Here is a 57,237-nt window from a genome sequence, read left to right on the forward strand (position 1 = left end):
CGCAAGCCCGGCGAGCGCACCAGCCGCCGGCTGCACCGCACCCATGACCAGATCGCAGGACTGCGCGCGAAAGCCAAGCGCCGGGCCTTGGACTGCCAGCACCAGACGACCACCGTCATCGCCCGCACATACAGCACCGTCAAGCCCGCTGCCGCGAGGTAAGCAGGAATCTCCCGGCTTCAGCCGGGAGAGCACTTCAAAACGAGAAACGGGACAACACCCACACCTCGGTGCTCGGCGCCACGGTGTACGCGGCCCTCGTCCGCGACGAACTCCTCGCCCTGCATCTGGTGCCGAAGGCTCTGGTGCGGGTGGGATGAGCCCCTGGGGCGTCCCGACCGGAACCGGGGCGCCCCAGGTACCAGCCGACCCAGCCGCCGAACCAGAAAGTGCCATCGATGCCCACCGAGGACCGCATCCTCAGCCCCTACACCGGTTATACCCGCGCCCATTGGGAGGCTGCCGCCGATTCCCTGCTCGCCGCGGTCGCGCCGTACGCCACCGACGACGGAGCCCTCTACCACTTCCCCGGACAGCACACGAGCACGTCCGGCAGGCTCTCCGACGGACTGGAGGGCTACGCCCGTACGCTCCTGCTGGCCGGGTTCCGCCGTGACGAGAAGGTCCTGGAGCGGTACGCGGAGGGCCTCGCCGCCGGAACGGCCGGCGTCTGGCCCCGGGTCGAGGACCGCAGTCAGCCGCTCGTCGAGGCCGCGTCGATCGCGCTCGCGCTGCGGCTCACCCGGCCGTTGCTGTGGGACCGCCTGGACGACGGCGTACGGCAGCGGGCCGCCGAGTGGCTCGGCGACGCGCTGACGGCCGAACCCTGGCCCTGCAACTGGGAGTTGTTCCCGGTGACGGTCGGCGGTTTCCTCCAGGAGATCGGATACGGGCCCGAGGCGTCACGCGCCGCGATCGACCGCGGCCTGGAGCGCATCGAGCAGTGGTACCTCGGCGACGGCTGGTACACCGACGGCCACGGGCGCAAGTTCGACTACTACAACGGCTGGGCCATGCACCTCTACCCGGTGCTGCACGCGTGGCTGGCGGACGACACCCGGCTGCTCGACCTGTACGCCGGCCGACTGGAGGCCCATCTCGCCGACTACGCCCGCCTGTTCGGCGGCGACGGCGCACCGATGCTCCAGGGCCGCTCGCTCACCTACCGCTTCGCGACCACCGCCCCCCTGTGGCTCGGCGCGCTCACCGGTCGCACGCCCCTGTCCCCGGGCGAGACCCGCCGCCTCGCCTCGGGCGCCCTGCGCTACTTCCTCGACCGGGGCGCGGTGGACGGCAACGGCCTGCTCACCCTCGGCTGGCGCGGCCCCGACGAGGCGTTCCTGCAGCACTATTCCGGCCCCGCCTCGCCGTACTGGGCGGCCAAGGCCTTCGTCGGTCTGCTGCTGCCCCCGGACCACGAGGTCTGGACGGCCGGGGAGGAACCGGGCCCGACGGAACGCGCCGACGCCGTCACCCCGGTCGGACCGCCCAACTGGCTTCTCCAGTCGACGAGTTCGGACGGCCTGGTCCGCCTCCACAACCATGGCAGCGAGGACGTCCGCTACGACCCCTACTACACGCGGCTCGCCTACTCGACGGTGACGGAGCCCTCGCCGTCGTACGACAACAGCGTGATCGTCGGTTCGGACGCGAGCCGTACGGGGATCGAGCCGCTCGGCGTCGGGGAGGGCTGGGCGGCGTCACGGCACACCGTGTCGGAGGGCATCGGGGTCGCCGGCCTCGTGGTCGCGCGGGGTGCCGTGGAGGTGCGGGCCCATCTGGTGGCGGGCGCGGCTCCCGGGACGCCGGTACGGGTCACGGGCTGGGCCGTGCGGGACGGCGCGCGCTCGGAAGTCCTCCCCGTGCACGGCCTGTCGGGAACGGGGCACGGTGTCACCGGGGACGACGCCTCCCTCTTCGTCGCCCTCGTCCGCCTGACCGCCGAGCCGGAACCCCTCCCGCTGACGGAGCTGGTGTCCGTGCGGGTGACGGCGGCGGAGGGCGGCGCCCCGGGAGCTTTCGACATGACGGTGAGCTGGTCCGAGGGGGACACGGCGAGCTTCCGGTTCGACGGTTCCGCCGGTTCGGGCGACCGGGAAGGTACGTCCTCGGGGCCGTCGGTGGTGGCCCGGTAGCCGCTCGTGGGAGAGGGGCCCTGAGCGGCGCCGACGCCGTCGGCATTGCCTAGAGTTCGGGGTGAGGCGGAAACGGATCCGCCGGGGGAGGGGGAGCGTGTCATGAGTGGGGCGGACCAGGACCGGACCGGCGGGCGCCCGGTCGATGCGGAGCAGATGATCGCGGAGGCCCGGAAGGCCTTCTTCGTGATGTTCGGATTCCTCGTGATCGTCTGGCTGGTACAGCTGGCCAACTACGCCGACGGCTACGCCCTCTCGCGAGACTACGGGGTGGTGTCCGGCGACTTCGGTACGTTGCCCGGCATCCTCAGTGCGCCCTTCCTGCACTGGAGTTGGGCGCACATCGAGAGCAACTCCGGACCACTGTTCGTCTTCGGATTCCTCGCCGCCTACCGGGGTGTGGTCCGCTTTCTCGGGCTGAGTCTGCTCGTGGCGGTGAGCAGCGGGCTCGTGGTGTGGTTCTTCGAACGAGGCAGCGTGGACACGGTGGGTGCCAGCGGTCTGATCTTCGGCTACTTCGGCTACGTCGTGGTCCGCGGGATCTTCGACCGGCACCTGATCGACACGCTGATCGGCGTCGTCATGGCGGCCTCCTTCGCCTACCTGCTCACCGTCGCCGTGCCCGGGACGCCGGGGGTGAGCTGGCTCGGACACCTCGGAGGGCTGATCGGCGGCCTGGTCGGCGCCTGGCTCTTCCGAGACCGGCGCTCACGGACCCTCCCGGCCGCTCGCTCCGACGCTGGCAAGGGGGGCACCCCTCCCCGCGCCCCAGGAGCAGCCGCCGACAACCCGCGCGCGGACCTGCACAAGGAACTGGGCGATCTGGGGCTGCTCTAGCGGGGCGGCCGCCATCGACGCCCCGCTGGGTCAGGGGGTGCACACCGAAGGCCATGGACCGTGATCGGTCCATGGCCTTCGTGCTGCCGCGTCATGTCGGTCCGGTGGACCACGACGGCGTGCACAGGGGCGCGCAAACGCACCGTGCTCCTCACCTTCACCACTCTGCATCCCTTTCACCACCTGGCTCCGTCCCAAGCTTCTTCAAGCTCCTCCGTCACTCTTCCGGAACCGTAACCGCCCTCGCAACAATGGGCGTTCATGCCGTCGCTGCACGTAGCGGTGGCCGTGTTTGCTCCGCGCAGGGGGAAAGCTGCGGGCAGACGCCATGCAAGAGGGCGACCCGAGGGCCGTCGAGGCAAGAAGCGGCTACGAGCCGCTGGGGGGCAACAAGACCATGTCCGATCACGGGACCGCCGCCACTGAGTTCCGGGTCTCAGCGGTGAGTGACTCAACAGGCCCTGCGCAGAGCAAGGGAAGCCGCCGCCGGGGCAGACCCGACACGGGTGGGCGCCGTGTGCACGGCGCCCACCGGCGACGCCTGGTCTCGCAGGGAGCGGCCACGCTTTTGGAGACAGCCGTCATTCTGCCCGCTCGCAACGAGGAGGCCGGCGTACTGCTGGCACTGGAATCACTGGCCGCGCAAAGCACACCACCGGACCTGATCATCGTCGTGGTCAACAACTCGTCCGACCGGACCGAGGAAATCGCCCGCGAGTTCGCCGAGCGCCCCGGAGTGCCGCGCACCGTCGTCTTCGATCTGCCGGACAACCCGCACAAGAAGGCGGGCGCCCTCAACCACGGCATCAGCTGGCTGCACCGTGCGTCGGGCGGACTCGCCGCGGCGGCGAAGTACCTGCTGGTCATGGACGCGGACACCAGCCTGCACCCGAAGTTCCTGGAACGGGCACGCAACGTCATGGCCTCCGACCGGCGCGTCGGCGGACTCAGCGCCACCTGCCTGGGCCGCACCGGGCTGTGGAAGAACCTCTGGCAGCGCTACCTGCTCGGAATGCAGATCATGGAGTACGGCCGCTACGCACGAGGCCGCTACCGCTTCGGGATCCACAGCATGTCGGGCGCCGGCTCCTTCTACCGCACCGAAGCGCTGTTGAGCATTCTGCGCTGGCGCGGCGAGGTGTTCTGGGAGGACCACGCCAACCTCGTGGAGGACTACGAGACGACGCTCGCGCTGAAGGAAGCGGGCTGGAAGGTGACGGCCAACCAGCACTGCATCGCCTACACCGACCTCATGCCCACCCTGCGCGAGCTGATCGGCCAGCGGGAGCGCTGGGGGCGCGGGACCGTCGACACCCTGCGCCGCCGCGGCTGGACCAAGTACACCTGGTTCTCCATCACCAACATGGTGCTCGGCTTCGCCGGGTTCATCTACACGCTGTGCTGGCTGGCCACTTGGACCGGCGTGATCGCGAGCACGGGCTTCGCCCTGGATCCGGCCTGGCTGTGTCTGGTCGCCTTCTGGATCGTCTACGCCGCCTTCCGCACCCGGCACCTCGGCTGGAAGGGAGTCCTGGTCGACGTACTGATGCTGCCGGGACTCGTGTTCTCCATCGTGCGCGCCTACTGGTTCCTCTCCTCGGTCGTGAAGTCGTACGCCACGCGCGTCTCCGCCTGGAAGTGACCTCGGCCGTCACGCGGCACGAACTCACCGATCCACCCGACCCACTTGACCCCAACCGAACTGCCTGAACCACCAGATCCGATGTGGCCGGAAGGCCACCGAGAGGAAATTGATCGTGAACTACCTCAGCGGTACCGGAGTCGGAATCATCGCCGGGAGCGCGTCCCTCGCGGCCACCGGGGCCTCTTCCACCGCTCACCTGATCATCGCGGCGAGTCTGACCCTGGTCCTGGGCGGATTGACGACCTACGGAGCGGCGGCCCGCCGTCGCCGGCGCGATGCCAGCGCGGCCGGCAACTGAGCAACTCACCCGTGCTACTGGTGGAGGGGCGGACCATCAGCGGTCCGTCCCTCCACCCCACCATCCCGGTCGTGGAGAACGGCGGTGCCGCGCGGCTACCTCGTGAGGGCTGCTCCCGCTGCGACGAGGAGAGCGGCGGTTTCGGAGTGGGGGCCGTTGTTCGCCCAGTCCAAAGGGGACCAGCCCGTGCCGTGATCTTCACGAAGATTCGGATCGGCGCCGTGCGCCAGCAGTTCGCGCACTGTCTCGGTGTGCCCCCAGCATGCGGCCGCGCACAACGCCGTGCCCTCCGCGCCGATGCCGCTGCTTTCGGTGTCAGGGGAGGCTCCGGCCGCCAGGAGCAGGCGGGCGATCTCGGCCCTACCGTTCACGGATGCCTCGTAGAGAGGGGTGGTCCCCTCGCTGTTCCCTCGCTCCGGGTCGGTTCCCGCGCGCAGCAGCGCGGTCACGCGGGCGGTGTCACCCCGCAGAATCGCACTGAAGAGATGCCGGGAGAGCTTCTTTTGCCGCCGCTGGTTCATGGCTGCCGAGGTTAGCGACCGGGTGCGCGGCGAGGCCACTCACGCCGGGGCCACGCCTGGACGGTCGACGGCGGAGATTTAGACGCCCAGGACGGACGAGCCACGGGTCGCACATTGGCCTGGGATCTCGGCGCGGCGTCCTGGGAGACTGCACTCCAGTGCCGCGCTTCGAGGAGATGTCATGCAGGTAGCAGTGGTCACCTTCGACGGGTTCAACGAGCTCGACAGCTTCATCGCCTCCGCCCTGATCAACCGGTGCCGAAAGGACGGCTTGGAGGCCTTCATCACGACACCGACGCCGGTGGTCACGTCCATGAACGGCGTCGAGGTCACCGGGCAGCGCCCGATGGAGTTCGTGACCGAGGCCGATGTCGTGCTGATCGGTAGCGGGGTGAAGGCGCGAGAGGTGGTGGCCGACGACCGGCTGATCTCCCGACTGCCGCTCGACCCCTCGCGACAGCTGATCGGTGCGCAGTGCTCCGGCGCGCTGGTGCTCGCCCGGCTCGGGCTGCTGGATGGCATGCCCGCCTGCACGGACATCAAGAGCCGGCCCTTCGTGGAAGCCCGCAACGTCACCGTGCTGGACGCGCCGTTCCACGCCGAGGGGAACATCGCCACGGCGGGCGGCTGCCTGGCATCGCAGTATCTCGCGACGTGGGTGATCACCCGAATGCTGGGAGAGGACCCCGCGCGGGACGTGATCGGCTATGTGGCTCCGGTCGGCGAGAACCAGGAGACTGTTGAGCGTGCCCTGCGTGCCGTCCACGCGGGCGAGGCCGCACGGCACTGACGGCGCGCGCATCCCCCTTCAGGGCCGACTCGACCTCGGAGACGCCCTGGGCCATGTGAAGGCCGTCGACCGACGAGCGGTCCTACCAGGTCCGCCACTCGTCCGTGAGCTCGTACCGGCCGAGTCCGTGGCGGGCGGTCAGTGCCAGTTCATCGGGGAACAGGTCGCCCAGGCAGGCGCACTCGGGATCCAAGGTGCCTGCGGAAGCTCTTCCGCTTCCTCGACCATGCCCTGACGCCAGCTCGTAGTCGGTTTCTCAGCCGTGGGTGGGACCGTACAGGCGAGGACTGACAATGACCTGGGCCGCAGAAGATGCGCTTGTCGGACCATCTGTCGAATTCAATTCGGCGGAATGGGAAGAGTGGCGGTCATGGATGAACTTGATTCGGCGATCGTGGAGCACCTTCAGCGGGATGCGCGCCAGACCAACCGGGAACTGGCCCGCACGCTCGGTATCGCCCCGTCGACCTGCCTGGAGCGCGTGCGGGCGCTGCGCAATCGCGGCGTGATCACCGGCTATCACGCGGCCGTCGACCTGTGCGCCCTCGACCGCCCTGTCCAGGCCCTGCTGTCCGTCCAGGTGCGGCCGCTGAGCCGCGAGGTCGTCGAGGGCTTCAAGCAGTACGCCACCGGTCTCCCCGAAGTCCTGTCGGTCTTCGTGGTCGCGGGCAGTGAGGACTTCCTCGTCCATGTCGCCGTCCCGGACGTCGACCGACTGCACTCCTTCCTGCTGGACCGCTTCGGCGGGAGACCCGAGATCGTCAACTACCGCAGCTCGGTGATCTATCAGCATCTGAGCAACCCGGTGACCAGCCCGCTCGGACCCGCCGGCCCGCGGTGAGAGGCGCGGGTCAGGCCTGGTCCGCGTCCTCGGCGCGGGGCCAGTTCTCCAGGGCCACGTGCAGTGCGTCCAGCGCGTGCCTCCACGACGTCTCCACGGAGCGCGGGGCGCCGAATCCGCCGATCGCCTCAAGGTTGCAGTAGCCGTGGAAGGTGCTGCGCAACAGGCGTACGGCGTCGGTCAGATCGGGCTCGGACAGCCCGTAGGCGCGGAGCATGCCGTACGTGACCTCGGCGGTGCGGCTGTAGGTCGTCGTCCCGGCGACGAGGGACGGGTCGAGCTGTGTGTGGGTGGCCCGGTAGCGACCGGGCCGATCCAGCGCGTACGACCGATAGGCGTCGGCGAAGGCGACGAGCGCGTCCTTGCCGGCGCGTCCGGCGACGGCTCCGGCGATCCGGTCGATCATCTCCCCGGACGCGAGCAGCGCGATGCGCTCGCGCAGCTCCCGCACGTTCTTCACATGCGCGTACATGCTCGCGTCCTTGACCCCGAACTGCCGGGCCAGGGCCGCCACGGTGACGTTCTCGAAGCCGATCTCGTCCGCGAGATCGGCCGCGGCCAGCACGACCCGCTCGGTCGTGAGCCCGGCACGAGCCATGAGGACCACCTTTTCGCCACAGAATATTTCCTAGGGAACCCAGGCAGAACCCTAGTCCCGGCGGACCCTCAACTCCATGGAAGTCCTGACGCAACGGACATCCGGAATGCCAACAGGCCTTTAGGTAAGGGCAGTTGACCGATCCAGGTCGCCCCGCGAACACGAGGGCGCCGCCCGCCGTTCATGCTCCGCGTCGAATGTCCTCATGACGCGCCCGCAGGGGCGGGGCGGGACTCAGGAGGCGGTCATGGGGCACACGCACGGACACGGGCACGGGCATCACCATCACCACGAGCACGGCCATGAGGACACGGGCGCCCCGCTGCCCGCCGCCTTCGACACCTCCGTGCCCGACGAGGCACTCACCCCCGAGCAGCAGTCGCGCCGCTCCCTGCTGCGCCGCGCGGGACTGCTCGGCGCGGGCCTTGCCGCCGGCAGCGTCCTCGCCGGGGCCGCCACTCCCGCGTACGCCTCCACGGGCGGCCGGCGGAGAGACGGCTTCCTGTGGCTGGCCGGTGACCACCACATCCACACCCAGTACAGCAGCGACGGCAAGTACCGCGTCCGCGACCAGGTCCGGCAGGGTGCCGCGCACGGCCTGGACTGGATGGTCATCACCGACCACGGCAGCGTGACGCACGCCAAGATCGGTGTGGACAAGGTCAACCCGGACATCCGGGAGGCCCGGGACGCCTACGAGGACACGCTCGTCTTCCAGGGACTGGAGTGGAACATCCCGGCCGCCGAACACGGCACCGTGTTCGTCCACCCGGGCCGCAACGAGGTCGCGGTCCTCAAGCAGTTCGAGACCGACTACGACGGCAGCGTCAAGAACGCCTCCGACTCGACGCCCGCCAATGAGGCGCTCGCCATCGCGGGCCTCAACTTCCTTTCCGAGCAGGTCCAGCGGCGCCGCGTCAAGGACATCCTGATGCTGGCCAACCACCCCGCCCGCAAGGGCCTCGACTCCCCGCACGAGATCCGCGCCTGGCGCGACGCGACCCCCGCGTCCCATCAGATCGCCGTCGGCTTCGAGGGCGCGCCGGGTCACCAGGGCGGCGGCATCGAGAAGACGTACGGCATGGGTGTCGCGCGCGGTCTGTACGACAACAGCCCGAGCGCCAACTCCTTCGCCGGTTACGCGCTGGAGAGCTACCGGACCTGGGGCGGCTTCGACTGGATGACCGCCACCGTCGGCGGCCTGTGGGACAGCCTCCTCGCCGAGGGCAAGCCCTGGTGGATCACCGCCAACTCCGACTCCCACCAGGTCTACACGGACACCGCCGTACGCGGCGGACCGGACAGCGACTTCGACGCCAACGGCCGGCACACCGACCCGGTCTACGGCGGCAAGATCGACCTCACGCAGGGTGACTACTGGCCCGGCCAGTACAGCCGTACGCACGTCGGCTCCGACGGGTTCTCGTACGGCGCCGTGATGGACGGCATCCGCGCCGGCCGGGTGTGGGTCGACCACGGACAGCTCCTCAGCGGTCTCGACGCCCGGGTCTCGGGTGGCGGACGCTGGGCGACCCTCGGCGGCGCGCTGCACGTACGCAAGGGCACCCGGGTCACGCTCACCGTCGACCTGGGACTGGCCGGCGGGCCCAACTGGGCCGGCTTCGTTCCGAAGTTGGCGCGCGTCGACGTCATCCAGGGCGATGTGACGGGCGCGGCCGCGGACCGGGACACGCTCACCGCTCCGACCGCGCGGGTCGCCAAGTCCTACGAGGTGAACAAGTCGGCCGGTACGGTCCGCCTCACCTACGACCTCGGCGCCGTCGACCGCCCCGTGTACGTCCGTCTGCGCGGCACCGACGGCAACCGTTCCGCCGTCGGCCTGATGGGCGCGGCGGTCGACCCGGCGGGTCCGGCCGTGGACGTCCTCGGCGACGCCGACCCGTGGAAGGACCTGTGGTTCTACTCCAACCCGGTGTGGGTCCTCCCGTCGTGAACGAGTGGTACGTCGTCGGAGTCGACACCGGTCAAACGGGAGCCCTGCGGGAGGCCGACCACCTGCTGCGTGCGCTCGCTGTCGAACTCGGCCTGACGGAACACGTGTTGGGCTGCACGCATCACGTACGGGACGGACGGCGGCCGCACATGGCGCTGTCCTTCGCCGTGCCGTCGGAGCGTGCGGCCCGCGCGATCTGGCACCGGCTCACGGAGAACGGGTCCGGCGGGGGCGGCATCGGCGCCGTCCTCGGTGCCGGTGCCGGTGCCAGTGCCGGTGAAGACGAGGGCGACGGTGAGGGTGAAGGCAGCGGGGTGGGGGCCGGCCCCGGGGCACTCCTGGGTGTCGCCTTCGGCGGTGAGCTGCACGGACCCGCCGACCTCGCGGCCGGAGCCGCGCACGCCGCCGCCGAGCACACGGCGCGCACGGCCGGCCGCGCCGTCCTGTACCCGGGGGCCGACGCCGTCACCGGCGTCCTGACCGTGGCACGACTGCTGGAAGTCTCCGCGGTGGAACAGGTCGCCGTAATCGGCGCTCCCGACGGTGCGGATCCGGAGGGAAAGTTGGTCACCCGCGACCACGTACGTCCGGAGTGGCGCGACGGCCACCTGGTCCTCACGGTGATGCCGGCCGCGGGCGGCACCCTGGTTCCCTTCGAGGTGCCGGACCCGACACCCTGCTGCGCCGACCACTGAGCCCGTCGGGCGCGACGCAGGAAACGAGCGCGGCCGGACGGCTGAGGAGCCGACCGGCCGCGCTAGGTAGGTGGGTGGTCAGTCCCGGATCTCCGAGAAGACGAACGAGAACTCCGCCGGCGCGGCCCTCAGTTGGTACTGGGGAAGCGCGCCGGGACCGCACGACTGCGAACCGATGCCCTGCTGGCCGTGGTCGAGGTTCACCCAGACCGTGTCACCGGGGCGCAGATCCGGCAGATGGTCCGCGGCGTCCAGTTGCTCGGTCGTCCAGCGGCGCGCGGTGAACCAGAAGGCCGGGTCGCCCTCGATCCGCAGGCCGCCGATCTCGGCCCAGCGGACGTCGGGCCGGGCGCCGTTCTCCTGCGGACGCACGTACGGCGTCTGCATCGCGTCCACCGCCGACTCCCAACGGCCGATCATGCAGGCCGACTTGGTGTCCGGGTATCCCTCGCCGGGACCGCCGCCGAACCAGGTCACCCGGTCCCCGGAACCCCGGAGCCCGAGCCGGACGCCGAGCCGGGGCAACGGCAGCCTCCACTGGCCCTCCGGCGCCACGGACACGGTCAGCCGCAGCCGCGTACCGTCGGAGGTCCACCGGTACACCGTGCGCAGGCCGACTTCCCGGGCCGCGGGTGCCACCCGGGTGCGTACGGTCAGGGCGTCGTCGCCCGGCTCCACCCCGTCCAGACGGTGCCGCATCCGGTGCAGGCCCAGCGTGCGCCAGAGCGGGTCGAAGCGGGCGTCCGGCTGCCAGTGCGCGCCGTTGTCGTTGTCGGTCGGAGCGCGCCACACGTCGAGGCGCGGGCCGGTGACCTCGACCCCGCCGACGGTCAGCAGCGCACCGGTGCGGGCGTCGAAGGTGCCCGGCCCGAGGGTGATCACCCGCTCGCTCCGCACCGGACCGCCGGACGGCGTGAGGCGCGGCAACGCCGCTTCAGTGACAGGTAGTTGGGTCCATGCGACGACATGGCCGCGCGGCCCCCACGCCGTCTCCTCGGCGAGCACCGCCCGGACCGTCCACTGCGTCTCGGCGCCCCGGGGATCCGCGGGCGGCGTCGGCAGTTTGATGTCGGCCGACTCGCCCGGTGCCAGCGCGGGCACCGGGAGCGGACCCGACTCGACCGTCTCGCCGTCGACTTGGTACGACCACTCGAAGGCCAGGGCGGAAAGGTCCGCGAAGTCGTACCCGTTGGTGACGCGCACGGTACCGTCCGAGCCCGAGATCGGTTCCCGGTCCCGTTCGGACGGGAGGAACGAGCCCCCGCCGTCGATGCGTACGGGCTCGATCACCTTCTTGTACTCGACGAGCCCGGGGGACGGCGTCCGGTCCGGGAAGAGAAGTCCGTCGCAGACGAAGTTCCCGTCGTGCAGTTCCTCGCCGAAGTCCCCGCCGTACGCGAACCCGTACCGCTCGTCCTTGATGCCGTGGTCGATCCACTCCCAGATGAAGCCGCCCTGGACGCGGTCGTACGAGGCGAAGAGGCGCTGGTAGTCCGCCAGCCCGCCGGGGCCGTTGCCCATGGCGTGTCCGTATTCGCAGAGGATGAAGGGAAGTTGACGTCGCCTCAGGCCGCCGCCGTCCAGGCGTCGGCCGATCCGTTCGACCTCGGCATGGTCGGCGTACATGCGCGAATAGACGTCCGTGTCACGGCAGTCGAGGTCGCCCTCGTAGTGGATGAGCCGTGAGCCGTCGCGCCCCCGGATCCAATCGGCCATGGCGGTGAGTCCGCGCCCGGTACCGGCCTCGTTGCCGAGGGACCAGACGACGACGGACGGATGGTTCTTGTCGCGTTCGACCATGCGCGCGGCCCGGTCGAGCAGCGCGGGTGTCCAGCGGAGGTCGTCGACGGGGTTGTCGCGCCAGGCCTGCTCGGTGAAACCGTGGGTCTCCAGGTCGCACTCGTCGATGACCCACAGGCCGTACTCGTCGCACAGGTCGAGGAAGGCGGGGTGCGGCGGGTAGTGCGAGGTGCGTACGGCGTTGATGTTGTGCCGCTTCATCAGCAGCACGTCCGCCAGCATGGTCTCAGGATCGAGGGCTCGGCCCTTCTCCGGATGCCATTCGTGCCGGTTGACGCCCTTGAAGAGGACCGCCCTGCCGTTGACCTTGATCAGACCGTCCTCGATCGCGACGGTGCGGAACCCGATGCGCAGCGGGACGCGCTCGCCCTCGGTGACCAGTTCGCCGTCGTACAGCCGGGGTGTCTCCGCGGTCCACGGCAGCACGGGCACCGTGACCGGCGCGCCGGTGACGACATCGATGTCCAGGGCGGGCACGAGGACCCGCCCGTCGACGTCGGAGTCGACGCGCAGGGTCCCCAGGCCTTGGTGATGGTCGTACGAGGCGTGCACGAAGAAGTCGAGCGCGCTGCCCGCCGGGCGGTGCAGCAGGGTCACGTCACGGAAGATGCCCGGCAGCCACCACTGGTCCTGGTCCTCCAGGTAGGAGCCCGCCGACCACTGGTGCACCCGGACCGCGAGCACGTTGCCGCCCGGCTTCAGCAGATGGCCCACGGCGAACTCGTGCGGCAGCCGCGAGCCCTTGAACTCGCCGAGGTCCGTGCCGTTCAGCCAGACCCGGGCGCAGGACTCGACCCCGTCGAAGCGCAGGACCGTGCCGCCGTCGGCCGGCCAGTCCGGAGGCAGGTCGAAGCGGCGCAGGTGGTCACCGGTCGGGTTCTCGGTCGGCACGCGCGGCGGGTCGACCGGGAACGGGTAGAGGTGGTTGGTGTAGATCGGTGAACCATGACCTTGCAGCACCCAGTGGCCGGGGACCTGCACCTCGGCCCAGCCCCCGGGCTCGTACCCCTCGGCCGCGAAGGAGTCGTCCTCGGTGTCGGCGGTGGGCGAGAGCCGGAAACTCCAACTGCCGTTCAGTGACAAGGACCTGGCGTCCGAGGCCGCGTACCAGGCGCGTGGTGGAAGGGTGCCGCTGCCGGGGGAGACGTCCTCGACGTAGTCGGTGGTGGCGGGAGAGGCCGGTAGTCCGGGAGAGGTGCGGAAAGACATGCGTCTCCTAGTTCAGCCCTTGATGCCGGTCTGCGCGATTCCCTGGACCAGCCAGCGCTGGAGGAAGAGGAACACGAACACCAGGGGCAGGATGGAAATGGCCGTGGCCATGAAGATCAGATGGAAGTTGACGGTCTGGTTCGTCATGTACGAGGACAGGGCGACCTGGACCGTCCAGGCGTCGGGGTTCTGGCCGATGACCAGCGGCCACAGGAAGGCGTTCCAGCCGCTGATGAACGTGATGGTCGCGATCGCGGCGAAGAAGTTCAGTGAGTTGGGCACGACGATGCGCCAGTACGCGCCCCAGTAGCCGAGCCCGTCCATGCGCGCCGCCTCCTCCAGCTCCTTCGGGAACCCCAAGAAGTACTGCCGGAAGAGGAAGCACGTGAAACCGCTGAAAAGCCCCGGAATGATCAGACCGCGAAGACTGTCCACCCAGCCGAGCGACGAGACGAGCACGAAGCTCGGCACGAAGGTCACGGCGGAGGGGACCATCAGGGTGACCAGCACCCCGTAGAAGACCTTGTTGGCGTGCCTGTACGGGATGCGCGCGAGGCCGTAGCCGGCGAGGGAGCAGACCAGCAGGGTGCCGAGGGTGTGCAGGACCCCGACGACGGCGGAGTTCCACAGGGAGCGTGCGAAGGGGACGGTGGGATCGTCGAACAGCTCGGTGATGTTGCCCCACTTGAGGTCGGTGGGGAAGAACTGCCAGTTCTCGCCGGTGATTTCGGCGTCGGTCGACAGGGCGTTGCGCACGAGCAGATAGAAGGGGACGAGGAACAGCAGACCGGCGACGCCGGTGGCGACGTACAGGCCGGTGCTGCCGAAGACTCCGCCCGGGTTCCGGCGGCGCTTTTGCGGCGCGGTGGCCTGGGGCTTCCGGCCTGGCATGACGGCGGTCACTCGGCTTCCTCCCCGCGTCCGAATCCCATGAACTTGCCCTGGAGCAGCGTCACCATGCAGATCAGCAGGGTGAGGATGACCGCGCCCGCGCTGCCCGCGCCGTAGTCCTGGGCCTGGCCCAGCGCCGTGTAGTACAGCTCGACGAGCGGGGGGCGGCCCCAGGTGGTCTTCGAGAGCAGGTTGAAGAACTCGTCGAAGGCCTGGTAGGCCGCCACGAGGAGCAGCAGGATCACGGCCGTCGAGGTGGCGCGCAACTGCGGCAGGGTGATGTGGCGGAAGGTCTGCCAGCCCGGCCTGGCACCGTCGATCGCGGCAGCCTCGTACAGCTCCGGCGGGATGTTCTGCAGGGCGGCCAGGAAGAGGATCATGTAGAAGCCGGCCTGGAGCCAGAGCCGGGCGCTCACGATGACCAGCCAGTACCAGGGCGGGTCGGGGTTGGCCAGCCAGGCGATGTTCTCGACCCCGAACCAGCCGAGGACGGTGTTCATCAGTCCGAAGCGGACCCCGCTGAAGATGGACATCTTCCAGATCAGCGAGGCGGCGACGTAGCTGCACGCGGTCGGCAGGAAGAACACCGACCGGAAGAACGCCCGCATGAACCGCAGACGGTTCACCAGCAGAGCGAGGCCGAGCGAGAGCGCCCAGGTGAGCGGCACGATGAACGCGGCGAACACGGTGAACGTCACCAGTGACCCGGTGAAGTTGCTGTTCTCCAGCATCTGCCGGTAGTTGTCGAAGCCGACGAACTTGTCGGGGGTGACCGTGAAGCGTGCCTCGAAGAAGCTCAGCCACAGGCTCCAGCCGATCGGCACGTACACGAAGACCAGCAGGCCGATGAGGAAGGGACCGGTGAAGAGCCAGAAGTTGAAGGTGCTGCCGCCCCGCAGCCCCCGCCGCGGCCGGGCCGCCTGGGCCTTGGCCGGGGCGGGGTGCGAGACACCGCGTGAGGTGGTGGTCGACATGTCGCAGCCCGTCCGTCGGTCTATCCGAAGAGCTTCTTGAGCTCGCGATTGACGGTCTGGTCGGCCTTGTCGAGCGCGGCCTCCGGGTCCCCGTTCTTGCGGACACAGTTGGCGAAGACGTCCTCAAGGGCGGTGATCATGGACTGGGTCCAGCCGATGTTGTCGAAGTGCCCGTAGTCACCGAAGAGTTTGACGCCCTCGGCGGGCAGGCCCGCCTTGAGCTTGGTGGCGGACGCGGCGAGCGAGGAGCGCGGCGGGATGTGGAACCCGTACGACAGCGACCAGTCCTCCTGGTACTTCTTCTGATCGATCCAGAGCCACTTCACGTACTCCTTGGCCAGGTCGACGTTCTTGCCCTTGGCGTTGACGAACATCGACCAGCCGCCGTTGTACACGGAGGGCTTGCCGGAGTCGGTGACCTTCGGGAAGGCGAAGACCCCGATGTCGTCGCCGAGTGCCTGCTGCATCTGCGGCATCGCCCACATCCCGCAGAACTGGATGGCGCACAGGCCCTGGTTGATCGCCGAGGGGTCCCAGTAGTCGGCCGGGGCGTCGAGGAGCAGATGGCCGCTGGTGAAGAGCCCCCGCATCTTCTTCAGACCCTCCTTGACCCCCTCGGTGTGGTAGGCGATCTGGTTCTTGGCGTCGAGGGTGTCGGCGCCCGCCGACCAGATCAGCGGGTTGATGACGGCGTGCAGGTCGTTGCCGATGAACAGGCCCTTGACCTTGCCGGTCGTCAACTTCGCCGCGGCCTCGATGAGTTCGTCGAGGGTGGTCGGCACCTTGACACCGGCCTTCTCCAGCAGGGAGGGCCGGTAGAAGAAGAACTGCGGGTCGTCGATCATCCGGACGCCGTATATCTTCCCGTCGACCGTGTGCGAGGCGATGTCGGCCGGGTTGAAGTCGTCCTTGACCGGATCGATGATGCTGCTCAGGTCCGCCACCTGGCCGCTCTTGACGAGCTGGATCTGCGGGTGGAACTCGAACAGATCGGGCGCGTTCTTGGTGAGCAGCGAGGCGAACAGCTTGCTCTCGAAGTCGCTGCCGGTGATCCACTGCGTGGTCACCTGGGCCTTGTCGTAGGCCTTCGCGTACTTCTTGATGGCCTGCTCGGTGCCCGCCTCCCCGTAGGCGTGGAAGTACTGGACCAACTCCTTGCCCGAACTTCCGCCCCCGGAACGCCCGTTGTTGCTGCCGCAAGCGGCCAGCGGCCCGAGGGCGGCGAGGCCGGCGGCGGCCCGCAGTACGGATCGACGGTCCCAGTTGCTGCTCAATGCCGACATGGTGACGTCCTTGTCTTGGATGCGGTCTGAGTGCGGCTGCGGCTCGAATTCGCGGTGCGGTGCGGGACGTTAACCTTCTGCTAAGGCTTCGGCAAGGGGTTGGACGAAGTCGGTGCGAAGCGTTGTAGGGGGTTCGGGATACCGGACATGCGGGGTCGCGGTCCCTCGGCGCGGCGGACCCGCGTCGGCTCAACTCACCTCGACGCGGACCTGCTTGGAGCAGGCCGCGTCGATGGCGTCGGTGCTGTCGTCACGCCGGAGGCGCGGTGCGGCTCCTCGTGGGGGTGGACCGCTTGGCCGGCCGCTGGCCGACCGACTGCAGTGCCCCTTCGAGGGCGAACGTGGCTGCGCCGAGGCAGACCGGGTCGGTCGGAATGGGCGAGAGGACGATCTCGGTGGCGGCGAGCGGACGCCGCAACGCGTGCCGGGCGACGGCCTCGCGCACCTCGCGCAGCAGCGGTTCCCCGAGTGTGGCCGCGACCCAGCTGCTCAGCACGACCACTTCCGGGTTGAGCAGGTTCACCAGGTCGGAGATCCCCGCGCCGAGGTAACGGGCGGTGTCGCGGACGACCTTGAGCGCCACCGGGTCCCGCGCGGCGACGCCCGCCGCGAGGGCGTCGATCGTGGCGGTCTGGTCCTCCGGGTGCAGCAGGGCGCTCCCGGGGCTCAACTCCCGCAGATTCAGCATGATTCCGGGTGCCCCGACGTACGTCTCCACACAGCCGTGGTTGCCGCAGTGGCACAGCCGGCCGTCCAGCACGAGGGTGGTGTGGCCCCACTCGCCGGCGCTGTTGCTGACGCCGCGGTGCAGTCCACCGCCGAGCACGAGACCGGCGCCCACGCCCGTACCCAGATTGACCACCACGGCGTCACCGCGTCCGCGGGCCGCGCCGAACCACAACTCGGCGACGGCACAGGCCCGTAGCGGGTTGTCGAGGTGCAGGGGGTAGGCGATCTGCTCCGCGAGCAGATCGAGCAACGGCACGTCGTGCCAGTCCCAGTTGGGCGCGTACTCCGCGATCCCGGTGTCGCGGTCGACCTGTCCGGGGACGCTGACGCCCACGCCCAGGACCCGGGCGCCTTCCACCCCGGCCTGCGCGACCACCGAGCCGACGGCGGCCGCGACGTGCCCGACGACCTGCTCCGGGCGGCTCTCACCGGGGCGCATGTCCTCGTCGGCGCGGGCGAGCACGTTCAGGGCCAGGTCGAACAGCTCGACACGGACGTACGTCTCCGCGATGTCGACGCCGATGAGGGCGCCCCCCGCCGCGTTGACCGCCACCAGCCCCCGCGGCCGGCCGCCCGCGGAGTCCTCGAACCCGACCTCGGTCAGCATCCTGAGGTCGAGCAGCTCGCCGACCAGCGTGGCGACCGTGGCCAGGCTGAGCCCGGTCGCCGCCGCCAACTCCTGCCGTGAGGTTGGGGATTCGGCGATGATCTGGCGCAGCACCTCGTAACGGTTCGCGGTGCGGATGTCTCGTGATGTACCGCGCTTCATGGTACTCCCCTCGCTTCCGCGCACCGGGGTACCGGGCACGTCGGCCGACCAGACCTTCGGGCCGGGATCCGGGGTGTCCCGGGGCGGCACGGCACCGGGCGCCTCCCTCGGGCCCCCGTGCCATGACGAGGCCCGTCGGCCCCGGCGCTGCGCAAGGCTATGGCCTGCCGGGGAATTTCGACAAGGGGTTAGGAAAGGGGGTGGAGGAAGTCCCCCACGAAGGCGTTCGTGAACGTGCCCGCCGGGTCGAGCTCGTCGACCAGCGCCCTGAACCCGGCCAGCCGCGGAGACCTTTCGCGCAGCACCGCCGGCGGCACGGTGAACACCTTGCCCCAGTGCGGCCGCGGCTCGAACGGCTCCAGCGCCCGCTCGACCCGCCGCACCACCGGCAGCACGGCCTCGGTGTCCTCGACCCAGGTGAAGTGCAGAGCCACGGTGTCCCGGCCGTACGCCGGACTCAGCCACTGGTCGTCGGCGGCCACGGTCCGCACCTCGCAGATCTGCAGCAGCGGCGCGATCGTCCCACGGATGGCGTCCAGGGCGTGCAGCGCGGCCAGGGCGTCCGAGCGCGCGAGCAGATACTCGGACTGCAACTCGGCCCCGCTGCTCGGGGTGAACTCGGCCCGGAAGTGCGGCAGTCGCTCGTGCCAGGGCCCCGGGACGCCCAGCTGCTCGGTGCAGTTGCGGGCGGGCATGCCCGGCACCGGGTGCATGGCCACGGTCGCGGGCGCCGCCCACGGGAAGTCGGGCAGCGGCTGGTCCGTGCGCCGCTTGAGCCACACCTGCCGGAAGCCGGGGTGCCCCCAGTCGGTGAACAGGCTCACGCTGTACGCCGAGGCCGCGACCTTCTCGAAGTCGAGCCCCTCCAACGGGAGTTCGGTGAACACATGCTGGCTCACCTCGAAGTCCGGCTCCAGGTCGAGGGTGAGCGCGGTGACCACACCGAGCGCTCCCAGCGAGGTCACGACGCCGCCGAAGCGCGCGTCGCCCCGGCCGATCGTCAGGGACGAGCCGTCCGCCGTGATCAGCTCGACCTCGCGCACGGCGGCGGCGAGCGACCCGTTCGTGACCCCGGACCCATGGGTGCCGGTGGCGACCGAGCCCGCCACGGAGATGTGCGGGAGGGAGGCCATGTTGTGCAGCGCGAACCCGTGCTCGTGCACCCGGCGGGCGAGTTCGGCGTACCGGACACCACCCGAGACCCGTACCGTACGGGCCGTCGTGTCGACGTCCATCGCGGGCGGCAGCGCGGTCAGCGACAGCAGGACGCCGTCCGCACCCGGTTCGGCGATCTCGTTGAACGAGTGCCCGCTGCCCAGCACCCGCACCCGGGAGCTGTCCGCGACGAGCGCGCGCAGCGCGTCGAGCGAGGAGGGCCGGTGCAGGTCCTTGGCCGCGTACGTGATGTTGCCGGCCCAGTTGGTCAGGGTCCGAGTCATCCTTGTCGTTTCTCCCCGGGAAGTCGCTGTACGTGGCCCGTGCGACGACCACCCGGGGAACGTACCTCGCCGGTCCGCCGAGGTGGCAGACCTGTCCCGTTGACCCTCTCACGTGGCGCGACCTACCGTAGAGAGCGGTTGCTGTCGTCGACGTCACCGAACCGGAAGGCCACCTCCTTGCCCGAGCGTCCTGTGGTGATGTCGTCCGAGCGTCCTGTGGCGATGTTCGCCATGACCGCCGAGAACGTGGCGCGGATCTTCCCTCCGGACGCACTCGCCCGGCTGCGCGAGCTCGTGGACATCGATCCCTCCTTGGCGGCAGGCGACTTCACCGATCCGCGGGTGCGCGCCCGTCTCGCCGACACCGAGATCCTGATCACCGGCTGGGGGTGCCCGGTACTCGACGCGGGCACGCTCGACGCGGCCCCGAAGCTGCGGGCCGTGCTGCACGCCGCCGGCTCCGTCAAGGGTTTCGCGACCCCGGCGGTGTGGGAGCGCGGGATCGTCGTGTCGTCGGCCGCCGCCGCGAACGCGTTGCCCGTCGCCGAGTACACGCTCGCCATGATCCTGCTCGCGGGCAAGGACGTCTTCGCCCACCGCGAACGCCTGCGCACCGAACGGACCTTCCCCTATGGAGAGATCCTCCCCGGCATCGGCAACTTCGGCCGCCGCGTCGGCATCGTGGGAGCCTCCCGCATCGGCAGGCGCCTCATCGAACTGCTCCGGCCCTTCGATCTGTCGGTGAGCCTCGCCGACCCCTACGTCGACGAGGCCGGGGCAGCCGCCCTCGGCGTCTCCCTACTGCCGCTCGACGCCCTGCTCGCCGACAGCGACATCGTCACGATCCATGCCCCGCAGACCCCGGAGACCCGGCATCTGATCGGCCGCCGCGAACTCGCCCTGATGCCGGCGGGCTCGGTCCTCGTCAACACCGCACGCGGCTCACTGGTCGATCACGACGCCCTCGTCGAGGCGCTGCGCGCGGAGCGGATCAGCGCGATCCTCGACGTCACGGACCCCGAGCCGCTCCCGGCCGACTCCCCGCTGCACGACCTCCCGAACGCCTTCGTCACCCCCCACCTGGCCGGCTCGCAGGGCAATGAGGTCGCCCGGCTCGGCTTCACCGTGCTGGACGAGGCCGAACGCCTGCTGTCGGGAGGGGAGCTTGCGTTCCGGATCGACCTGGAGGGCCTGGAACGGACCGCCTGAGCGGGGCCCCTGAGCGGGACCTTGAGGGCGCATGGGTGGGACCTTGAGCGGGGTGGTTGAGCGGGGTCTTGAGTGAGCCTCTGCGTGGGGTCCTTGAGCCGGGTGCTTGAGCGAGCGCCCGAGTGGGGCCTTTGAGCGGTCCCCTGACCGGGGCCCTTGAGCGAGCCGCCCAAGTAGGTGGCCTGCGCGGGAGGTCCGGACGGGTGGCCTGTTGGCCTGCACGGGCGGCCTGCACGGGCGGCCTGCGCGGATGGCCTGTACCGGTGGCCTGTGCGGGCCACCTCGCGGGCTCAGGCGCGCGGTCGACCACCCACGCCTTGCCCGGCAGCGACCTCACCCGGGGTTCACCCCGGGGCTCACCCGGCACGCTTCACACTGCGGGTCGTACGTCGTCGGCGGGAAGCCCCCGGCGGTCCGGCCGGGCGAAGAACGCTGCCGTCGTCGCCACGAACCGTTCCGGGTCGTCGAGCCACGGGAAGTGCCCGGCCCCGGGCTGGACGACCAGCTCGGCGTGCGGGAACAGCGCGGCGATCCCGGCCATCGCGGGAGGCGGGGAGTTCAGGTCGACCTCCCCGGCGAGCACCAGCACCGAAGACGCCAGGCGGGCGAGCGCCGCCCGGGTGGCGGCCGGTTCGAAGGCGCCGTCGGCGTAGCGGGCCGCGGCCTCGTGGTTCTTGTGCGCGTCCTCCGCGTCCCGGTGGGCCCACGCGGCCTCGTCCCAACGGCCGTACCAGAAAGGGGCGATGGCGCGGAACGCGTCGGCGTCCCCGTTTCCGGCGACGATCGCCTCCAGCGCCGCGAACGCCTCCGGGAACCACGGCTCGTCCCGGCGCAGCAGCGCCGTCGCCCGCCTGACCTCGGGAGCGATCTCGATCCCGACGGCGTGGACACTCGGGGTGATCAGCGCGAGCCGCGCGACGCGCTCCGGACGGCGCTGTGCGTAGAGCAGCGCCAGATTCGTCCCGGCGGAGTGCGCGAGCAGGTCCATCCGGTCGAGGCCGAGGTGCTCGCGCAGGGCCTCGACGTCGTCGACGAGCCGGTCGCAGCGGTACGAGGAGGGGTCCTCCGGGATCGCGGACCCGCCGGTCCCGCGCGGGTCCGCCATGATCAGCCGCCGGTGCGCGGACAGCCCGCCCAGATCCCCGAGGTACCCGCAGTCCTGCATCGGCCCGCCGGGCAGACACACCACCGGTGAGCCGTCCCCGAAGGTTTCGAAGGCCAGCTCGGTCCCGTCGTACGCGATGAAGGAAGGCATGGCCACGACTCTCGCAGCGGCGCCCGGACGGAGCAAACGAGATCCGGTGCTCCGGCGGGCGTCGCGCGGCGCGAGGGGACCCGGCACGGCCGATGTCCGAGCGGGGGCATACCGTGAGGAGTCGAACACGACAGACGAAGCAGATCGGGAGCGAGGAGAACGGGATGGGCAGCCGCACCGCGCTGGTCGAGGATCTGATGGAGCGGTTCCCGCACGTGCCGCGGGAAGCCGTCATCAAGGAGGACCTGCTCCGCGGGGGCGTGGCCTTCGACGCGTCCGCCCTCAGCGACAACGAGAGCGGCGAGGTCAAGCCGAAGTCGTACTTCATCTTCTCCTTCGACCACGGCACCCTGCCCGAGCTCGGCGAGGCCGCGCTCCGGCGCCCGCCCGAGGAGATCATCCTCACGGGTGGCCCGTACGACCTGCGGCGCACCGTCGTGTCCGTGCGCGTCAATCCCGCCTCGCCGTACCGCGTCGCCGCCGACGACGAGGGCGTCCTCGGGCTCTACCTCGACGGGAAGCGGATCTCCGACGTCGGGGTGCCGCCGATGCCCGAGTACTACCGGCACACCCTCTCGAACGGGAAGTCTGTGATGGAGGTGGCCCCGACGATCCAGTGGGGGTACCTCATCTACCTCACCGTCTTCCGCGTCTGCCAGTACTTCGGCGCCAAGGAGGAGTGCCAGTACTGCGACATCAACCACAACTGGCGCCAGCACAAGGCCGCCGGCCGCCCGTACACCGGCGTGAAGGACGTCGAGGAGGTCCTCGAGGCGCTGGAGATCATCGACCGCTACGACACCGCGAAGGCGTCGACGGCCTACACCCTCACGGGTGGCGCGATCACCAAGACGGTCGCCGGGCGCGACGAGGCCGACTTCTACGGGCACTACGCCAAGGCCATCGAGGAGCGGTTCCCGGGGCGGTGGATCGGCAAGGTGGTGGCCCAGGCGCTGCCGCGCGACGACGTGCAGCGGTTCAAGGACTACGGCGTGCAGATCTACCACCCCAACTACGAGGTGTGGGACCGCCGACTGTTCGAGCTGTACTGCCCCGGCAAGGAGCGCTACGTCGGCAGGGACGAGTGGCACAAGCGCATCCTCGACTCGGCCGGGATCTTCGGCGCGCGCAATGTGATCCCCAACTTCGTCGCGGGCGTGGAGATGGCCGAGCCCTTCGGCTTCACCACCGTCGACGAGGCCATCGCGTCGACGACCGAGGGGCTGCGCTTCTTCATGTCGCACGGCATCACGCCCCGCTTCACCACCTGGTGCCCCGAGCCGACCACGCCGCTGGGCAAGGCCAACCCGCACGGCGCGCCGCTGGAGTACCACATCCGTCTGCTGGAGGCCTACCGCGCCACGATGGACGACTTCGGTCTCAAGTCGCCGCCCGGATACGGCGAGCCCGGTCCCGGCCGGGCGGTCTTCTCCGTCAGCTCCTTCATGGACAGCCTTCCCGCGCAGGAGCCTGCCTCCCAGGTGTGACCAGCGCCCCAACGCGTACCCGCACGGCCCGGACGTCATCCGTACGTCCGGGCCGTACGCGTTTCACCGCGCCATTACAGCGCCCGTACCGCGTCGGTATCGCGCCCTGTACCGCGAGCAGCCCTGCCCGGGGAGTGGCAGGTCCTGTGAAAGTTGAAGCGAACGGCCCCTTCCGGTTCGCGTTCCGTACGACACTCGGGGCGACCGGAGCCGGTCGGTCCACCGGAGCCGGACGGGAAACCGGAGCCGGTCGGTCCAGTGGAGCCGGTCGTCCACCGGAGCCGGACGGTCCACCCCGTGATCGCGCCACCGCATGATGTGACTACGTCGCTTGTCAGTTGTGACGAAACCGTGAAAGGCTCTGGCCCGTTGTTGAAACCCCAACTCCAGCTGAAACAAGGCGAGTTGGGCGTTGTGTGACGTTGCACATGGAAGCAGTGGATGCAGGAGCCCCCCATGCCAGACCTGCCGACCCCCCAGGATGCCGCCGAGGCCGCACTGTTCTCGGAATGCTGGGACGCGGTCCTGTCGTACGCCGATCTGTGCACATCTGGCTCCGCCGCGGCCACGCAGTTGGCCACCGAGGCGTTCACCCATGGCATCCATGAGGCGCGCTCGGTCATGGCCCGCACGAAGAATACCGGCCGCAGAACCCCCCGGCTGCCCCGGATTCCCCTGCTGCTGAACTCGGTTCGGACCACCGCCGCCGCCTGGGAGGCGCACGGCCAGGGTCACCGGCTGGACCCCGACCTCAGACTCTGGCTCAACTCCGAGAAGGCCGCCCGCTACACGGGACCTCCGCTGCACCGCCCGATCGCGCTGCGGGGCTTGAGGGATCTTCAGGAACCCGACGCGGCACTGCTGTGGCTGGTCGAGGTGGAGGCGCTTCCGCTGCCCGCGGTGGCCCGGCGGCTAGGTCTCGACCCGGTGGCGGCGGCCGAGGAACTCGGCCAGGTGCGGACGCTGTTCAGGGACCGGTGCCATCGCAACCACCTCGACACGCCGATGGACGCGAACTGCCGCAGCTACTCCCGCCTTCTCGACGCGGTCACCCGCTCGCCGGGCGCCGAGACTCCCGAGGACCTCTCGCAGCATCTCTCCCGCTGCGTGGAGTGCGCGGAGGCCGCCGCCTGTCTGCGGCTGCACGGCGGCGGACTGCCCTCGGCGCTCGCGGGCGGGGTGATCGGCTGGGGCGGCCTCGCCTATCTGGAACGCAGACGCCGCGCCGCCGAAGCGGGGCTGGTGGGCGGGCGCACCGACGCGGCGGTCGACACCGGTATCGCCGAGGCCAAGGAGGCCGCGCCCAGGGTCGGCCGCACCGGACTGCTGGTCGCCGCCGTCATCGTCTCCGGCCTCGCGCTCACGGTCTCCCTGATGCCCTTCGGGGCCGGGAGCGACGGCGGCGTCGCCGCGCGCGGCGACTCTTCCGACCGTCAACCGGTGGCCGACCCGGGTGTGTCGTCCCCGCGGGCGACCACCCGTCCCGAGGGCGCGCTCGTCTCGCCCGAACCCGCGGAGCCCAGCGCCGACGCGGTCTCGAAACCCGACCCCGAACCGCAGGGCACGCCCTCGCGCTCGGCCCACACCCCCGGCAGCACTCCGGGCTCGAAGGACTCCACGAAACCCACGCACTCCACGAAGAGCCCCGCGTCCTGCGAGGTGAAGTACGACATCGTCGACCAGTGGACGGACGGCTTCCAGGCCACCGTCACCGTCACGTCCGCCGAAGCCCTCGACTCCTGGCAGATCGCCTGGACCTTCGACGACGGCCAACGGGTCACTCAGATGTGGGACGGCACAGTCGCCCAGAACGGCTCCCACGTGACCGCGACCGCCGCCGACTACAACAAGTCGGTCGCCGCGGGCGGTTCCTTCGCCGTCGGCTTCCTCGGCAGTTGGCACGACAGGAACGCGGCCCCGGACGCCTTCACCGTGAACGGCGGACGCTGTACGACCGCCCACTGACGACCTGCGCGAGCGCCGCGTCCGAAGTGGGCGTGCGACGAAGCTTACACGGTGCTCGCCGCGCAGGTGCCCGACCTCGCGGACGGTCGGCTGCGTCGGTGGCTGCGGGCAGCGGCGCAGCGTGACGGGCCGGTTCGTCGAGGACCGACCCGGGGACCCGTGGGCGGCGATGCCGCTGCCGGTCGGCGACGGTGTGCCGCGGCCGACCGGCAGAAGCGAACACGAGCAGCCCGGAGGAACCCGATGCGGACGACGGGATCCCCTACGTCGGCGACAGTTGGGCGCTCGGGGTGCGTTCAGGCGTGGGGGACCAGGTTCTCTTCCGTGCCGAGGTGGTCCATGCCGGTGTCGACGTACATCGTCGTCTCGCCGTCGGACCAGCGGACGACGAGGTCGTCGGTGCGGTGATCGCCGGTGAAACTGCCGGTGGTCATCACCGTGTTGTGGGTCCAGAGACCGTTGGGGTTCTGGACGCGTGCCTCGGTGCCCAGGGCGGAGACCGTGGTGCCGACGTAGTTGTCGAGTTCACCGTCCGACCACTGCACCATCAGGTCCCACTTCTGGTTGCCGGAGAACTCGCCGCTGGTGAGCAGTGTGGCTTTCTGCCAGGTGGAGTTGGGGTCCTTGAGCTTGTGCTCCTGTCCGAAGCTTCCCGCGCTCACGTTGGTGTAGAGCGTGAGTTCGCCGTCGGACCAGCGCACCATCAGGTCGGTGACGTAGGTGGAGGCGTTGAAGCGGCCCGCGGCGATCTGGGTGGCGTGCTGCCACGTCGGATTGGGGCCGATCATCCGGGTGCCGGCCCAGTTGAGCCCTTTGGCGCCGACGTCGCCGTAGAGCGTGACCTCACCGTCGGACCAGCGCACCATGAGGTCGAACTGGGTCGACCCGGTGAAGTCCCCCGCGGTGATGGTCTCCGCGTGGGTCCAGGTGGAGCTGGGAGCCAGCAACTGCCGTTCGGAGGTGAAGCGGCCGTTGGCGCCGTTGGTGTAGAGCGTCACCTCGCCGTCGGTCCATACCACGATCAGATCGCTGTGACCGGCGCCGTTGAAGTCGCCCGCGGCCATGAGCCTGGCGTGCTTCCAGGTCTCGCCATTGCCCATGGAGTAGGGCAGGGGCGGCTGGTGGTAAGCGCCATGGTCGGTGTGGCGGCCGTTCTGGGCGTCGTCGTAGAGCTGGAAGAACCGGTCGCCGTGCAGAGGGCTGTAGGTGATCCGGTTGTACAGCGGGTTGTCGGCGGGCACATCGGGGCCGCCTTTCAGGAAGCCACCCACATTGCCGATGATCTGGCCGGTGTCGCCCGAAGGGTCGAGCGAGGAGAACCACGGTCCACCGGAAACCCCGCCCCACATGCCGCCGCAGTCGATCTGCATCTGGTAGTAGGCCGGTAGCGGAGCCGTCGAGACGTCGGGGCAACGGAAGGCGCGGTCCTGCGGGTTGTGGCCGACCATCGGGTAGCCGATGACGGTCACCTTGTTGACGAACCCGGGCGTGCGAGCGAGGGTGTTGGCGCCTACGACGTCCTGGACCTCTCGGCCGTTGTCGGCCTTCAGGCTCCCGAAGGCGAAGTCCAGGTCGGAGTTGGGGCTTTTGTCCGAGGCGTACCGCGAGTCGCGGAACCACTCCTGAACCAGCCACATTCCGTACGGCTGGTCGGCTCCCGACTTGGTGTGGTCGTACTTGGGCACGAACACGGCCTTGTCGCCGACACAGTGCCCGGCGGTGAGGATGAGGTTGTGCCCCTTGCTGCGCACCACACTCGCCGTGCAGTAGTGGGCCTTCATGCCCTTGTCCGTGTTGAACAGCACGCCGACGGACTTGACGCCGTTGAAGTGTTCGCCGTCGATTCCGGCGGCGACGGACCGCTTCTTGCGCGGCGCCGTCCAGTCCCGTGGCTGGGCGATGCGGCCTGAGGGGTCGGTTGCCGAGGCCATGCGCTGGGGCGTCCAGAAACGGATGGCGTTCTGAACCGTCCAGTTGCCGTTGCCGTTGCCGTTGCCGTTGCTGGCCGGCGGCGGCGAGACGGACGTCGAGGACCCCGGCACGGTGTCGGTCTCGCCGGTGGGCGCCGGCGTGACCGTCGCGGGTCCGGTAGGTGCCGGAGTCGGTGTGGAGGCCTGGGCCACCGCGGCGTTTCCCAGCAGCAGCGCGGCACACAGGGCGGTGGCAGCCCCACGTCGTATTCGTAAGTAACGCAAGTACATCTACTCCAGGTAGGCACGCCGGACGGCATGGTGGGCGTCCGTGCGTGAGATTGACGGCCGTCACGAGAGCGAGGCCGGGTCTTCGCTTCCACGAAGTTCGATCCGCTGCTTCGGATTTCGAGTAGTGGTCGGCCCGCGGTGTCCGGCCGAGTCACGGACGACCGGCGGCCTCGGGCAGCGTCCGGCGCCGCGGCTCGCCCCGCGCCGGTCGCCGACGTTTTGGGCGTCGCAGGTTGACGGCGAACGTCGGCGCCGTGGACGGGGACCATCACGGGGCCGCCACCCGCGCGTTACGGCAGCCGAGGTGAGCCCATCTGGACGACGACCCCGCAGACCGCCGGGCGCAGATGTCGGCCGTGTGCGTCGGTCATCTCGATCGAGGCGCCGTAGTCGTCGCGAGCGGGGTGTGGTGGCCGCACATCGATGCCGGCGTCGTCGTCGGCCGGCAGGAAGCAGCTCCCGTGCGGGGAGGCGGACGTCTCGTAGAAGAGCGGGAATTCGATCCCGTGGCCGGGGTTCAGCACGTGCCGAACCCGCGTGGTCGCCTTCGGTTTCGACGAGACCGATGGCCCCTTCCCCGCGTGGACCTCGACATCCGGGTAGCCGTCGAAGGCGCAGGGCGTGGTGCCGGTGTTGATCGCGCTCAACAGGGCCGCGGGCGCGCTTCTCGGATTTCCGGCCAGACGCGTCAGTTTCCACCGCAGCTGCTGGGTTCCGCATCCGGCAGCCCGGTCTCCGCCTGCCGAGGCGGACGCGGTCGTCTGTGACGGTTCGGTGGTCGGCCGTGTGGCCCCGCGGTCGGCAGTACCACAGGCTGCAGCAGCCAGAACCACGGTCAGACTGATCGCTGAGACTGCCGCGGTCCGCCGTGCCATGAGAACTTCCCCCTGGCGAAGCCGTCCCTGCGAAGGCCGGGTGCCCCCACTCCTGCTTCCCCGACAGGGAGATGCGAGCGCGACCGAGCGGGTTCCCGCGGATGCTGATCAGTAAATCGATGGCGTCGTGGCTCGCGCACCTCTAGAGTCGGAGCCGTTCGAGCGGCTACCTCGGGTTGCCGCGGGTGATTCGGCTTGTTCGGGAGGTGTGACCGATGGCTGTCGTTGAGATGGGCGCTGCCCGCATCCGGAAGTTCATCAAGTCCACTTCCGTGGCCTCCGGCTGACCTCTTTCTCCTCCCGCGCGACGCGCGGTGCCGGGGCCACCCTTGTGAAGGGTCACCCCTTGTCTTTCTCTTCTCTCCCGGGTTCGTCCTCGTCCTCCGCGCATCCCCTCGTGCCGTACGGCTGGGATGCGGACTGGGAGGCCGAGTTCGCCCGCCATGCCGAGCAGGGTCTCCTGCCCGGCCGTGTCGTACGGGTCGACCGAGGCATGTGCGATGTCGTCACCCCCGTCGGTACCGTCCGTGCCGACACCGAGTTCGTCGTTCCTCGTGACCCGATGAAGGTCGTGTGCACGGGGGACTGGGTCGCGGTCGACCCTGAAGGCAGCGACCCGCGGTACGTACGGACGCTGCTGCCCCGCCGTACCGCCTTTGTGCGCTCGACCTCATCGAAGCGTTCCGAGGGCCAAGTGTTGGCCACCAACATCGATTACGCCGTCATCTGTGTGTCGCTCGCGGTCGAACTGGACCTCGGGCGGATCGAGCGGTTCCTCGCGCTTGCGATGTCCTGTTCGACGGGTGAGGCACTGCTGCACGAGTCGGCACTCTCCTGGGAGTCCGGCGCACAACCCGTGGTCGTCCTCACCAAGGCCGACCTGGTTCCGGAGGCGGCGACCCTCGGGCACCTCGTCCAGGACGTGGAGACCTCCGCGCCCGGCGTTCCCGTGCTCGCCGTCAGCTCCGCGACGGGGGCGGGGCTCGACATCCTCGAAGCGGTGCTCGCCGGTGGTACGGCCGTTCTGCTCGGGCAGTCCGGCGCGGGCAAGTCGACCCTGGCCAACGTGTTGCTGGGCGAGGACGTCATGGACGTACAGGCCATCCGCGACATGGACGGCAAGGGGCGGCACACCACGACGACCCGCAACCTCCTCGCGATGCCGGGCGGTGGTGTCCTCATCGACACCCCGGGGCTGCGCGGAGTCGGACTCTGGGACGCCGCGAGCGGGGTCGGGCAGGTGTTCTCCGAGATCGAGGAGTTCGCCGCGGACTGCCGCTTCCAGGACTGCGCCCATGTCGCCGAGCCCGGGTGCGCGGTGCTGGCGGCCGTCGACTCCGGCGAACTTCCGGACCGACGGCTGGAGAGCTACCGCAAGCTGCTCCGCGAGAACCAGCGGATCGTCGCCAAGACGGACGCGCGCGTCCGCGCCGAGATCCGCCGCGACTGGAAGCGGAAGGGGGCGGAGGGCCGCGCCGCGATGGAGGCCAAGCGCGGGCGCTGGTAGCCGCCGACGGGGTGGAGCGCCGCGCACTCCCGACGGCCCTCCACCCCGGTCCGCCGGGTTGCCGGACCGTCCGGGTCGCCCGCCCGCCCCGCCTGCCCGGTCCGCCGGGCGCCGGACTGCCCCGGCCTCCCGGTCCGGCGGGTTGCGGGACTGCCCCGGCCTCCCGGTCCGGCGGGTTGCGGGACTGCCCTGGTCGCCCGGTCCGGCGGGTTGGCCGGACTGTCCCGGCCGTCGGGCCGTCGGGTCCCCGGACCGCCCCGGCAGCCCGGACCGCCCGGAGCGTCCGACCGCCCGACCGCCCGACCGGGCCGTAGCGCCGTGTCCGATTTCCGCCAGCTCTGTCGTGGGGCCCGGGCCACACTGGAAGGGTGGACGACGAGGACACCAGGTACGAGGACACCAGGTACGAGGCCGTGCGGAGCCGGGACGCCCGGTTCGACGGGGAGTTCTTCTTCGCCGTGCGGACGACGGGGATCTACTGCAGACCCAGCTGCCCCGCGGTGACGCCGAAGCGGCGGAACGTGCGGTTCTACCCGACGGCCGCCGCCGCGCAGGGCTCGGGCTTCCGGGCCTGCCGCAGATGCCGCCCGGACGCCGTCCCGGGCTCCGCGGCCTGGAACGTACGGGCCGATGTCGTCGGCCGCGCCATGCGTCTGATCGGTGACGGCGTGGTGGACCGCGAGGGCGTCGGAGGCCTCGCCACGCGCCTTGGGTACAGCGCCCGCCAGGTCCAGCGGCAGCTGACGGCGGAGGTCGGCGCGGGTCCCGTCGCGCTGGCCAGGGCCCAGCGGGCGCACACCGCGCGGATCCTGCTCCAGACCACAGAACTCCCCATCACCCAGATCGCGTTCGCCGCAGGGTTCGCCAGCGTGCGCCAGTTCAACGACACGATCCGCACGGTCTACGCGTCGACACCGAGCGAGCTGCGTGCCGCGGCGCCGCGCACCGGCCCCGCCGCCCCGGGCGCGGCCGGCCCCACCGCGGGTGTCCCGCTCCGGCTCGCCTACCGGGGGCCCTACCAGTCCACCGCCGTCTTCGATCTGCTGGCGGCCGAGGCCGTCCCGGGTGTCGAGGCCGTCGGCGGCAGCCGTGGCGGCCGTACGTACCGGCGCACGCTCCGGCTGCCGTACGGCACGGGAATCGTGGCCGTCGAAGAGCGGCCGGCCACAGGCGCGGGCCGCCCCCGCTCCAGCGGGACGAGCAGCACCGCGCGAGCACCGGGCCCCACCGACGCCGCCCACCCCGGCGGCTGGCTCGACGCCCGGCTGCACCTCACCGATCTCCGGGACCTCACCACCGCCGTACAGCGGCTGAGGCGGCTGTTCGACCTCGACGCCGATCCGTACGCCGTCGACGAGCGGCTGGGAGCGGACGCGCGGCTGGGTCCGCTGGTCGCGGCGCGGCCTGGCCTGCGGTCGCCGGGCGCCGCCGATCCCGACGAACTGGCGGTGCGCGCGCTGGTCGGGGAGGCGGAGGCAGAGCGACTGGTGCTGCGGTACGGGAAGGCGCTGGACGCCCCGTACGACACGCTCACGCATCTCTTCCCCGAGGCCGCCGTGCTCGCGGAGGCGGAGCCGGACGGCCCGCTCGGCGCGCTGACCGCCGCCCTCGCCGACGGCACCCTGCGTCTCGACCCGGGCGCCGACCGCGAAGAGGCGCGAGCGGTGCTGCTCGCTCTGCCCGGCGTCGACGAGGGCACCGCCGCCGTCATCCGCACCCGGGCCCTCGGCGACCCGGACGTGGCACCGCCGGGCGCCAACGCCCCGGACACCTGGCGCCCGTGGCGCTCGTACGCCGTCCGACATCTGAGGGTGGCAGGGGAGTTGTAGCGGAACGGCGCGAGCCGGGCGGCGGGTTCACGGGGTGTCGGGCAGGTCCCCCTGAACCATCGCGTGCAGATGCTGGTCGTGCCGGCCGTCCTCGTGCAGCAGGGCGCCACGCATGGTGCCCTCCAGGGTGAACCCGGTCCTGGCCGCCACCCGGCAGGACGCCGGGTTCGCCACCGAGTGGCACAGCCGCAGCCGGTAGAGACCGAGGTCCTCCAGCGCCCATCGGCTGAGGCGCCGTACGGCCTCGGCGACGACGCCACCGCCACGGGCCTCGGGCAGGACCCAGTAGACGATCTCCGCACTGCCGTCCTCGAGGTCGATGTCGTTCCACCCGATGAGTCCGACGGCCCGCCCGTCCGCCGTTCGCACGACGGCCCAGATCGCGCCCGTCTCGGCCTGCCAGCGCTCGTGCATGCGTTCGATCCTGAGGCGCGCGGCCTCCGGGGACTCCACGCGCAGCAGGTTCCACTTGCGGATGGCCGGATCCTGGGCGGCGGTCACCAGGACGTCGGCGTCGGCGAGGCGCCAGGGGCGCAGCTCCAGGCCGTGCGCGAGGCCCAGCACGGGTTGCGGGCTACGGGCCATCCGACCTGCGCGAACGGTCGGCGGCAGAGGCGGGACGGTGATCATCGCGGCATCGTGCCACAGACGTTCGGCGGCACGACAGCCGATTCGCGGCCGGACCCGTTCAGTTCCGGGGCGGTTGCGGCTGTGGTTGCGGCTGTGGCGACGGGAGCAGGCGCGGCTCGATCCGATCCTCCACCGCCGTGTCCCCCTCGCGCCGGACGACGTACGCGCCCTTGCCCGGTATCTCCGCGACGGCCTCGACGAGTTCGGTGCCGCGGTAGACCAGGCCCACGCCGTCGTCGGTGCAGTGGGTGACGGGCAGGATGCCGTCGGCCACCAGGCGGTGTACGAGGGGGCGGCGGCCCGCGTCGCTGTCGTAGTGGACGCCGTTGCCGAACGGCAGATAGCCGAGTCCGTCGGTGAGCGGGCGCAGTTCGGGGCCGAAGGAGTCCGTCGTGCCGCCCCGGAACCAGCAGAGCGAACCGGCGCTCACCCCGCTGAGCACGACCCCGGCCTCCCACGCCCGGCGGAAGACCGTGTCGAGCCCGTGGACCCGCCACACGGCGAGCAGGTTCGCCGCCGAGCCGCCCATCACCCACACGACGTCCTGCGCGAGCACCGCGCCCTCGATGTCGTCGAGGTTCGGCATCGGGAAGAGGTGAAGGGGCGTGAGATCGAAGCCCGCCACCCGGGCCGCCTCGCTCATGCGCGTGGTGAAGTGCTCGGCGTCACCGATTGCCGTCCCGACGTACATGACGCGGGGTCGGCGCCCCTGGACGCCCGCCAGCTCCACGGCGTGGTGGACGAGCGCGTCGAACGTCACCCTGGTGCGGTCTCCGACACGGTGACCACCCGAGGTGGCCAGGATGGTGGGTTCCGAGGCGGTCATGGATCGCGACCCTACCAAGGCAGTCACATCGCGCGATCTTCAACAGCCCTGTCCACGCACCGAATCGGGTGGTCGACCCGTCACCTCGCCGAACCGCCGACCCGTCACCTCGTCAACCCGCCAATCCGTCACCTCGTCAACCCGGCCTGTCCGTACGGCCGCTCAGTCGTCGAGGCCCCAACTGTGGATCCGCCTCGGATGGATCCGGATCAGTTCCTCACTGAAGTGCGGCCCCAAGTCGTGTGCGCCGGTGAGGAGTTCCGCCTCTCCGCGGATGTCGATGCCGCGGACCTTCCACGGCTTGAGGCTGACGATGTCGTCGACGACCAGGGCGACCTTCGGGTTCTTCCGAAGGTTGCGCCACTTCTTCGTGGTGCCCATCGCGTAACCACCGATCAGGATCGTCCCGTCCTCCTGGGGGAAGAAGCCGACGGGGTTGGCCTGGGGCTGCCCGAGAGGGTCGACGGTGGCCAGCCGCCCCAGCCGCTGCGACCTCAGATACGCGCGCTCGGCTTCACTGAATTCGGTCATGACAGCAGCCAAACACGCCCCCGCCCCCGGCGCATCGGGTTCCGGATCCAGGACCGGGGGAGGAGGGGTCTCGTACCCCGTCCGGTTCAGTCCGGTCCGTTCGGGTGCGGCCGACGGTGTGACGGTGCGTTGTGGGGGGAGCACGCTCGGGGAAGCCATGGCCCCATGACCCGCGCGATCATGTTCCGGCGTCTCCTCGTCCCCCTGATGACCGCCCTGGTCCTCACCTCGCCAAGTGAGATCGCCGAAGCGCGGTCCACGCCCGGCCGCGTCGCCCCGAAGCCGGCCGGGACCTGGAGGGGCGCCTGGACAGGCACCTGGGAGGCCGCGGCCTCCGGTACCGTGCCCGCGCTGCCCGGCGCCTCGATCCGCAACGTCGTGCACACCAGCGTCGGCGGCAGGGCCGCTCGCGTCCGTATCTCCAACCGGCTCGGCACGAGACCGCTCCAACTCGGTTCCGTGGCACTGGCACTGCAGCGGCCCGGCGAGCCGAGGAGCCCCCGGGCCGTTGCGGGCTCCGTGCGCGCGGTCACCTTCGCCGGAGCCAGGTCGGTCACCGTACCCGCCGGCCGGGACCTGGTCAGCGACCCCGTCGCCCTGCCGGTCCCGGCCGACGCCAACCTCCTGGTCTCGGTGCACACCCCGGCCGACTCGGGCCCGGCGACCTACCACCGGTCCGCGCTCCACGCCAACTTCATCGCTCCCGGGGGCGATCGGACCGCCGAGGAGAGCGGCGCCGCCTACACCACCATCGTCGACAGCTGGTACTACGTGACCGGCGTCGACGTGCTCGGCGCTTCGGCCGCGGGCAGTGTGGTCACGCTCGGCGACTCGATCACCGACGGCACCGGCTCCTCGTCGGACGCCAACCACCGCTGGCCCGACCGGCTCGCCGCCCGGCTGCGCGGCCTTCCCGCGCACCGCAGGCCCGGCGTCCTCAACGCGGGCATCGCCGGGAACCGCGTCCTGCTCGACGACCGGGGCCCGAGCGCTCTGACACGCCTGGACGCCGACGTCTTCTCCCGCGCGGGCGTCCGCACGATGATCGTGCTGGAGGGCATCAACGACATCAAGGGAACACCGGAGCAGAAGGACCCCCGCGCCCTGGAGAACGCCTACCGGCTCGTCGTGCGCCGCGCCCACGCGCGCGGCATCCGGGTCATCGGCGCCACGATCACCCCGTACGGCGGTCATGTCGCGTACACCCCGGCACGGGAAGCCGTGCGGCAGGCGGTCAACGCCGCCATCCGTACGCACCGGATCTTCGACGGGGTCGCGGACTTCGACGCCATGGTCCGGGACCCGGCGCGCCCGAGCCGTATCCTCCCCGCCTACGACCCCGGCGACCACCTGCACTTCAACGACGTCGGCATGCGCGCGCTGGCCGACGCGATCGATCTGCGTTCCCTCGTATGGAAGACGTACGCGCGCCTGCCCTGATCGGCGGAGGCCCGGACACGTGTCCCCGCCGCCGGCTCAGCCCCAGATCACCGCGCCCAGCCACGCGCCCAGGATCAACAGGCAGGCGAAGAGTTCCGTGAGCACGCTCCAGCCGCCCGCCCGCATCGCGGTCCGTACCGAGGCCTTCGCCGGCCCGTGCCCGCCGAGGCGCAGCCGCTCGCTGAGGTAGATCCCGCCGATGAAACCGACGACGGCGCCGACCACCGGCACCAGGAAGAAACCGAGGATCGCCCCGCCACCTGCGTACACCGCCATCCGGGGGGTCGCGCCGCTCTCACGCAGCCGTCGCGGCGGCAGCATCCAGCGGATCGCCTGGGCGAGCAGCAGGACCGCGGTCGCCCCGACGAGCACGGCCCAGGACAGGGTCTGCGGGTAATCCAGCGCCCACCACAGGATTGCGGCCCAGACGAGCCACGACCCCGGCAGACCGGGCACCAGTACTCCGACCAGGCCGAGCAGAATCACCACGCCGACCAGCAGGAGTTCCCACACTCCCATCTGCCCAGCCTGCCCGAGCGGGCGGGAAACCGCAGGTCAGTCCCGCGCCACCCAGCCGCGCTCGTACGCGTGCCAGCCCAGTTGCAGCCGGGTCGTCACGCCTGTCAGCTCCATCAGACGCTTGACCCGGCGCTGTACGGTCCTGAGGCCCAGGTCGAGCTGTTTGGCGACGCTCGCGTCGGTGAGCCCCGCGAGGAGGAGGGAGAGGATCTCCAAGTCGGTGCCGTCCGGGCCGTCCGGTTCCTGCTCCAGCACGCCCCGGCTGCCCAGCCGCAGCGGCAGCGCGTCCCGCCACACCGACTGGAACAGCCCCGACAGCAGCTCCAGGAGTCCGCTGGCGTGCACGACCAGCGCGGCCGGCTCCGCGGTGTGCGAGGTGAGCGGCACCATCGCGAGCGCCCGGTCGGCGATCACCAGCTTGGTCGGCACCTGGTCCACGACCCGCACCTGCTCGTCGCGGCCGAGCGCGGCGGACAGCTCGGTGATCCCGTTGGGCTGGTCGAGGACGGACCGCTCGACGACCACGCGGTAACCGACACCCCGGCCCGCGGCCTGCTCCTCGGCGTCGTTGTCCGCGCCGGAGACCACCATCGGGGTCCCGGTGACCAGCGCGCACACCTCCTCGCTGGCGCCCAGCTGGAGCTGGAGGAACCGCTGCGAGACCGCCGCCGCGCCGATCACCACCTCGACCAGGTCGTGCACGGCCGGCTCGCCGGCCGCGCCCCGGTACTCCTCGGCCAGCAGAGCGGCCGCCAGTTCCGCCTTCTCCAGCTCGTGGCGCTGCTGGGTGAGCAGCGCGCCGAGGGCGACTCCCGGCGGCGCGGCGACCCAGCGTCCGGGCCGTGCCGAGGACTGGGCGGCGAGACCGTGCCGCTCCAGCCGGCGCAGCGCGCGCTCCGTCTCGTACTCGCCGAGCGTGAGCCGACGCGCGAGATCGGGCACCTCGGCGGCGCCCACGGACACCAGCGCGCGGTACGCCGACTCGTGAGTCTCGTCCAGACCTATCGCTCCCAGCATGCGGCGATGTCCCTCCCGTGGATGCGTTCCGGCCGGTCGGCGGAGCCGTGGCGGAAATCGGCCACGGCACAAACCCGCCACGGCACATCATCGCCGTACCCCCCGCCCCTCTGACAAGCTCACGTCACCGCGGCATCAACCACCGTCCGTAATACCCCGCTTGGGCTCGGCCTGCGTGACATCGGCTGTACCTGCTCGCGGACCACGGCCGTTCCGGTTCGCGGAAGTGGGCGAACCAGCCCTGGGACATGGGACTTTGAGGAGAGGTATCTCGCGTACGGCCGGGTGGACCACCGGAGTGGACGGCTTGGCCGGCGCGGCGCGGCGTGACGGGCCGTGGACCGTGACCGTCGATCACGGGGCCGGCGTTGGCGGCCAAGTCGGATTCGGTGCCGAACCCAAGGTCGAACCCGGTGCCGAACCCAAGGTCCAACTCAGCGCCGAACCGGCCGACGCCAAAGGCGATTCGGTCATCCGGGCCGTGATCCGGGCCTGTCCACGACGTGCGTCGGGCCCCGGTCACCCAGGCGCCGCCGGGCGGTTCTCCCGTGGGGGGTGGGACCGCCCGGCGGTCAGGTGTTCGCACGTTTCGGTGCGCATTCCTGTTCGACGATTCACTCGGCACGCCGTTCGACGGGCTGCACCTTGGCCGGTTTTTCCGGATGCCCCGTTTTCAACCGGCTGTCTCGGTGGACAATCGGGAGCATGAGCCAGCAGGGGGAGAAGCCCACCGGTCACGAGGACGACTGGTGGAGGCAGTTGTACGACGACTCCACCGAGGACACGGGGCCCGCGGCCGTGGCCGATTCCCTCGACGACCGGTTCGCGTCGGCGTCGGGGACGGTCGGGGGCGGGCTCGATCCGGGGCGGGAATCCGGGTCGGAGACGCGGCGCGCATCGGAACCATCGGAACCGGGGCCCCCGTCCGATGCGAGGTCCGCCTCGGATCCGACGTCCGTGCCGGATACGGCGTCCGTGCCGGATTCGGAGACCGCCCTGGGGCGTGGCTCCGTCCGGCGGTCCGACGCACGCGGGCTCGACGGTCCGCCGCGCCCGGAGCAGCCGCCCGCCGTGCCGGGGTCGTCGTCTCCCGAGACGGGGAAGCAGCCTCCCCCGCTGCCGAGGCAGCCACCGGCCGTATCGGGAGGGCGCGGTGGCCCCTCGGCCTCCGCTGTCCGGCCCGACGCGACCCCGCACGACGAGACGGTGTCGCGGCCCGGCCGGTGGGAGCGCGGCCCGGTGCCGGGGCCCGGTGCCGACACGGGTCCGCCCGGCCGCGGCGGAGCCTCTTCGGAGCCGCCCTCCTGGGAGCCCACCTCCTGGGAGCCCACGCCTTGGGAACCCCCGTCCTGGGAGCTCCCGCCCCCCGGCCCGGCCCAGGCCGTTCCCGCACCCTTCCCGCCCGGCCCGAAACCGCCGGGGTTCACCGCGCAGGAGCCCGGCCCGGACGCGTCCAGGGACACCCGGAGCGACACGTACCCGGAGCCTCCCGCGGCGCAGGTGCCCGCGTCGAGGGCGCCGTCGGACGTGCCGCCGAAACCCGTGTCGGCTCCCGCCCCACTCCCGGGCGCGGCGCCCCGCGACCCCGCAGCGGCCGCGCTGCCCAGCACCACCGGGGGCTTCCGGACACCACCGCCCGAGTCGGCCCCCGAGGACATGCCCGCGGGCGAGCCCCGGGAGACCGTCCTCTCCGTCGTCCCGGCGCCGCCCTCCGTCGGCCACGTCGGCTCCGGCCCGCCCACCTACGACCCCGAACCGACCGCGCTGCCGCCCGCCGAGCCGGACGAACTCGGTGACCTGGTCGCCGACACCGTGCTGGACGGCGCACGGTACGGAACGAGCACCCTGCGGGCCGTGTCCGTACGCGGGGACTCCGCGCGGTTCCGGGGCGAGCCGCGCCGGGACGCGCTGCTCACCGCCCGGTTCGGAACGGGCGAGCAGGCGCTCGTGCTGGTGGCGATGGCGACCGGCGCCCGCGCCACACCGGGCGCGCACCGGGCCGCGGCGGAGGCGTGCCAGTGGATCGGACAGGCTGTCGGGCGCAGTCACGCGCGGCTGGCCGACGACATCCGGGCCGCCCGGCGCGGCGACCTGAAGTCCGGGCTGCACCGGCTCACCGACCGCAGCCTCGGCAAACTGCGGGCGAGCGCGGCGGAGCAGGGCGTCGAACCCGAGGAGTACACCGCGGGCCTGCGCTGTCTGCTGCTGCCCGCCGATCCCGAGTGCCGTACCCGGGTCTTCTTCGGCGTCGGCGCGGGCGGTCTGTTCCGGCTGCGGGACGGCGAGTGGCAGGACATCGAACCGCGGGTCGCCGACACCACCGGGGAGCCCGTCGTCGGCTTCGGATCGCCGCCCCACGAGACCCCCGAGGGCGACCGGCTCACCATGGACCTGGGTATCACGACGCCCCCGAGCCCGTACGAACCCGCCCCCCGGCCGCCGCACGCCCCCTTCCGGTTCCGGGCCTCCGTCGCCCGCCCGGGTGACACGCTCCTCCTCTGTACGGGCGGCCTGGCCGAGCCGCTGCGCGGCGAACCCGAGCTGGCCGAGTACCTGACGACACGGTGGTCGGCGGGGGAGCCGCCCGGCCTCGCCGCGTTCCTCGCGGACAGCCTGGTGCGGGTCAAGGGGTACGCCGACGACCGGACGGCCGCCGCCGTGTGGGAGGCGTAAGTGCGCAGGGTGTGAATTGATGGAACCGAGGGACGAGCCGAAGGACCAGGGGGACCCGGGACCACCCGAGGGCATCGAGGATCACGAAGAGGTGCGTGCAGCATGGCCAAGCAGAACGTCGCCGAGCAGTTCGTCGACATCCTGGTCCGCGCCGGCGTCAAGCGGCTGTACGGAGTCGTGGGCGACAGCCTCAACCCGGTCGTGGACGCGATCCGGCGCAACGCGGCCATCGACTGGATCCAGGTCCGCCACGAGGAGACCGCCGCCTTCGCCGCGAGCGCCGAGGCCCAGATCACCGGCAAGCTCGCGGCCTGCGCCGGCTCCTGCGGCCCGGGCAACCTCCACCTCATCAACGGCCTGTACGACGCGCACCGCTCGATGGCCCCGGTACTGGCCCTCGCCTCGCAGATTCCCTCCAGCGAGATCGGCCTCGGCTACTTCCAGGAGACCCATCCCGACCAGCTCTTCCGCGAGTGCAGTCACTACAGCGAACTCATCTCCAGTCCCAAACAGATGCCGCGGCTGCTCCAGACCGCCATTCAGCACGCGGTGGGCCAGTCCGGTGTCAGCGTGGTCTCGCTGCCCGGCGACATCGCCTCCGAGCCCGCCCCGGACAAGACCGTCGAGACGGCCCTCGTCACCTCCCGGCCCAGCGTCCGGCCCGGCGACACAGAGATCGACAAGCTCGTCGCGGTGATCGACGAGGCGGAGAAGGTCACGCTGTTCTGCGGCAGCGGCACGGCGGGCGCGCACGCCGAGGTCATGCAGTTCGCCGAGAAGATCAAGTCTCCGGTAGGGCACGCGCTGCGCGGCAAGGAATGGATCCAGTACGACAACCCGTTCGACGTCGGCATGAGCGGGCTCCTCGGCTACGGCGCGGCCTACGAGGCGACCCATGAGTGCGACCTCCTCATCCTGCTGGGCACCGACTTCCCGTACAACGCCTTCCTCCCCGACGACGTCAAGATCGTTCAGGTCGACGTGCGGCCCGAGCACTTGGGGCGCCGGTCGAAGCTGGACCTGGCGGTGTGGGGCGATGTGAGGGAGACACTGCGCTGTCTGATCCCGCGGGTGCGGCCCAAGGGCAATAGGCGCTTTCTCGACAAAATGCTGAAGAAACACGCGGACGCCCTCGAAGGGGTCGTCAAGGCGTACACCCGCAAGGTCGACAGGCACGTCCCGATCCATCCCGAGTACGTCGCCTCCGTGCTCGACGAACTCGCCGACGAGGACGCGGTGTTCACCGTTGATACCGGGATGTGCAACGTCTGGGCCGCCCGTTACATCTCGCCCAACGGCAGCCGCCGCGTGATCGGTTCGTTCTCGCACGGGTCGATGGCGAACGCGCTGCCGATGGCGATCGGCGCCCAGTTCACCGACCGGAAGCGGCAGGTCGTGTCGATGTCCGGCGACGGCGGATTCTCCATGCTGATGGGCGACTTCCTCACCCTCGTGCAGTACGACCTGCCGGTGAAGGTCGTTCTCTTCAACAACTCGTCCCTCGGGATGGTCGAGTTGGAGATGCTGGTCGCCGGGCTGCCCTCCTACGGCACCACCAACAAGAACCCGGACTTCGCGGCGGTGGCCCGCGCGTGCGGGGCGTACGGCATCCGGGTCGAGAAGCCCAAGCAACTCGCCGGCTCCCTCAAGGACGCCTTCCGCCACAAGGGCCCGGCCCTCGTCGACATCGTCACCGACCCGAACGCGCTGTCCATCCCGCCGAAGATCAGCGCGGACATGGTGACGGGCTTCGCGCTCTCGGCGTCCAAGATCGTGCTGGACGGCGGCGTCGGTCGCATGGTGCAGCTGGCCCGCTCCAACCTGCGCAACGTGCCCCGCCCGTAAGGGCGTCGGCCCCGTGCGCCGATGGCCCCGCTCAGTCCGTGAGGGTCCAGCCGCCACTCGCGTACCAATAGTGCGGCAGGCCCTCGGTGCCGCTGGTGCGGAACGGGACGCCGTGGTCGTCGATGCGCTCGGTGCCGGCGCGGCCCTGCGAGGACCAGTCGAGCTCCAGATACCAGCGGCAGTCGCAGCCGACGGTCCGGGCGTCGACCATCAGCACCTCGGGATCCGTCACGGACACCCGGTAGGGCATGTGCATCGCCGGAGCGTTCGTTGCGCCGTCCCAGCCCGGGACCGAGCGGGCGATCGGCCGGTTCCTGTCCAGATCCACGCTGAACGAGCGGGGGGCCATGTCGCCGCCGCAGCCCTGGCCCGTGGAATAGACGTTGCCCTTCACCGGGGCGTCCCGTCCCACGACGCGGACCCGCAGCGCCTCCAGGACGACGGCCGCGTCCGTCCGCCCCTGCACGGAGACGTCCACGAGTGTCTGGCCGCCGTGGACCGCGTTCTGTGTCCGCGCCCACGGGGAGGCGTCCTGCGGGGCCGGGGGCGGCGGCACCTGCTGGGGTGCCTTGTCGATGACGTAGTCGTGATCGCAACCGGTCGCCCAGCGATGGGAGTTCGCGGTCCAGGTGAGGGGCGGGACGGCGGAGCCGGCCGCGGGGGAGGGGCTCGCGGACGGGTCCGGCGAGGCGTCTCGCGTGCCGGACGCCTTCGGGGACGGCGTGCCGGACGGCCGGCCGCGCGGGGTGGAGGGGACGGCGGACGGTGTCGCGGAGCCGCTCCGCGCGCCCGTCGTCCTCGCGGTCTTCGTGCCGGACGCCTGGTCGTCGCCGGTGGCCGAGGAGTGCCCGGACGGCAGGGCGGACAGGCTGGCCAGGGTGGCGATCAGCGCGGTCACGACAGCCGCGGCGACGGCGACACGGCGTCGATACCAGGGCTTTCGCGGTGTGGGGCATGACGCCGCGCCATGCTCGGACGGCGAGCCGGGGAGGCTCTCCGCGGAGGCCGTTCGGGGACCGGGCGAGGCGGCGGGCGCTGCCGCGTGCACGGAGGCGGCAGCCGCCTTCGGGACGGAGTCCGCGGCCGTGGCCCAGTGGGAGCCGGCGGCCGTCGCCGAGACCGAACCGGTGGCCGTTTCCGGGACGGAGTGGTCGGCCGTCGCCGAGTTGGAGTCGGCCGCCGGCTCCGGTCCGTTGCCGTCAGCTGTCGCCGGAACGGGGCCCACGGTCGGCTCGGTCACCGGTTCGGCCGTTCCTTCCGTCGTGGGGCCCGCGCCCGCCGACAGGGCTCCGGCGACTCCCGCCACGGACTCGGTCCCCGTCGGTGTCCGGGACCGCTGCCGTGCCGCCACCGCCAGGATCCACCGCCGGTGCAGCTCGATCCGTTCGGCCGGGCCGGCCTCGCACAACGCGGCGAACCGCTCCACGGGTGCGAAGCCGAGCGGCACCGCCTCCCCCGCGCAGTACCGGTGCAGCGTCGAGGCGTTCATGTTCAGCCGACGCGCGAGTGCGGCGTAACTGCGGTCCGTGCGCGCCTTCAGGCGCCGCAGCAGCGCCGCGAACTCCTCCACGTCGTCCTGGGATGACACCGGTTCTCCCCGCTTCGCGTCCCAGGACGGCATCCCAGGCACTCCCCGTAAGGAGAGGTCAGTGGGCCTGGGACGGTTCCACCGTTGCGGATGGCGCGCCGTCCGTTGTGCCCGGACCGAGGGGCCGCCGATGCTCTTGGTGTCGCCGGAGCGGCCTCCGCACCACGGATGCCGAGGGGGTCACCCCGCACAGCGCGACACACTTCCGCACCGACCGAATCCGGGGAAGCACACTGATGAACAGCAACACGACCGCCCGCAAGCACGTCCGCCGCACCGCCCTGATCGCCGGCCTCGTCGCCGCCGTGGCCCTGCCGCTCGGGCTCACCGCCTCGGCACAGGCGACCACGGGAGGGACGGCCACGGGCGCCGCGGCGCAGCGGACGGTGAGCGGCACGGCGTCCGACAACGTGACCCGCGTCGCCGACTTCTACGGCGCCTACATCGACGCCCAGAGCGACCCGGACCACGGCGGCCGGCTCGCCACCGAACTCCGGAAGTACTACATCAAGGCCGACGCACTGCGTGCGTTGACGGCCTGGGAGAACCGCAATCACGCGGACGGCGTCCTGCGTGCCCAGAACGTCCCGGGGAAGTGGACGGTGAAGGACGCCGGCGCGGCCGGCCACACGAAGGTCGATGTCACCCTCACCTGGGGCGGCGGGCAGACCACCAAGCTCGTCGTCGGCCTGGACCGCAGCCACAGGATCATCCGCATCGACGGCAACTGACGCCGCCCGTCCTGCGGGGCCAGGGGGCCGGGTACGCGTTGTGCGGGCCCGTCCCCCTGGGACCGGGCCGCCCTAACGGGCCGGCCGCAGCCGCAGCGTGAGGATCTGGAACGGCCGCAGCTCGATCTCCGACGGGGCTTCGCGCAGCGGCCGTTCCAGCAGGTCGGTCACCTCGGCCCGGGAGACCGGGAAACCGGCGGTCACCTTCGCGCGGGCCCGCCCGCCCCGGGACTCGTACAACCGCACCACCACATCGCCGCTGCGGTCCTCCGCGAGCTTGACCGACTCGACGGTCACGGCCGGGTCGTCGACGCTCACCAGCGGTTCGAGCGCCTGCACCGCGGCCTGCCGCAGCGGCAGATTGAGCGCGAGCCCCTCCGCCACGGCGTCCCCCACGCCCGCCCCCGGCAGCAGCGCGTACGTGAACCGGTGCGTGCCGAGATCGGTCTCCGGGTCCGGGCTGTGCGGGGCGCGCAGCAGGGTCAGCCGTACGGTGGTGCCGAGGCCGTCGGCGTGCGGCGCACGGGTCACATCGTGGCCGTACGTCGAGTCGTTGAGCAGCGCGACACCGTACGACTCCTCCGCGACGCGCAGCCAGCGGTGGGCGCAGATCTCGAAACGGGCCGCGTCCCAGCCGGTGTTGGCGTGAGTGGGACGGTGGACGTGCCCGAACTGGATCTCGGCGGCGGACCGTTCGGCCTGGACGTCGAGCGGGAAGGCGGCCTTGAGAACCTTCTCCGACTCCTGCCAGTCGACGTCGGTCACGATGTCCAGCCGGCGGCTCGCGGCCGTCAGCCGGATCTCCTGGGTGATCCGGGAGGATCCGAAGGCCCGGGTGACGCGCACGGTCGCCCGCAACGGCCCGCTCTCCACCAGCTCCACCGACTCGGCGGCCGTCAGGTCCTTGTGCGTGCGCCGGTAGTGCCGGTCGATGTCCCAGGCGTCCCAGGCGTTGGGATGGTCGGGATGGAGCTGGAGCAGATTGCCGGGACCGCACAGCACCTCCCGGCCGTGCGCGCGATCCCGTACGGAGGTCAGCAGCCCGTCACCGTCGATCCGCACCCGGAGCCGGTCGTTCTCCAACACGATGGCGCCGTCGGCCTGTTCGGCCCGCACGGTGGGGCCGGGCCCGGCCGGTACGGCGGCGCCCAGCCCCAGCCCCGGCACCGTCACCAGCGCGTCCCCGACCACTTCGGTCCGCTGGTAGGGCGAGGCGTTCAGCACCGCGGGCGAGCCCGGCCCCAGGGCCCGTACAGCGTCCGCGGTGATCTCCTCCAGTTCCGCGAGCACTCGCGCGTATGTCTCGCGTGCCTCCCGGTGCACCCAGGCGATCGAGGAGCCCGGCAGGATGTCGTGGAACTGGTGCAGCAGCACCGTCTTCCAGAGGCGGTCCAGGGCGTCGTACGGGTAGGTGTACGACGGATCGCGCACGGCGGCCGTGGAGCACCACAACTCGGCTTCGCGCAGGGCGTGTTCCGAACGCCGGTTGCCCTGCTTGGTCTTGGCCTGGGTGGTGTAGGTGGCCCGGTGCAGCTCCAGATACAGCTCGCCCGACCACACCGGTGCGTGGACCCCGTACTCCTCCTCGGCGGCGGCGAAGAAGGCCTCCGGCTTCTCGATCCGGACCTGCGGTGAGCCCTCCAGGGACCGCAACCGCCGGGCCTTCTCCAGCATTTCGCGGGTCGGGCCGCCCCCGCCGTCGCCCCAGCCGAACGGGACCAGTGAGCGGGTGGCCCGGCCCTTCTCCGCGAAGTTGCGTTCCGCGTGGGCGAGTTCGCGGCCGTGGAACTGGGAGTTGTAGGTGTCCACGGGCGGGAAGTGGGTGAAGACCCGGGTGCCGTCGATGCCCTCCCACCAGAAGGTGTGGTGCGGCATCTTGTTGGTCTGGTTCCAGCTCAGCTTCTGGGTGAGGAACCAGCGGACGCCGGCGAGCTTCGCCAGCTGCGGGAAGGCCGCCGTGTAGCCGAAGGAGTCCGGCAGCCAGATCTCCTCGGTCTCGACGCCCAGTTCCTCCCGGAAGAACCGCTTGCCGTGCACGATCTGCCGGGCCAGCGCCTCACCGCCCGGCATGTTGGCGTCGGACTCCACCCACATCGAACCCACCGGAGCCCAGTTGCCCGCCTCCACGGCCTTCTTGATGCGCTCCCAGATGTGCGGCTGGTGCTCCTTGACCCAGGCGTACTGCTGGGCCTGCGAGCAGGCGAAGACCAGCTCCGGGTAGTCGAGGGCCAGCGCCGTGACGTTGGCGAAGGTCCGGGAAGCCTTGCGGACCGTCTCGCGCAGCGGCCACAGCCACGCCGAGTCGATGTGCGCGTGCCCGGCCGCCGAGACGCGGTGCGCGCTCGCCGACGCGGGCCGCGACAGCGCCTCCGTCAGCTCGGACCGGGCCGCTGCCGCCGTGCCGGAGACGTCGTGCAGATCGAGGGCGTCGAGCATGTTCTCCAGCGCGCGCAGGATCTCGTGCCGTCGCGGCCGCTCCGGATCCAGCTCGTACATCAGCTCGGAGAGGACCTCGACATCGAGGACCAGATGCCACACGTCCTCGTCGAGTACGGCGAGATCGACAGCCGCGAATCGGTAGATCGGCCCATCACCGGCAGTCAGGACGTCCCCCAGACGCGTGGGCTCGAATCCGTGCAGGACGGCGGGGTTGGCCGCCGCCTCCAGCAGCAGACGCACCTCCTCGCCTCCCCTCGCCGGTGCCCCGACCGTCAGGTGGCGGTTGCGCGGGTGGATGCCCTTGAGGGGGACGCCGGCCGCGTCGTACAGCAGCCCCTCCGCCTGGAATCCGGGACCGTCCCCCGTGAACCCGGGGTCGATCACCACCTCCACCGGGCGGCCCGCCCATTCCTCGGGCACTCGGCCCTCGATGCGGAACCAACTCGTCGACCAGGGCTTTCCCCAGACCGTGCCGGTCGTGAAGGGCTCGTAGGAGGCCTGGAGCGCCTGGCCGACGGGCACCGGCTCGCCCGGCACATGCCATACGGACAGCGTGAGCGGCACCCGGTCCGCGTACTGCGCGGGGCGCAGGCACTGCCGCAGCGCGCGCTCCAGGCGCGCCTCCACCAGCGAACGGTCGTCGTGCACGGCGGCTCCTCGGTGCTCGGACGGCTCTGTCGAACCCTTCACTTCCCCGTGCGGGCGTCGCGCACCCGTGACCCCACGGCAGCTGGTTGACGATTCGACATGACTGTCACGTTCCCGATGAGGGCATGGATTCCCGTGAACGTGTTCGAGCAGAGGGGAACCGACATCGGCACGCAGGCGGGGGTCATGAAGCGGCATGCACCAGGAGGTGGTCCCATGACCAGGGGGGCCTTCTCCACCGATCCAGTGGAGGAAGCGTCCGACGGGGCGAACGACCAACCGGACGGCGCGCAGCTCCGGCGCCGGCTGGGCAAGGCGGATCTGCGAGCGGTGCCCGAGGCGCGCAAGGCGCTGAGGGAGCTGTTACGGCACTGGGGGAAACCGGGAAGGTCCGAGATAGCCGAGCTCTTGACCAGCGAGCTCGTCACGAACGCACTGATTCACACCGACGACGACGCCCTTCTGACGGCGACGATCGGACCGCGCGGACTGCGCGTGGAGGTCCGGGACTTCGTGGCACGCAGGCCCAGACTGTGCGTACCGAACGCCGACGACGGTACGCACGGCAGAGGTCTCGTCCTCGTCCAGTCCCTGGCGGACGCGTGGGGCGTACGGGCGCACGGGGTGGGCAAGGCGGTGTGGTTCGAACTGAACGGCGGCACGGTGTAGGAACACCGCGCCGCCATTGTCGTGTCCGGGCCCGGCCGGAGATCCCGGCCGGGCCGTCCGGGCTGCCGCCCGGGGTCGGTCGAGTGTGCCTCAGCCGAACTGCTGTTCAAGATCCTTGAGCTTGCGCTCCAGGGAGTCGAGCCGTGGCAGGGCCATCGTGTCGTCCTCCGTGGTGAGGTCGACGGTGATCGGCTCAGTGCTCTTGCGGACGGGGGTGAGGGAGGGCCGCGATCGCACGGGCAGCTGCTCCGCGGTGGATATGGCAGGCTCCGTGGAGGCCTGGGCGGGCGCCCGTTCCACGGTCGCGGTCTCCAGTTCCCGGGCGCCACCGCGTCCGGCGAAGCCGCGGTGACCACGACTGAGCGCCTTGAGGTGCGCTCGCTCGACCCGCTCCTCGTTCCGGCGGCGCAGTCGGTTCTGCTCCTTCTGGCGCCGGTCCTCGCGCACCTCGTCCACGGCCTCGTCCAGGGAGCGGACGTTCTCCAGGAGCATCAGCGACCAGGCGCTGTACGTCTCGCGGGGCGCGCGCAGCCAGCGGACGATACGGATCTGCGGCAGCGGACGCGGCACCAGACCCTGCTCACGCAGCGCGGCACGACGGGTCTGCTTCAGAGCCCGGTCGAACAGCACCGCGGCCGACAGGGACATGCCCGCGAAGAACTGCGGTGCACCGGCGTGGGCCATGCCCCGGGGCGCGTGCACCCAATTGAACCAGGCCGCGGCACCGGCGAAGGTCCACACGAGTATGCGGGAGCCGAGCGCCGCGTCACCGTGGCTGGCCTCGCGCACCGCGAGGACGGAACAGAACATCGCCGCGCCGTCCAGGCCGAACGGGACGAGGTACTCCCAGCCGTCGGAGAGGCCGAGGTTCTGCTCGCCGAAGCCGACCAGGCCGTGGAACGAGAGTGCCGCGGCGACCGCGGCACAGCAGAACAGCAGCACATAGGAGGCCGTGCCGTAGACGGCCTCCTTACGCCTGCGGCGCTCCTCGGTGCGCTCCCACGAGTCGTCGCTGCTCGTGCTGTCCCCGGACCGCTTGCCGCGCGCGAGCACCGCCACCGCCGCCAGCAGGCCCAGGAGCAGAACGGCGCCTGGAAGCAGCCAGTTCAGCGATATGTCGGTAAGTCTCATCTGGGGTCCCTTGCATTGGGATAGGGCGTAACGCCCGCCATAGTGGCCCAATCACGTCGGCCCTCAGGGGGTTTCGGGGCAAGAGGCCGCCAAGGAAGTGCCAGGAGGTGCGCAGGGCGACTTTCTGCTCGAACTACCGCGCGAGGGACGGGAGTTGAGTACGAATAAGACTACCCATACGGATGGTCCCACGGAAAGTTCCCGTGACAAGTGAGGAATTTGTGAAGCAGCTGTGATCCGTGAACGGCCCGGAGTGCCTCGGTCGAAGCCGGTCCCGGGGCGCGTAAGTGACCGGCGCTCGCCCGGGGCGCTTCAACTCGCCTTGGCGGTCATCAACTTGGTGACCCGGTCCGCGTCGCAGGTGCGCGGGCAGGTGGCACACGTGTCCGCGGGGCGCAGTGTGTAGAAGAGGCAGCAGCTCACCCGGTCCCGGGTGGGCAGCGACTCCCCGTCCGGACCGGCCAGCTCGCGGAAGGCTGCCGAGCCGGCGTACGGCCGGGTCGGGCCCGGCAGCAGCAGCTCCAGCTCGCGCATCGCGCGCCGCTCCTCGCCGTACAGCTGGGCGACGTACCAGAGGCCCTCGACGATCTCGTCGGTCGCCATGCCCCACAGCGCCCGGCCGCGTCGTCGCATCCGCGGCCCGAACCCGCCGAGGACCGGCTCCAGGTGTTCGGCCACGGCGGCCCGCACCTCCGCGCGCAGCGCCTCCTCGTCCGGTACGACCCTGGCGCCGGGCAGAGCGGCGGCCGGGTCGTCCGGCAGGCAGGCGAACGTGGTGACGCGGACGGCCATCCGGCCGAGCTCGCGCTGGAATGTGACGTTTTCCACCGGCAGGCGCGGCACCCGGCGCAGCAGGAACCACGGCACGGTGATCAACAGGCAGGCCGGCCAGGCGTACCGGTGCAGTCCGAAGCTCGCCACGACATCGGGCCGTGCCCGTCGGCCGTGGTCCCGGACCACCTGGGCCTCGTCCCGGGCGAGAAACGCGTCGAGGTCGGGCCCGCCCTCCGCGAGCCGGGCGGCGGGGGCCCAGCCCGGGCCCCGCGGGGCCGCTTCCCCCGCTGTCAGCTCGGTGACCCCCAGTCCGGGGAAGACCTCGGTCGGCCGCGCGTACGCGTCCGCCACGGGCGACACGGCGGCGAGCGGCCTGCCGGGGCGGGCCGCTCGGTCGGCCGGGGTGGCCGCGCCGGCGTCGGCGGACAGGGTGGGAGCGGACATGCGGAACCGTCGCTTCACGATCGTTAGAAGGTAAGCCTTACCTTACCTCGCCTCGCGGGTGTTTGAACTGAGGCCATGTGCGCCTATCGTGCTTGACGGACGAGTAACAACCGACACCATGACCCCAAGTACCACCGACCCGGAGGAGGACCCGTGGAGCAGCCCGGTCCGCGCAGCGCGCACGGCTCCGCCGGGTCGTGGGACCCGGACATACCTGCGGGCTCCTTCCGGGTTCCGCCGCAGGCGGGTCCCGCGGAAGCGGGCCGGGCGAGGGTGGTCCCCGCGGGAGTCCCGGGCGACGGTCCCGGTGCCGGGCAGGGTGGTGGGTCGGTGAACGCCGGGCCAGGTGGCGGGCCGGGTGGCGGTCCCGCGGTGGCCTCGGCCTCGGCCCGCGGCGAACACACGCACAGTGAGGTGCCGATCCCGCACCCGCGCACCGAGGACACCCGCGCCGCCGTAGGCACGGACGGCGCCCGCCCCGCCGCCCGCCCCGAGACCGTCCGGCCCGTACACGTCGACGGGACTCGTCCCGCCGTACGTGCGGAGGGCGCCCGCGCCGTGCACGCGGAAGAAGCTCGCCCCCGAGTGGGTGACGAGGACGTCCGGCCCGCGCACGCCGAGGAGACCCGTCCTGCCCTACGCGGGCAGAACGCCCGCCCCGTGCACGCCGAGGAAACCCACCCCGCCGTACGTGCCGAGAACGTCCGCCCCGTGCGCGGCGACGACGCCCGCCCCGCCGTGCGTGCCGAAGCCACCCGGCCCGTCGTGCAGCGTGCCTCCGTGCGTGGGCAGATCCTCGACGCCCTGCGTACGGCGCTCGTCGCGGGTGAACTCGCCCCCGGCGAGGTGTACTCGGCGCCCGCGCTCGGCGAGCGCTTCGGGGTGTCCGCGACGCCCGTCCGCGAGGCGATGCAGCAGCTCGCCCTCGAAGGCGCCGTCGAGGTCGTCCCCAACCGGGGCTTCCGCGTCATCGAGCGCGGCACCCGGGAACTGGCCGAACTCGCCGAGATCCGGGGCCTGATCGAGGTCCCGGTGATGCTCCGGCTCGCGCGCACCGTGCCCGCCGCCCGCTGGACCGAGCTGCGCCCGCTCGCCGAAGCCACCGTGCGGGCCGCGTCCACGGGCTGCCGCGCCACCTACGCGGAGTCCGACAGGTCGTTCCACCGCGCGGTCCTCGCCCTGTCGGGCAACGCGCAGTTGGTGCGCATCGCCGACGACCTGCACCGCCGCGCCCAGTGGCCCCTGGTCGGCGGTCCCGTCTCCCGGGGCCGCGCCGACCTGGTGGCGGACGCGGCCGAACACACCGCGCTGCTGGAGGCGTTGATCGCCGAGGATCTGACGGTCGTCCAGGCCCTGGTGCGGGAGCACTTCGCCGGCGCGTCCTGAAGCGTCCGGCGCGTTCTGAGGGGTCGGGCGCGTCGTGAAGTGTCCGGAGCATCCTGAGGCGTCAGGCGCGTTCTGAAGAGTCGGGCGCGTTCTGAAGCGTCCGGCCCGCCCCCAGCGCGAGGCGTGCCGCACGGGCCGTACGGGCCGTACGCAACCCTGCCGGACAGCGGGAGCCCCGTGGTCGGCGCCGGGGCTCGTGGGCGGCAGCGGAGCTCGTGGGCGGCAACGGAGGCTCGTGGGCGGCAACGGGAGCCCGTGGCGGGCGGAGTGTCCGCCCGCCCGTGCGTGATCAGGCCGTCGCCGCGGGCGGGGTCAACTGGCCCGCCAGCCAGATGGGTACGCCCCCGAGCAGCCGGAACAGCCGTCCCGCCTCCGCCCGCAGCCGCGACGCCTCCGGCTCGACCTCGGCGTCGGCCAGGGACGCCAGCGCCGGTGCCGTACCGACGAGGTACCCCAACTCCTCCCGGATCCGCAGGGATTCGGCGAAGCCGTGCCGGGCCTCCGCCAACTCCCCCTCGCGCAGGGCGAGTCCGGCGAGATGCCGCCAGGTGAAGGACAGCAGCAGGGCGTCGTTCTGGGCGGTCGCGCCCGCGTGCGCCCGCCGGTACGCCGCACGGGCGGCCTGCGGGGCGTGCGCGAGGTTCTCGGCGAGCAGCCCGCGCCGGAAGTCCAGCAGGGCCCTGCCCGGCGCGCCCGGCGCGAGCAGCGCCGCGGCCCGGCCGAGCGCCGCACGCGCCTCGTCGGCCCGGTCGCGCACGGTCAGCAGTGTCGCGGCGTAGGCGAGTTGACCCCGCTCGCAGGCCGCCGCACCCCGCTCGTCGTCGCTCTGTGCCAGCGCCTCGGCGGTGCGCAGCGCGTCCTCCGCCTCGGCCCAGCCCTGCTCGGTGTAGAGACAGCGCTCGACCAGGAGCGACGCTCTCTGCAGGGCGGCCCCCGCCGTGCGCGGCTGGATCAGCGCCGCCGCGTCGGCCCAGCAGGCGCGCGAGCGCAGCCGCCATACCGCGGTCTGGAGTGGATCGTCCCCTGCAGTCGTTCCGGTACCAGACATGGCGGTATGCGCCACGTTGCCCTCCCCGAGCACACCATTGAGCTGTTGAGTGGTGGCATCTCAGCACGGATCACCGGGCCCGGCCAAGAGGGTGGGTGAAGGATTTCACAAAGTCGTTGGATGTGCGCGGCTCACCCGGGGCTCCTGAGGTCAGCTCATCCGCAGTGCCAGGAAGAAGTCCAACTTGTCCTCCAGGCGCGAAAGATCACGACTCGTCAACTGCTCGATACGGCCGACGCGGTAGCGCAGCGTGTTGACGTGGAGGTGCAGACGGGCGGCACAGCGCGTCCAGGAGCCGTCGCAGTCGAGGAACGCCTCCAGGGTCGGAATCAGCTCCGCGCGGTGCCGGCCGTCGTACTCGCGCAGGGGGTCCAGCAGACGGGCGGTGAAGGCGCGGCGTACGTCGTCCGGGACGAACGGCAGCAGCAGGACGTGCGAGGCCAGCTCCTGGTGTCCGGCCGCGCAGACCCGCCCGGGGCGCGCCGCGGCGACTCTGCGGGCGTGCCGGGCCTCCTCCAGGGCGCCGCGCAGCCCCTCCGCCGAGTGGACGGCGGCGCTGACGCCGAGCGTGAGCCGCCCGTCGTCGTTCAGGCCGGCCGACAGCGGGTCCCGCACGGCCGCCAGCAGCGTGTCGGCGTGCAGACCGGGCTCCGAGCCCTCCTCGTCGGAGGAGACGGCCGGAAGGGGTACGAGCGCGACCGCTTCGTCCCCCGTGTGGGCGACGGCGATCCGGTCGGAGTGCTCGGGCCCCGGCGACAGCGGGTCGACGAGGATCTCCTCCAGCAGCGCCTGGGCGACCGGGCCGCCCTCGATGGCGCCGCCGTCCCACTCGACGCGCGCCACGACCACCTGCCAGTGCGGGGCCACGCCCAGGCCCGGCAGCAGCACCGGCGCCGCGACCCGCAGCCGTGCCGCGATCTCGGCCGGCGCCGCCCCTGTCTGGACGAGTTCGAGGACCTCCTGTGCGAGCCGCCGCCGGACCGTGCGCGCCGCGTCCCGCCGGTCCCGTTCCACCGCGATCAGCTGGGTGACGCCCTGGAGCAGGTCGAGCCGCTCCTCGGGCCAGTCCCCGGCGTCCGCCTCGACCGCGAGCAGCCAGTCGGAGAGCACCGTCTCGCGCACGTCCCGGGAGGCGCCCGCGGCACGCACCGACGAGCGGATCGGGAAGAGCGAGTACATCGCCGGGCCCACCGTCACCCGGTGCGGTCCCCGGCGCCCGGTGCGGACCGCCGCCAGATGTTCGGCGGCCAGCTTGGCGCACGTGTCCGCGGGCAGCGCGCCGCCCGCGACCTTCGAGCCCGCGATGGGCCGGCCGGCGGGCGAGAGGACCCAGGCGCGCAGGTCGAGGTCGCTGCCGAGCAGATCGAGGACCACGTCGGGGCCGCCGCCCGCCGGGCCCGAGGTCATCATCCGCCGGTGCCGGTCGACCACGGCGGCCAGATCCCCGGCGCGCTCGCCCGACACCTGGCGTACGACGTGTTCGGTGATCGTGGCGAAGGCGACCGACTCGTTCACGGCGAACAGCGGCAGCCGGTGCCGGGCGCAGGCCACGACCAGGTCGTCCGGGATGTCGCCGAGCTCCGCCTCACCGGCGGCCAGGGCCGCGACCCCGGTGCTCGCGAGAATGCGGACGAAAGGCTCGGAGTCCTCGGCGTCGTGCCGCCAGGCGAGGCCGGTGAGGACCAGTTCGCCGCCCGAGAGGTAGCGGCTCGGGTCCTTGAGGTCGGTGGTCATCACACCGCGTACGGTGCGGTCGAGCTCGTCCTCGCCGCCGAGCAGCCGCAGGCCCAGCGCGTCGGTGTCCAGCAGTGCGCGCAGCCGCATTCTCGTCGCCGCCGTTCTTTGTCTCGAAATCTACGATGGATACGTGGTGAGGCCCGCCGGCGGTCCCCGGGTTCCACGGAGCCGGTCCGTGGGTTCCGAGAATCGGTGGTCCCGGCCCTTGTGGGCCTGTGTCCTGGGCTTTCGAGAGCTGTGCTCACTGTTTCGGGGACTGTTCTCAAAGTTTCCAGAAAAAACCGAAGAGGTTGCTGATGGCCTCGGTTCATACGAATCTACAAGATGCACGCGCTGGCCAGCCAACTCCTTCATGGTTTCGGTGACTGACCGCGGTGCGGGACGCGGCTGTGTACTGGCCCCACTCCGCGTAAACACCGCATGAACGAGCCGGGCCGCCCGCACACGATCTGGCTTGATCAGAACGACCCACGATACGAATGAAGAGAGCCACTCATGGACTTCCTTCGCCCCGCCAGTTGGGAGGAGGCGCTCGCCGCCAAGGCTGAGCACCCCACCGCTGTGCCGATTGCGGGTGGCACCGATGTGATGGTCGAGATCAACTTCGATCACCGCCGGCCCGAGTACCTCCTCGACCTGAACCGCATCGGAGAGCTGAGCGAGTGGGAGGTCGGCGAGGGGAGCGTGCGCCTGGGCGCCTCCGTCCCGTACACCCAGATCATGGAGAACCTGCGCGCTGAGCTCCCGGGGCTGGCCCTCGCCTCCCACACCGTGGCCTCCCCGCAGATCCGCAACCGCGGCGGCGTCGGCGGCAACCTCGGCACCGCGTCCCCGGCCGGCGACGCCCACCCCGCCCTCCTCGCGGCGGGCGCCGAGGTCGAGGCCGAGTCGGTGCGTGGCTCGCGGCTGATCCCGATCGACGCGTTCTACACCGGCGTGAAGCGCAACGCGCTCGCGCCCGACGAGCTGATCCGCGCCGTCCACATCAAGAAGGCGGACGGACCGCAGCAGTACTCGAAGGTCGGCACCCGCAACGCGATGGTGATCGCGGTGTGCGCCTTCGGCCTGGCCCTGCACCCCGAGACCCGTACGGTCCGCACCGGCATCGGCTCGGCCGCGCCGACCCCGGTCCGCGCGAAGACCGCCGAGGAGTTCCTGAACGCGGCGCTCGACGAGGGCGGCTTCTGGGACAACGGGAAGATCATCACCCCGTCGGTGGCCAAGCAGTTCGCCGCTCTGTGCTCCGGCGCCTGCAACCCGATCGACGACGTCCGCGGCACGGCGAGCTACCGCCGCCACGCGGTCGGCGTCATGGCCCGCCGCACACTGACCTGGACGTGGGAGTCGTACCGCGGCACCGCCGCCCGCACGGAGGGAGTCGCGTAATGCGTGTCAATTTCACGGTCAACGGCCGCCGGCAGGAAGCCGACGACGTCTGGGAGGGCGAGAGCCTTCTGTACGTCCTGCGCGAGCGCCTCGGTCTGCCCGGTTCCAAGAACGCCTGCGAGCAGGGCGAGTGCGGCTCCTGCACCGTCCGGCTGGACGGCTTGCCCGTGTGTTCGTGTCTGGTCGCCGCGGGCCAGGTCGAGGGCCGCGAGGTCGTCACCGTCGAGGGGCTCGCCGACTTCGCCAAACAGCGTGCGGAGCACGGAGGTTGCGCAACCGGCGCGTGCGACACCCCCGAGGGGAACGGGATTTCCCTCGACGAGGCCAAGGGCTGGGCGGCCAAGGGACACGACTCGCAGACCGGCGAGGGCACACGACTCGCGCCCATCCAGCAGGCGTTCATCGATGCCGGAGCCGTCCAGTGCGGCTTCTGCACCCCGGGTCTGCTGATCGCGGCGGACGAGATGCTGGAGCACACCCCGAACCCGACCGACGCGGACATCCGCGAGGCGCTCTCGGGCAACCTGTGCCGCTGCACCGGCTACGAGAAGATCATGGACGCGGTCCGCCTCGCGGCCGCCCGGCAGTCCGAGGCGGTCTGACCATGGGAACGACCGGTACACCCACGAACATCACGCAGGGCTCCCGGACCAAGGGCGGCATCGGCGAGTCCACCCTCCGCCCGGACGGCACCCTCAAGGTCACCGGCGAGTTCGCCTACTCCTCCGACATGTGGCACGAGGACATGCTGTGGGGCCAGATCCTGCGCTCCACGGTCGCCCACGCCGAGATCGTGTCCATCGACACCTCCGAGGCCCTCGCACAGCCCGGTGTGTACGCCGTCATGACGTACGACGACCTGCCCACCGACGTGCGCAACTACGGCCTGGAGATCCAGGACACCCCGGTCCTCGCGCACGGCAAGGTACGCCACCACGGCGAACCCGTCGCCATCGTCGCCGCCGACCACCCGGAGACCGCGCGCCGCGCCGCCGCCAAGATCAAGGTGGAGTACCGGGAGCTGCCGGTCATCACGGACGAGGCGTCCGCGACCGCGCCCGACGCGATCCTCGTCCACGAGAACCGCGACGACCACCACATCGGCCACGTCCCGCACCCGAACATCGTGCACCGCCAGCCGATCGTCCGCGGCGACGTCGAAGAGGCCGCGAAGAAGGCCGACTTCATCGTCCGGGGCGAGTACACCTTCGGCATGCAGGACCAGGCCTTCCTCGGACCCGAGTCCGGCCTCGCCGTGCCCTCGGAGGACGGCGGAGTCGAGCTGTACATCGCCACCCAGTGGCTGCACTCCGACCTGCGCCAGATCGCCCCGGTGCTCGGCCTGCCCGAGGACAAGGTCCGGATGACGCTCTCCGGCGTCGGCGGCGCGTTCGGCGGCCGCGAGGACCTGTCGATGCAGATCCACGCCTGTCTGCTGGCCCTGCGCACCGGCAAGCCCGTCAAGATCGTCTACAACCGCTTCGAGTCCTTCTTCGGACACGTCCACCGCCACCCCGCCAAGCTCTTCTACGAGCACGGGGCGACCAAGGACGGCAGGCTCACGCACATGAAGGCGCGGATCGTGCTGGACGGCGGCGCCTATGCCTCGGCCTCCCCGGCGGTCGTCGGCAACGCCTCCTCGCTCAGCGTAGGCCCGTACGTCGTCGAGGACGTCGACATCGAGGCCATCGCCCTCTACACCAACAACCCGCCCTGCGGCGCCATGCGCGGCTTCGGCGCGGTCCAGGCGTGCTTCGCGTACGAGGCCCAGATGGACAAGCTCGCCGACCAAGTGGGCATGGACCGGGTCGAGTTCCGTCAGATCAACGCGATGGAGCAGGGTTCGCTCCTGCCGACCGGACAGCGCGTCGACTCGCCGGCCCCGGTCGCCGAACTCCTGCGCCGCGTCAAGGCGATGCCGCTGCCGCCCGAGCAGCAGTGGCTCTCCGCGGGCGAGGACGCCGACGTACGGCAGCTGCCCGGCGGCCTGTCCAACACCACGCACGGCGAGGGCGTCGTCCGCGGAATCGGGTACGCCG

General features: G+C 71.2%; 44 protein-coding genes and 1 pseudogene (1 of these 45 only partly in view). 23 read left to right on the forward strand and 22 right to left on the reverse strand.

What is annotated here, in order from left to right:
* Positions 1-194 precede the first annotated feature (194 nt).
* From ACZ4N5_RS05915 to ACZ4N5_RS05935, 5 genes and pseudogenes are all read left to right on the forward strand, one after another.
* Positions 195-320: pseudogene (locus ACZ4N5_RS05915) on the forward strand (carbohydrate esterase); the annotation flags it as partial.
* A gap of 78 nt (positions 321-398) precedes the next feature.
* Entirely contained in the window at positions 399-2,135 is a 1,737-nt protein-coding gene (locus tag ACZ4N5_RS05920) for a DUF2264 domain-containing protein (RefSeq protein ID WP_467755893.1), read from the forward strand.
* Positions 2,136-2,237: 102 nt separating this feature from the next.
* A complete protein-coding gene (locus ACZ4N5_RS05925) occupies positions 2,238-2,972 on the forward strand; it encodes a rhomboid family intramembrane serine protease (protein ID WP_467755894.1) in 735 nt (244 codons plus the stop codon).
* A gap of 568 nt (positions 2,973-3,540) precedes the next feature.
* Positions 3,541-4,614: a glycosyltransferase family 2 protein gene (locus ACZ4N5_RS05930; RefSeq protein WP_467755895.1), complete on the forward strand. Its 1,074-nt coding sequence runs from the start codon at positions 3,541-3,543 to the stop codon at positions 4,612-4,614.
* Positions 4,615-4,729: 115 nt separating this feature from the next.
* Positions 4,730-4,915 carry a hypothetical protein gene (locus tag ACZ4N5_RS05935; protein ID WP_467755896.1) on the forward strand — a complete coding sequence of 62 codons (186 nt, stop codon included), beginning with the start codon at positions 4,730-4,732 and terminating at the stop codon, positions 4,913-4,915.
* Between the two features lie 95 nt (positions 4,916-5,010).
* Here ACZ4N5_RS05935 and ACZ4N5_RS05940 read toward each other — a convergent pair whose 3' ends face one another.
* A complete protein-coding gene (locus tag ACZ4N5_RS05940; protein ID WP_467755897.1) occupies positions 5,011-5,436 on the reverse strand; it encodes an ankyrin repeat domain-containing protein in 426 nt (141 codons plus the stop codon).
* A 181-nt stretch (positions 5,437-5,617) separates the two neighbouring features.
* On the opposite strand from ACZ4N5_RS05940, the gene ACZ4N5_RS05945 reads away from it, so the two are divergent.
* Positions 5,618-6,226, forward strand: a complete 609-nt coding sequence (locus tag ACZ4N5_RS05945; protein ID WP_467755898.1) for a DJ-1/PfpI family protein — start codon at positions 5,618-5,620, stop codon at positions 6,224-6,226.
* Between the two features lie 370 nt (positions 6,227-6,596).
* A complete protein-coding gene (locus tag ACZ4N5_RS05950; protein ID WP_467755899.1) occupies positions 6,597-7,067 on the forward strand; it encodes an Lrp/AsnC family transcriptional regulator in 471 nt (156 codons plus the stop codon).
* Positions 7,068-7,077: 10 nt separating this feature from the next.
* Here ACZ4N5_RS05950 and ACZ4N5_RS05955 read toward each other — a convergent pair whose 3' ends face one another.
* Positions 7,078-7,665 (reverse strand): TetR/AcrR family transcriptional regulator, encoded by a 588-nt coding sequence (locus ACZ4N5_RS05955; protein ID WP_467755900.1) that lies wholly within the window; start codon positions 7,663-7,665, stop codon positions 7,078-7,080.
* Positions 7,666-7,912: 247 nt separating this feature from the next.
* Between ACZ4N5_RS05955 and ACZ4N5_RS05960 the strand changes: the two genes are divergently transcribed.
* Together ACZ4N5_RS05960 and ACZ4N5_RS05965 are read left to right on the forward strand one after the other, a co-directional pair.
* The gene (locus ACZ4N5_RS05960; protein ID WP_467755901.1) at positions 7,913-9,619 is read left to right on the forward strand and encodes a PHP domain-containing protein; all 1,707 of its coding nucleotides are present in this window, start codon (positions 7,913-7,915) and stop codon (positions 9,617-9,619) included.
* Positions 9,616-10,314, forward strand: coding sequence for a hypothetical protein (locus ACZ4N5_RS05965; RefSeq protein ID WP_467755902.1), 699 nt, complete (start codon positions 9,616-9,618; stop codon positions 10,312-10,314). Before ACZ4N5_RS05960 ends, ACZ4N5_RS05965 begins: the two co-directional genes overlap by 4 nt.
* A 78-nt stretch (positions 10,315-10,392) precedes the next feature.
* On the opposite strand, the gene ACZ4N5_RS05970 is transcribed toward ACZ4N5_RS05965, so the two are convergent.
* From ACZ4N5_RS05970 to ACZ4N5_RS05995, 6 genes are all read right to left on the reverse strand, one after another.
* Positions 10,393-13,323 carry a glycoside hydrolase family 2 TIM barrel-domain containing protein gene (locus ACZ4N5_RS05970; RefSeq protein ID WP_467755903.1) on the reverse strand — a complete coding sequence of 977 codons (2,931 nt, stop codon included), beginning with the start codon at positions 13,321-13,323 and terminating at the stop codon, positions 10,393-10,395.
* A gap of 12 nt (positions 13,324-13,335) precedes the next feature.
* Positions 13,336-14,214 carry a carbohydrate ABC transporter permease gene (locus ACZ4N5_RS05975; RefSeq protein ID WP_467756290.1) on the reverse strand — a complete coding sequence of 293 codons (879 nt, stop codon included), beginning with the start codon at positions 14,212-14,214 and terminating at the stop codon, positions 13,336-13,338.
* 8 nt (positions 14,215-14,222) lie between these two features.
* Entirely contained in the window at positions 14,223-15,188 is a 966-nt protein-coding gene (locus ACZ4N5_RS05980) for a carbohydrate ABC transporter permease (RefSeq protein ID WP_467755904.1), read from the reverse strand.
* Positions 15,189-15,208: 20 nt separating this feature from the next.
* Entirely contained in the window at positions 15,209-16,471 is a 1,263-nt protein-coding gene (locus tag ACZ4N5_RS05985) for an ABC transporter substrate-binding protein (RefSeq protein ID WP_467755905.1), read from the reverse strand.
* A gap of 250 nt (positions 16,472-16,721) precedes the next feature.
* On the reverse strand, positions 16,722-17,969 hold the full coding sequence (locus ACZ4N5_RS05990) for an ROK family transcriptional regulator (RefSeq protein WP_467755906.1): 1,248 nt from the start codon (positions 17,967-17,969) through the stop codon (positions 16,722-16,724).
* 188 nt (positions 17,970-18,157) lie between these two features.
* A complete protein-coding gene (locus ACZ4N5_RS05995) occupies positions 18,158-19,408 on the reverse strand; it encodes an FAD-binding protein (RefSeq protein ID WP_467755907.1) in 1,251 nt (416 codons plus the stop codon).
* Between the two features lie 231 nt (positions 19,409-19,639).
* Between ACZ4N5_RS05995 and ACZ4N5_RS06000 the strand changes: the two genes are divergently transcribed.
* Positions 19,640-20,617 (forward strand): hydroxyacid dehydrogenase, encoded by a 978-nt coding sequence (locus ACZ4N5_RS06000; protein WP_467755908.1) that lies wholly within the window; start codon positions 19,640-19,642, stop codon positions 20,615-20,617.
* 370 nt (positions 20,618-20,987) lie between these two features.
* Here the strand turns inward: ACZ4N5_RS06000 and ACZ4N5_RS06005 are convergent, their stop codons facing one another.
* Positions 20,988-21,872, reverse strand: a complete 885-nt coding sequence (locus tag ACZ4N5_RS06005) for an alpha/beta fold hydrolase (protein WP_467755909.1) — start codon at positions 21,870-21,872, stop codon at positions 20,988-20,990.
* A 164-nt stretch (positions 21,873-22,036) separates the two neighbouring features.
* Here ACZ4N5_RS06005 and ACZ4N5_RS06010 point away from each other — a divergent pair, with 164 nt between their 5' ends.
* Positions 22,037-23,359: a radical SAM protein gene (locus ACZ4N5_RS06010; protein ID WP_467755910.1), complete on the forward strand. Its 1,323-nt coding sequence runs from the start codon at positions 22,037-22,039 to the stop codon at positions 23,357-23,359.
* 456 nt (positions 23,360-23,815) lie between these two features.
* Positions 23,816-25,324, forward strand: coding sequence for a cellulose binding domain-containing protein (locus ACZ4N5_RS06015; RefSeq protein ID WP_467755911.1), 1,509 nt, complete (start codon positions 23,816-23,818; stop codon positions 25,322-25,324).
* Positions 25,325-25,620: 296 nt separating this feature from the next.
* Here ACZ4N5_RS06015 and ACZ4N5_RS06020 read toward each other — a convergent pair whose 3' ends face one another.
* Both ACZ4N5_RS06020 and ACZ4N5_RS06025 read right to left on the reverse strand, forming a co-directional pair.
* On the reverse strand, positions 25,621-27,519 hold the full coding sequence (locus tag ACZ4N5_RS06020; RefSeq protein ID WP_467755912.1) for a trypsin-like serine peptidase: 1,899 nt from the start codon (positions 27,517-27,519) through the stop codon (positions 25,621-25,623).
* Between the two features lie 296 nt (positions 27,520-27,815).
* Complete coding sequence (locus ACZ4N5_RS06025) at positions 27,816-28,400, reverse strand: DUF4232 domain-containing protein (RefSeq protein WP_467755913.1); 585 nt, start codon at positions 28,398-28,400, stop codon at positions 27,816-27,818.
* A gap of 346 nt (positions 28,401-28,746) precedes the next feature.
* Between ACZ4N5_RS06025 and rsgA the strand changes: the two genes are divergently transcribed.
* A complete protein-coding gene (gene rsgA / locus ACZ4N5_RS06030) occupies positions 28,747-29,907 on the forward strand; it encodes a ribosome small subunit-dependent GTPase A (protein WP_467755914.1) in 1,161 nt (386 codons plus the stop codon).
* Positions 29,908-30,275: 368 nt separating this feature from the next.
* A complete protein-coding gene (locus ACZ4N5_RS06035) occupies positions 30,276-31,736 on the forward strand; it encodes a DNA-3-methyladenine glycosylase 2 family protein (protein WP_467755915.1) in 1,461 nt (486 codons plus the stop codon).
* Positions 31,737-31,763: 27 nt separating this feature from the next.
* Here the strand turns inward: ACZ4N5_RS06035 and ACZ4N5_RS06040 are convergent, their stop codons facing one another.
* From ACZ4N5_RS06040 to ACZ4N5_RS06050, 3 genes are all read right to left on the reverse strand, one after another.
* Positions 31,764-32,321: a GNAT family N-acetyltransferase gene (locus ACZ4N5_RS06040; protein WP_467755916.1), complete on the reverse strand. Its 558-nt coding sequence runs from the start codon at positions 32,319-32,321 to the stop codon at positions 31,764-31,766.
* A gap of 103 nt (positions 32,322-32,424) precedes the next feature.
* Positions 32,425-33,192 carry a Type 1 glutamine amidotransferase-like domain-containing protein gene (locus ACZ4N5_RS06045; protein ID WP_467755917.1) on the reverse strand — a complete coding sequence of 256 codons (768 nt, stop codon included), beginning with the start codon at positions 33,190-33,192 and terminating at the stop codon, positions 32,425-32,427.
* Positions 33,193-33,354: 162 nt separating this feature from the next.
* Positions 33,355-33,723, reverse strand: coding sequence for a PPOX class F420-dependent oxidoreductase (locus ACZ4N5_RS06050; protein ID WP_328552780.1), 369 nt, complete (start codon positions 33,721-33,723; stop codon positions 33,355-33,357).
* Positions 33,724-33,888: 165 nt separating this feature from the next.
* On the opposite strand from ACZ4N5_RS06050, the gene ACZ4N5_RS06055 reads away from it, so the two are divergent.
* Complete coding sequence (locus tag ACZ4N5_RS06055) at positions 33,889-35,163, forward strand: SGNH/GDSL hydrolase family protein (protein ID WP_467755918.1); 1,275 nt, start codon at positions 33,889-33,891, stop codon at positions 35,161-35,163.
* Between the two features lie 36 nt (positions 35,164-35,199).
* Here ACZ4N5_RS06055 and ACZ4N5_RS06060 read toward each other — a convergent pair whose 3' ends face one another.
* Together ACZ4N5_RS06060 and ACZ4N5_RS06065 are read right to left on the reverse strand one after the other, a co-directional pair.
* A complete protein-coding gene (locus ACZ4N5_RS06060; protein ID WP_467755919.1) occupies positions 35,200-35,682 on the reverse strand; it encodes a DUF456 domain-containing protein in 483 nt (160 codons plus the stop codon).
* Between the two features lie 36 nt (positions 35,683-35,718).
* Entirely contained in the window at positions 35,719-36,699 is a 981-nt protein-coding gene (locus tag ACZ4N5_RS06065; RefSeq protein WP_467755920.1) for a helix-turn-helix domain-containing protein, read from the reverse strand.
* A gap of 705 nt (positions 36,700-37,404) precedes the next feature.
* Between ACZ4N5_RS06065 and ACZ4N5_RS06070 the strand changes: the two genes are divergently transcribed.
* Together ACZ4N5_RS06070 and ACZ4N5_RS06075 are read left to right on the forward strand one after the other, a co-directional pair.
* Positions 37,405-39,372, forward strand: coding sequence for a protein phosphatase 2C domain-containing protein (locus tag ACZ4N5_RS06070; protein ID WP_467755921.1), 1,968 nt, complete (start codon positions 37,405-37,407; stop codon positions 39,370-39,372).
* Positions 39,373-39,474: 102 nt separating this feature from the next.
* Entirely contained in the window at positions 39,475-41,217 is a 1,743-nt protein-coding gene (locus ACZ4N5_RS06075) for a pyruvate dehydrogenase (protein ID WP_467755922.1), read from the forward strand.
* Between the two features lie 31 nt (positions 41,218-41,248).
* On the opposite strand, the gene ACZ4N5_RS06080 is transcribed toward ACZ4N5_RS06075, so the two are convergent.
* Positions 41,249-42,805, reverse strand: a complete 1,557-nt coding sequence (locus ACZ4N5_RS06080; RefSeq protein ID WP_467755923.1) for a helix-turn-helix domain-containing protein — start codon at positions 42,803-42,805, stop codon at positions 41,249-41,251.
* A 236-nt stretch (positions 42,806-43,041) separates the two neighbouring features.
* Here ACZ4N5_RS06080 and ACZ4N5_RS06085 point away from each other — a divergent pair, with 236 nt between their 5' ends.
* Entirely contained in the window at positions 43,042-43,536 is a 495-nt protein-coding gene (locus ACZ4N5_RS06085) for a hypothetical protein (RefSeq protein ID WP_467755924.1), read from the forward strand.
* Between the two features lie 72 nt (positions 43,537-43,608).
* On the opposite strand, the gene ACZ4N5_RS06090 is transcribed toward ACZ4N5_RS06085, so the two are convergent.
* Entirely contained in the window at positions 43,609-46,623 is a 3,015-nt protein-coding gene (locus ACZ4N5_RS06090; protein WP_467755925.1) for an alpha-mannosidase, read from the reverse strand.
* A 216-nt stretch (positions 46,624-46,839) separates the two neighbouring features.
* Here ACZ4N5_RS06090 and ACZ4N5_RS06095 point away from each other — a divergent pair, with 216 nt between their 5' ends.
* Positions 46,840-47,292, forward strand: a complete 453-nt coding sequence (locus tag ACZ4N5_RS06095; RefSeq protein ID WP_467755926.1) for an ATP-binding protein — start codon at positions 46,840-46,842, stop codon at positions 47,290-47,292.
* Between the two features lie 90 nt (positions 47,293-47,382).
* On the opposite strand, the gene ACZ4N5_RS06100 is transcribed toward ACZ4N5_RS06095, so the two are convergent.
* Both ACZ4N5_RS06100 and ACZ4N5_RS06105 read right to left on the reverse strand, forming a co-directional pair.
* A complete protein-coding gene (locus ACZ4N5_RS06100; RefSeq protein ID WP_467755927.1) occupies positions 47,383-48,423 on the reverse strand; it encodes a DUF2637 domain-containing protein in 1,041 nt (346 codons plus the stop codon).
* Between the two features lie 312 nt (positions 48,424-48,735).
* Positions 48,736-49,641 (reverse strand): (2Fe-2S)-binding protein, encoded by a 906-nt coding sequence (locus tag ACZ4N5_RS06105; protein WP_467755928.1) that lies wholly within the window; start codon positions 49,639-49,641, stop codon positions 48,736-48,738.
* Positions 49,642-50,226: 585 nt separating this feature from the next.
* On the opposite strand from ACZ4N5_RS06105, the gene ACZ4N5_RS06110 reads away from it, so the two are divergent.
* Positions 50,227-51,027, forward strand: coding sequence for a GntR family transcriptional regulator (locus ACZ4N5_RS06110; RefSeq protein ID WP_467756291.1), 801 nt, complete (start codon positions 50,227-50,229; stop codon positions 51,025-51,027).
* 289 nt (positions 51,028-51,316) lie between these two features.
* On the opposite strand, the gene ACZ4N5_RS06115 is transcribed toward ACZ4N5_RS06110, so the two are convergent.
* Positions 51,317-52,090 (reverse strand): hypothetical protein, encoded by a 774-nt coding sequence (locus ACZ4N5_RS06115; RefSeq protein ID WP_356784594.1) that lies wholly within the window; start codon positions 52,088-52,090, stop codon positions 51,317-51,319.
* A gap of 135 nt (positions 52,091-52,225) precedes the next feature.
* Entirely contained in the window at positions 52,226-53,899 is a 1,674-nt protein-coding gene (locus tag ACZ4N5_RS06120) for a PucR family transcriptional regulator (RefSeq protein WP_467755929.1), read from the reverse strand.
* A 408-nt stretch (positions 53,900-54,307) separates the two neighbouring features.
* On the opposite strand from ACZ4N5_RS06120, the gene ACZ4N5_RS06125 reads away from it, so the two are divergent.
* The 3 genes in view from ACZ4N5_RS06125 to ACZ4N5_RS06135 are tightly spaced (at most 2 nt apart) and all read left to right on the forward strand, a layout consistent with a single transcriptional unit that may run on beyond the window.
* Positions 54,308-55,198 carry an FAD binding domain-containing protein gene (locus ACZ4N5_RS06125; protein WP_467755930.1) on the forward strand — a complete coding sequence of 297 codons (891 nt, stop codon included), beginning with the start codon at positions 54,308-54,310 and terminating at the stop codon, positions 55,196-55,198.
* Complete coding sequence (locus tag ACZ4N5_RS06130; RefSeq protein ID WP_467755931.1) at positions 55,198-55,800, forward strand: (2Fe-2S)-binding protein; 603 nt, start codon at positions 55,198-55,200, stop codon at positions 55,798-55,800. Before ACZ4N5_RS06125 ends, ACZ4N5_RS06130 begins: the two co-directional genes overlap by 1 nt.
* Positions 55,801-55,802: 2 nt before the next feature.
* Positions 55,803-57,237, forward strand: partial view of a xanthine dehydrogenase family protein molybdopterin-binding subunit gene (locus ACZ4N5_RS06135; RefSeq protein WP_467755932.1) — the 5' portion only. It continues 953 nt past the right edge of the window; only the first 1,435 of its 2,388 coding nucleotides appear in the window; its start codon is at positions 55,803-55,805; the stop codon falls past the right edge of the window.

This window comes from Streptomyces sp. NPDC026500 (genome assembly GCF_055567635.1).

Bases quoted from the DNA above. Each gene is read 5' to 3' on its own strand.
- ACZ4N5_RS05920 (WP_467755893.1), top strand. From the start codon at position 399: ATGCCCACCGAGGACCGCATCCTCAGCCCCTACACCGGTTATACCCGC.
- ACZ4N5_RS05925 (WP_467755894.1), top strand. From the start codon at position 2,238: ATGAGTGGGGCGGACCAGGACCGGACCGGCGGGCGCCCGGTCGATGCG.
- ACZ4N5_RS05940 (WP_467755897.1), bottom strand. From the start codon at position 5,436: ATGAACCAGCGGCGGCAAAAGAAGCTCTCCCGGCATCTCTTCAGTGCG.
- ACZ4N5_RS05945 (WP_467755898.1), top strand. From the start codon at position 5,618: ATGCAGGTAGCAGTGGTCACCTTCGACGGGTTCAACGAGCTCGACAGC.
- ACZ4N5_RS05950 (WP_467755899.1), top strand. From the start codon at position 6,597: ATGGATGAACTTGATTCGGCGATCGTGGAGCACCTTCAGCGGGATGCG.
- ACZ4N5_RS05955 (WP_467755900.1), bottom strand. From the start codon at position 7,665: ATGGCTCGTGCCGGGCTCACGACCGAGCGGGTCGTGCTGGCCGCGGCC.
- ACZ4N5_RS05960 (WP_467755901.1), top strand. From the start codon at position 7,913: ATGGGGCACACGCACGGACACGGGCACGGGCATCACCATCACCACGAG.
- ACZ4N5_RS05970 (WP_467755903.1), bottom strand. From the start codon at position 13,323: ATGTCTTTCCGCACCTCTCCCGGACTACCGGCCTCTCCCGCCACCACC.
- ACZ4N5_RS05975 (WP_467756290.1), bottom strand. From the start codon at position 14,214: ATGCCAGGCCGGAAGCCCCAGGCCACCGCGCCGCAAAAGCGCCGCCGG.
- ACZ4N5_RS05980 (WP_467755904.1), bottom strand. From the start codon at position 15,188: ATGTCGACCACCACCTCACGCGGTGTCTCGCACCCCGCCCCGGCCAAG.
- ACZ4N5_RS05985 (WP_467755905.1), bottom strand. From the start codon at position 16,471: ATGTCGGCATTGAGCAGCAACTGGGACCGTCGATCCGTACTGCGGGCC.
- ACZ4N5_RS05990 (WP_467755906.1), bottom strand. From the start codon at position 17,969: ATGAAGCGCGGTACATCACGAGACATCCGCACCGCGAACCGTTACGAG.
- ACZ4N5_RS05995 (WP_467755907.1), bottom strand. From the start codon at position 19,408: ATGACTCGGACCCTGACCAACTGGGCCGGCAACATCACGTACGCGGCC.
- ACZ4N5_RS06000 (WP_467755908.1), top strand. From the start codon at position 19,640: ATGACCGCCGAGAACGTGGCGCGGATCTTCCCTCCGGACGCACTCGCC.
- ACZ4N5_RS06005 (WP_467755909.1), bottom strand. From the start codon at position 21,872: ATGCCTTCCTTCATCGCGTACGACGGGACCGAGCTGGCCTTCGAAACC.
- ACZ4N5_RS06010 (WP_467755910.1), top strand. From the start codon at position 22,037: ATGGGCAGCCGCACCGCGCTGGTCGAGGATCTGATGGAGCGGTTCCCG.
- ACZ4N5_RS06015 (WP_467755911.1), top strand. From the start codon at position 23,816: ATGCCAGACCTGCCGACCCCCCAGGATGCCGCCGAGGCCGCACTGTTC.
- ACZ4N5_RS06025 (WP_467755913.1), bottom strand. From the start codon at position 28,400: ATGGCACGGCGGACCGCGGCAGTCTCAGCGATCAGTCTGACCGTGGTT.
- ACZ4N5_RS06040 (WP_467755916.1), bottom strand. From the start codon at position 32,321: ATGGCCCGTAGCCCGCAACCCGTGCTGGGCCTCGCGCACGGCCTGGAG.
- ACZ4N5_RS06045 (WP_467755917.1), bottom strand. From the start codon at position 33,192: ATGACCGCCTCGGAACCCACCATCCTGGCCACCTCGGGTGGTCACCGT.
- ACZ4N5_RS06050 (WP_328552780.1), bottom strand. From the start codon at position 33,723: ATGACCGAATTCAGTGAAGCCGAGCGCGCGTATCTGAGGTCGCAGCGG.
- ACZ4N5_RS06055 (WP_467755918.1), top strand. From the start codon at position 33,889: ATGACCCGCGCGATCATGTTCCGGCGTCTCCTCGTCCCCCTGATGACC.
- ACZ4N5_RS06060 (WP_467755919.1), bottom strand. From the start codon at position 35,682: ATGGGAGTGTGGGAACTCCTGCTGGTCGGCGTGGTGATTCTGCTCGGC.
- ACZ4N5_RS06065 (WP_467755920.1), bottom strand. From the start codon at position 36,699: ATGCTGGGAGCGATAGGTCTGGACGAGACTCACGAGTCGGCGTACCGC.
- ACZ4N5_RS06070 (WP_467755921.1), top strand. From the start codon at position 37,405: ATGAGCCAGCAGGGGGAGAAGCCCACCGGTCACGAGGACGACTGGTGG.
- ACZ4N5_RS06075 (WP_467755922.1), top strand. From the start codon at position 39,475: ATGGCCAAGCAGAACGTCGCCGAGCAGTTCGTCGACATCCTGGTCCGC.
- ACZ4N5_RS06085 (WP_467755924.1), top strand. From the start codon at position 43,042: ATGAACAGCAACACGACCGCCCGCAAGCACGTCCGCCGCACCGCCCTG.
- ACZ4N5_RS06095 (WP_467755926.1), top strand. From the start codon at position 46,840: ATGACCAGGGGGGCCTTCTCCACCGATCCAGTGGAGGAAGCGTCCGAC.
- ACZ4N5_RS06100 (WP_467755927.1), bottom strand. From the start codon at position 48,423: ATGAGACTTACCGACATATCGCTGAACTGGCTGCTTCCAGGCGCCGTT.
- ACZ4N5_RS06105 (WP_467755928.1), bottom strand. From the start codon at position 49,641: ATGTCCGCTCCCACCCTGTCCGCCGACGCCGGCGCGGCCACCCCGGCC.
- ACZ4N5_RS06120 (WP_467755929.1), bottom strand. From the start codon at position 53,899: ATGCGGCTGCGCGCACTGCTGGACACCGACGCGCTGGGCCTGCGGCTG.
- ACZ4N5_RS06125 (WP_467755930.1), top strand. From the start codon at position 54,308: ATGGACTTCCTTCGCCCCGCCAGTTGGGAGGAGGCGCTCGCCGCCAAG.
- ACZ4N5_RS06130 (WP_467755931.1), top strand. From the start codon at position 55,198: ATGCGTGTCAATTTCACGGTCAACGGCCGCCGGCAGGAAGCCGACGAC.